This window comes from Lutispora saccharofermentans (genome assembly GCF_024363565.1).
Taxonomy (GTDB): Bacteria; Bacillota; Clostridia; order Lutisporales; family Lutisporaceae; genus Lutispora; species Lutispora saccharofermentans.
The window spans coordinates 1-57,671 of record NZ_JAJEKE010000014.1 but is presented as its reverse complement, the minus strand read 5'-3'; the positions used below and the strand labels follow the sequence as shown (position 1 = coordinate 57,671).

Annotated in this window: 58 protein-coding genes and 1 pseudogene (1 of these 59 running past the window's edge); 20 read left to right on the top strand and 39 right to left on the bottom strand. The window is 39.5% G+C overall.

Annotated elements, in window-relative coordinates; translation table 11 throughout:
• The 10 genes from LJD61_RS14375 to LJD61_RS14330 form a co-directional block, all read right to left on the bottom strand.
• Positions 1 to 1,131, bottom strand: the 5' end (the start) of a protein-coding gene (locus LJD61_RS14375) for a xanthine dehydrogenase family protein molybdopterin-binding subunit (protein ID WP_255228245.1). It extends 1,206 nt beyond the left edge of the window; only the first 1,131 of its 2,337 coding nucleotides appear in the window; the start codon lies at positions 1,129 to 1,131; the stop codon falls past the left edge of the window.
• 263 nt (positions 1,132 to 1,394) lie between these two features.
• A complete protein-coding gene (locus tag LJD61_RS14370; protein ID WP_255228244.1) occupies positions 1,395 to 1,964 on the bottom strand; it encodes a YgdI/YgdR family lipoprotein in 570 nt (189 codons plus the stop codon).
• 46 nt (positions 1,965 to 2,010) lie between these two features.
• The gene (locus LJD61_RS14365; RefSeq protein WP_255228243.1) at positions 2,011 to 2,469 is read right to left on the bottom strand and encodes an 8-oxo-dGTP diphosphatase; all 459 of its coding nucleotides are present in this window, start codon (positions 2,467 to 2,469) and stop codon (positions 2,011 to 2,013) included.
• On the bottom strand, positions 2,470 to 3,177 hold the full coding sequence (locus LJD61_RS14360; RefSeq protein ID WP_255228242.1) for a GNAT family N-acetyltransferase: 708 nt from the start codon (positions 3,175 to 3,177) through the stop codon (positions 2,470 to 2,472).
• Positions 3,178 to 3,207: 30 nt separating this feature from the next.
• The gene (locus LJD61_RS14355; RefSeq protein ID WP_255228241.1) at positions 3,208 to 3,738 is read right to left on the bottom strand and encodes a hypothetical protein; all 531 of its coding nucleotides are present in this window, start codon (positions 3,736 to 3,738) and stop codon (positions 3,208 to 3,210) included.
• A gap of 135 nt (positions 3,739 to 3,873) precedes the next feature.
• Positions 3,874 to 4,128 carry a ribosome small subunit-dependent GTPase A gene (locus tag LJD61_RS14350; protein ID WP_408615550.1) on the bottom strand — a complete coding sequence of 85 codons (255 nt, stop codon included), beginning with the start codon at positions 4,126 to 4,128 and terminating at the stop codon, positions 3,874 to 3,876.
• Positions 4,129 to 4,288: 160 nt separating this feature from the next.
• Positions 4,289 to 5,281, bottom strand: a complete 993-nt coding sequence (trpS, locus tag LJD61_RS14345) for a tryptophan--tRNA ligase (protein ID WP_255228239.1) — start codon at positions 5,279 to 5,281, stop codon at positions 4,289 to 4,291.
• A 513-nt stretch (positions 5,282 to 5,794) separates the two neighbouring features.
• Positions 5,795 to 6,328: a hypothetical protein gene (locus LJD61_RS14340; RefSeq protein WP_255228238.1), complete on the bottom strand. Its 534-nt coding sequence runs from the start codon at positions 6,326 to 6,328 to the stop codon at positions 5,795 to 5,797.
• A 201-nt stretch (positions 6,329 to 6,529) separates the two neighbouring features.
• Positions 6,530 to 7,702: a DUF4932 domain-containing protein gene (locus LJD61_RS14335; protein WP_255228237.1), complete on the bottom strand. Its 1,173-nt coding sequence runs from the start codon at positions 7,700 to 7,702 to the stop codon at positions 6,530 to 6,532.
• 57 nt (positions 7,703 to 7,759) lie between these two features.
• Positions 7,760 to 8,548 carry an AAC(3) family N-acetyltransferase gene (locus LJD61_RS14330; protein ID WP_255228236.1) on the bottom strand — a complete coding sequence of 263 codons (789 nt, stop codon included), beginning with the start codon at positions 8,546 to 8,548 and terminating at the stop codon, positions 7,760 to 7,762.
• Between the two features lie 337 nt (positions 8,549 to 8,885).
• Here LJD61_RS14330 and LJD61_RS14325 point away from each other — a divergent pair, with 337 nt between their 5' ends.
• Positions 8,886 to 10,109, top strand: a complete 1,224-nt coding sequence (locus LJD61_RS14325) for a deoxyguanosinetriphosphate triphosphohydrolase family protein (RefSeq protein WP_255228235.1) — start codon at positions 8,886 to 8,888, stop codon at positions 10,107 to 10,109.
• Positions 10,110 to 10,249: 140 nt separating this feature from the next.
• Here LJD61_RS14325 and LJD61_RS14320 read toward each other — a convergent pair whose 3' ends face one another.
• The 3 genes from LJD61_RS14320 to LJD61_RS14310 all read right to left on the bottom strand — a co-directional run bounded on the left by LJD61_RS14320 (position 10,250) and on the right by LJD61_RS14310 (position 12,567).
• Entirely contained in the window at positions 10,250 to 10,720 is a 471-nt protein-coding gene (locus tag LJD61_RS14320; protein WP_255228234.1) for a GNAT family N-acetyltransferase, read from the bottom strand.
• Between the two features lie 268 nt (positions 10,721 to 10,988).
• Complete coding sequence (locus tag LJD61_RS14315) at positions 10,989 to 12,107, bottom strand: C45 family autoproteolytic acyltransferase/hydolase (protein ID WP_255228233.1); 1,119 nt, start codon at positions 12,105 to 12,107, stop codon at positions 10,989 to 10,991.
• Position 12,108: 1 nt separating this feature from the next.
• Positions 12,109 to 12,567, bottom strand: coding sequence for a hypothetical protein (locus tag LJD61_RS14310; protein WP_255228300.1), 459 nt, complete (start codon positions 12,565 to 12,567; stop codon positions 12,109 to 12,111).
• Between the two features lie 187 nt (positions 12,568 to 12,754).
• On the opposite strand from LJD61_RS14310, the gene LJD61_RS14305 reads away from it, so the two are divergent.
• From LJD61_RS14305 to LJD61_RS14295, 3 genes are all read left to right on the top strand, one after another.
• On the top strand, positions 12,755 to 13,582 hold the full coding sequence (locus LJD61_RS14305; RefSeq protein WP_255228232.1) for a MerR family transcriptional regulator: 828 nt from the start codon (positions 12,755 to 12,757) through the stop codon (positions 13,580 to 13,582).
• A 105-nt stretch (positions 13,583 to 13,687) separates the two neighbouring features.
• Positions 13,688 to 14,503 (top strand): MerR family transcriptional regulator, encoded by an 816-nt coding sequence (locus LJD61_RS14300; RefSeq protein ID WP_255228231.1) that lies wholly within the window; start codon positions 13,688 to 13,690, stop codon positions 14,501 to 14,503.
• A 103-nt stretch (positions 14,504 to 14,606) separates the two neighbouring features.
• Complete coding sequence (locus LJD61_RS14295) at positions 14,607 to 15,083, top strand: SAM-dependent methyltransferase (RefSeq protein ID WP_255228230.1); 477 nt, start codon at positions 14,607 to 14,609, stop codon at positions 15,081 to 15,083.
• Positions 15,084 to 15,274: 191 nt separating this feature from the next.
• Here the strand turns inward: LJD61_RS14295 and LJD61_RS14290 are convergent, their stop codons facing one another.
• From LJD61_RS14290 to LJD61_RS14280, 3 genes are all read right to left on the bottom strand, one after another.
• Positions 15,275 to 15,586, bottom strand: a complete 312-nt coding sequence (locus tag LJD61_RS14290) for a DUF3784 domain-containing protein (protein WP_255228229.1) — start codon at positions 15,584 to 15,586, stop codon at positions 15,275 to 15,277.
• 43 nt (positions 15,587 to 15,629) lie between these two features.
• Positions 15,630 to 15,962 (bottom strand): hypothetical protein, encoded by a 333-nt coding sequence (locus tag LJD61_RS14285; protein WP_255228228.1) that lies wholly within the window; start codon positions 15,960 to 15,962, stop codon positions 15,630 to 15,632.
• An 82-nt stretch (positions 15,963 to 16,044) separates the two neighbouring features.
• Positions 16,045 to 16,665 carry an HAD hydrolase-like protein gene (locus LJD61_RS14280; protein WP_255228227.1) on the bottom strand — a complete coding sequence of 207 codons (621 nt, stop codon included), beginning with the start codon at positions 16,663 to 16,665 and terminating at the stop codon, positions 16,045 to 16,047.
• A gap of 285 nt (positions 16,666 to 16,950) precedes the next feature.
• Here LJD61_RS14280 and LJD61_RS14275 point away from each other — a divergent pair, with 285 nt between their 5' ends.
• On the top strand, positions 16,951 to 17,436 hold the full coding sequence (locus tag LJD61_RS14275; protein WP_255228226.1) for a DUF3888 domain-containing protein: 486 nt from the start codon (positions 16,951 to 16,953) through the stop codon (positions 17,434 to 17,436).
• Between the two features lie 32 nt (positions 17,437 to 17,468).
• Here the strand turns inward: LJD61_RS14275 and LJD61_RS14270 are convergent, their stop codons facing one another.
• The 7 genes from LJD61_RS14270 to LJD61_RS14240 form a co-directional block, all read right to left on the bottom strand.
• Positions 17,469 to 18,176, bottom strand: a complete 708-nt coding sequence (locus tag LJD61_RS14270) for a B3/B4 domain-containing protein (protein WP_255228225.1) — start codon at positions 18,174 to 18,176, stop codon at positions 17,469 to 17,471.
• Positions 18,177 to 18,262: 86 nt separating this feature from the next.
• Positions 18,263 to 20,074, bottom strand: a complete 1,812-nt coding sequence (locus LJD61_RS14265) for a M56 family metallopeptidase (RefSeq protein ID WP_255228224.1) — start codon at positions 20,072 to 20,074, stop codon at positions 18,263 to 18,265.
• A complete protein-coding gene (locus tag LJD61_RS14260) occupies positions 20,074 to 20,439 on the bottom strand; it encodes a BlaI/MecI/CopY family transcriptional regulator (RefSeq protein ID WP_255228223.1) in 366 nt (121 codons plus the stop codon). Before LJD61_RS14260 ends, LJD61_RS14265 begins: the two co-directional genes overlap by 1 nt.
• Before the next feature lie 224 nt (positions 20,440 to 20,663).
• Positions 20,664 to 21,443, bottom strand: a complete 780-nt coding sequence (locus tag LJD61_RS14255) for a pseudouridine-5'-phosphate glycosidase (protein ID WP_255228222.1) — start codon at positions 21,441 to 21,443, stop codon at positions 20,664 to 20,666.
• Positions 21,430 to 22,521, bottom strand: coding sequence for a sugar ABC transporter substrate-binding protein (locus LJD61_RS14250; protein WP_255228221.1), 1,092 nt, complete (start codon positions 22,519 to 22,521; stop codon positions 21,430 to 21,432). The genes LJD61_RS14255 and LJD61_RS14250 overlap by 14 nt, the downstream gene beginning before the upstream one ends.
• A 69-nt stretch (positions 22,522 to 22,590) precedes the next feature.
• Positions 22,591 to 23,550, bottom strand: a complete 960-nt coding sequence (locus LJD61_RS14245) for an ABC transporter permease (protein ID WP_255228220.1) — start codon at positions 23,548 to 23,550, stop codon at positions 22,591 to 22,593.
• Complete coding sequence (locus LJD61_RS14240) at positions 23,543 to 24,298, bottom strand: ATP-binding cassette domain-containing protein (RefSeq protein WP_255228219.1); 756 nt, start codon at positions 24,296 to 24,298, stop codon at positions 23,543 to 23,545. Before LJD61_RS14240 ends, LJD61_RS14245 begins: the two co-directional genes overlap by 8 nt.
• Before the next feature lie 261 nt (positions 24,299 to 24,559).
• On the opposite strand from LJD61_RS14240, the gene LJD61_RS14235 reads away from it, so the two are divergent.
• The 6 genes from LJD61_RS14235 (at position 24,560) to LJD61_RS14210 (ending at position 29,119) form a co-directional block, all read left to right on the top strand.
• Positions 24,560 to 25,462, top strand: coding sequence for a selenium metabolism-associated LysR family transcriptional regulator (locus tag LJD61_RS14235; protein WP_255228218.1), 903 nt, complete (start codon positions 24,560 to 24,562; stop codon positions 25,460 to 25,462).
• Positions 25,463 to 25,597: 135 nt separating this feature from the next.
• The gene (locus tag LJD61_RS14230; RefSeq protein WP_255228217.1) at positions 25,598 to 25,906 is read left to right on the top strand and encodes a hypothetical protein; all 309 of its coding nucleotides are present in this window, start codon (positions 25,598 to 25,600) and stop codon (positions 25,904 to 25,906) included.
• 100 nt (positions 25,907 to 26,006) lie between these two features.
• Complete coding sequence (locus LJD61_RS14225) at positions 26,007 to 26,966, top strand: metal ABC transporter substrate-binding protein (RefSeq protein WP_255228216.1); 960 nt, start codon at positions 26,007 to 26,009, stop codon at positions 26,964 to 26,966.
• Position 26,967: 1 nt separating this feature from the next.
• Positions 26,968 to 27,678 carry a metal ABC transporter ATP-binding protein gene (locus LJD61_RS14220; RefSeq protein ID WP_255228215.1) on the top strand — a complete coding sequence of 237 codons (711 nt, stop codon included), beginning with the start codon at positions 26,968 to 26,970 and terminating at the stop codon, positions 27,676 to 27,678.
• On the top strand, positions 27,671 to 28,543 hold the full coding sequence (locus LJD61_RS14215; protein WP_255228214.1) for a metal ABC transporter permease: 873 nt from the start codon (positions 27,671 to 27,673) through the stop codon (positions 28,541 to 28,543). The genes LJD61_RS14220 and LJD61_RS14215 overlap by 8 nt, the downstream gene beginning before the upstream one ends.
• A 3-nt stretch (positions 28,544 to 28,546) precedes the next feature.
• Positions 28,547 to 29,119: a TIGR03943 family putative permease subunit gene (locus tag LJD61_RS14210; RefSeq protein WP_255228213.1), complete on the top strand. Its 573-nt coding sequence runs from the start codon at positions 28,547 to 28,549 to the stop codon at positions 29,117 to 29,119.
• 43 nt (positions 29,120 to 29,162) lie between these two features.
• Here the strand turns inward: LJD61_RS14210 and LJD61_RS14205 are convergent, their stop codons facing one another.
• Positions 29,163 to 29,702, bottom strand: coding sequence for a prolyl-tRNA synthetase associated domain-containing protein (locus LJD61_RS14205; RefSeq protein WP_255228212.1), 540 nt, complete (start codon positions 29,700 to 29,702; stop codon positions 29,163 to 29,165).
• Between the two features lie 129 nt (positions 29,703 to 29,831).
• Between LJD61_RS14205 and LJD61_RS14200 the strand changes: the two genes are divergently transcribed.
• On the top strand, positions 29,832 to 30,701 hold the full coding sequence (locus tag LJD61_RS14200) for a LysR family transcriptional regulator (protein WP_255228211.1): 870 nt from the start codon (positions 29,832 to 29,834) through the stop codon (positions 30,699 to 30,701).
• Between the two features lie 72 nt (positions 30,702 to 30,773).
• On the opposite strand, the gene LJD61_RS14195 is transcribed toward LJD61_RS14200, so the two are convergent.
• Positions 30,774 to 31,421, bottom strand: coding sequence for a GntR family transcriptional regulator (locus LJD61_RS14195; RefSeq protein ID WP_255228210.1), 648 nt, complete (start codon positions 31,419 to 31,421; stop codon positions 30,774 to 30,776).
• 297 nt (positions 31,422 to 31,718) lie between these two features.
• Here LJD61_RS14195 and LJD61_RS14190 point away from each other — a divergent pair, with 297 nt between their 5' ends.
• From LJD61_RS14190 to LJD61_RS14175, 4 genes are all read left to right on the top strand, one after another.
• A complete protein-coding gene (locus LJD61_RS14190) occupies positions 31,719 to 33,479 on the top strand; it encodes a cobalamin-dependent protein (RefSeq protein ID WP_255228209.1) in 1,761 nt (586 codons plus the stop codon).
• Positions 33,476 to 34,891, top strand: coding sequence for a glutamate mutase L (locus tag LJD61_RS14185; RefSeq protein ID WP_255228208.1), 1,416 nt, complete (start codon positions 33,476 to 33,478; stop codon positions 34,889 to 34,891). Before LJD61_RS14190 ends, LJD61_RS14185 begins: the two co-directional genes overlap by 4 nt.
• A 45-nt stretch (positions 34,892 to 34,936) precedes the next feature.
• On the top strand, positions 34,937 to 36,031 hold the full coding sequence (locus tag LJD61_RS14180) for a YkvI family membrane protein (protein WP_255228207.1): 1,095 nt from the start codon (positions 34,937 to 34,939) through the stop codon (positions 36,029 to 36,031).
• A gap of 643 nt (positions 36,032 to 36,674) precedes the next feature.
• Entirely contained in the window at positions 36,675 to 36,956 is a 282-nt protein-coding gene (locus tag LJD61_RS14175) for a CD3324 family protein (RefSeq protein ID WP_255228206.1), read from the top strand.
• A gap of 214 nt (positions 36,957 to 37,170) precedes the next feature.
• On the opposite strand, the gene LJD61_RS14170 is transcribed toward LJD61_RS14175, so the two are convergent.
• The 11 genes from LJD61_RS14170 to LJD61_RS14120 all read right to left on the bottom strand — a co-directional run bounded on the left by LJD61_RS14170 (position 37,171) and on the right by LJD61_RS14120 (position 52,101).
• A complete protein-coding gene (locus LJD61_RS14170; RefSeq protein ID WP_255228205.1) occupies positions 37,171 to 40,218 on the bottom strand; it encodes a type III restriction-modification system endonuclease in 3,048 nt (1,015 codons plus the stop codon).
• 12 nt (positions 40,219 to 40,230) lie between these two features.
• Complete coding sequence (locus LJD61_RS14165; RefSeq protein ID WP_255228204.1) at positions 40,231 to 42,135, bottom strand: site-specific DNA-methyltransferase; 1,905 nt, start codon at positions 42,133 to 42,135, stop codon at positions 40,231 to 40,233.
• Between the two features lie 194 nt (positions 42,136 to 42,329).
• A complete protein-coding gene (locus tag LJD61_RS14160) occupies positions 42,330 to 42,821 on the bottom strand; it encodes a hypothetical protein (RefSeq protein WP_255228203.1) in 492 nt (163 codons plus the stop codon).
• A gap of 214 nt (positions 42,822 to 43,035) precedes the next feature.
• Entirely contained in the window at positions 43,036 to 44,361 is a 1,326-nt protein-coding gene (locus LJD61_RS14155) for a BMP family ABC transporter substrate-binding protein (protein ID WP_255228202.1), read from the bottom strand.
• A gap of 121 nt (positions 44,362 to 44,482) precedes the next feature.
• The gene (locus LJD61_RS14150) at positions 44,483 to 45,856 is read right to left on the bottom strand and encodes a DHHW family protein (RefSeq protein WP_255228201.1); all 1,374 of its coding nucleotides are present in this window, start codon (positions 45,854 to 45,856) and stop codon (positions 44,483 to 44,485) included.
• A gap of 63 nt (positions 45,857 to 45,919) precedes the next feature.
• Positions 45,920 to 47,335, bottom strand: coding sequence for an MBOAT family O-acyltransferase (locus LJD61_RS14145; protein ID WP_255228200.1), 1,416 nt, complete (start codon positions 47,333 to 47,335; stop codon positions 45,920 to 45,922).
• Between the two features lie 357 nt (positions 47,336 to 47,692).
• Positions 47,693 to 48,079 (bottom strand): RidA family protein, encoded by a 387-nt coding sequence (locus tag LJD61_RS14140; RefSeq protein WP_255228199.1) that lies wholly within the window; start codon positions 48,077 to 48,079, stop codon positions 47,693 to 47,695.
• A gap of 11 nt (positions 48,080 to 48,090) precedes the next feature.
• Positions 48,091 to 49,212: a M24 family metallopeptidase gene (locus tag LJD61_RS14135; RefSeq protein ID WP_255228198.1), complete on the bottom strand. Its 1,122-nt coding sequence runs from the start codon at positions 49,210 to 49,212 to the stop codon at positions 48,091 to 48,093.
• Between the two features lie 36 nt (positions 49,213 to 49,248).
• Complete coding sequence (locus tag LJD61_RS14130; RefSeq protein WP_255228197.1) at positions 49,249 to 50,523, bottom strand: TRAP transporter large permease; 1,275 nt, start codon at positions 50,521 to 50,523, stop codon at positions 49,249 to 49,251.
• Positions 50,524 to 50,530: 7 nt separating this feature from the next.
• Positions 50,531 to 51,007: a TRAP transporter small permease gene (locus LJD61_RS14125; protein WP_255228196.1), complete on the bottom strand. Its 477-nt coding sequence runs from the start codon at positions 51,005 to 51,007 to the stop codon at positions 50,531 to 50,533.
• A 23-nt stretch (positions 51,008 to 51,030) separates the two neighbouring features.
• Positions 51,031 to 52,101 (bottom strand): TRAP transporter substrate-binding protein, encoded by a 1,071-nt coding sequence (locus LJD61_RS14120; RefSeq protein WP_255228195.1) that lies wholly within the window; start codon positions 52,099 to 52,101, stop codon positions 51,031 to 51,033.
• Positions 52,102 to 52,508: 407 nt separating this feature from the next.
• Here LJD61_RS14120 and LJD61_RS14115 point away from each other — a divergent pair, with 407 nt between their 5' ends.
• The 3 genes from LJD61_RS14115 (at position 52,509) to LJD61_RS14105 (ending at position 53,453) form a co-directional block, all read left to right on the top strand.
• The gene (locus LJD61_RS14115) at positions 52,509 to 52,814 is read left to right on the top strand and encodes a helix-turn-helix domain-containing protein (protein WP_255228194.1); all 306 of its coding nucleotides are present in this window, start codon (positions 52,509 to 52,511) and stop codon (positions 52,812 to 52,814) included.
• A gap of 104 nt (positions 52,815 to 52,918) precedes the next feature.
• A complete protein-coding gene (locus LJD61_RS14110) occupies positions 52,919 to 53,152 on the top strand; it encodes a helix-turn-helix domain-containing protein (protein WP_255228193.1) in 234 nt (77 codons plus the stop codon).
• Between the two features lie 70 nt (positions 53,153 to 53,222).
• Complete coding sequence (locus tag LJD61_RS14105) at positions 53,223 to 53,453, top strand: helix-turn-helix domain-containing protein (RefSeq protein ID WP_255228192.1); 231 nt, start codon at positions 53,223 to 53,225, stop codon at positions 53,451 to 53,453.
• A 351-nt stretch (positions 53,454 to 53,804) separates the two neighbouring features.
• On the opposite strand, the gene LJD61_RS14100 is transcribed toward LJD61_RS14105, so the two are convergent.
• Together LJD61_RS14100 and LJD61_RS14095 are read right to left on the bottom strand one after the other, a co-directional pair.
• Positions 53,805 to 54,821, bottom strand: coding sequence for a homocysteine S-methyltransferase family protein (locus LJD61_RS14100; RefSeq protein ID WP_255228191.1), 1,017 nt, complete (start codon positions 54,819 to 54,821; stop codon positions 53,805 to 53,807).
• A gap of 276 nt (positions 54,822 to 55,097) precedes the next feature.
• Positions 55,098 to 55,469 (bottom strand): annotated as a pseudogene (locus LJD61_RS14095) (transposase); the annotation flags it as partial.
• Between the two features lie 496 nt (positions 55,470 to 55,965).
• Between LJD61_RS14095 and LJD61_RS14090 the strand changes: the two are divergent.
• Entirely contained in the window at positions 55,966 to 56,205 is a 240-nt protein-coding gene (locus LJD61_RS14090) for a CD3324 family protein (protein ID WP_255228190.1), read from the top strand.
• A gap of 157 nt (positions 56,206 to 56,362) precedes the next feature.
• Here LJD61_RS14090 and brnQ read toward each other — a convergent pair.
• Positions 56,363 to 57,671: branched-chain amino acid transport system II carrier protein (gene brnQ / locus LJD61_RS14085; RefSeq protein WP_255228189.1), on the bottom strand; the 1,309-nt coding region annotated here is incomplete at its 5' end.

Genomic DNA, 57,671 nt, shown 5'->3' with positions numbered 1-57,671 from the left:
TTCTATACAAAATGTATAGGCGGCATGCCCGAAGCCCCTGAAAGATGTTGAGTAAGGGTGGTTGGTATATACACAAAGCGAGTCGCACCATACGTTTTCAATATTATAAGGACCTGTACAGTCAACAGCGATAGCTTTTGCTAAACGAGGTCCGATATCGGTATAACCACCGGTATCGACAATATATATCATTTCAGCAGCCTTTAGCAGTCCATTCTTTGATGCGCCCAATTTTATTTTTGCCTCTAAGCCTAAACGGCAGGGAGAGGTGACGATATCTTCCTCCCTTGTATTTGCTATTTTAACAATTCTACCGCCAACGGATTTTGAAGCCATATAAGCAAGCATTTCAAGCTGTACAGGAGCTTTTCCTCCAAACCCTCCACCCACAAGAGGTGTTTTTACAGTAACTTTTCCTTCCTCTATTCCGAAATATTTGCTTATCATTTTCTTTACGGAATAAGGGGCTTGAGTTGAAGAACTGATCACAACCTGACCGTCGGCATGTATTTCTGCCCGGGCATTCCTGGCTTCCATAGCTATATGGTCTGACTTTGGAAGAGTATAACTGGCCTCAATAATGACTTCACTTTCAGCCCAGCCTTTAGCCATATCGCCTTTTCTTATTTTTATACGTTGCGCAATGTTTGTATTTGGTTCTGGAGAAGCCTCAATAGCCACATGCTTATACTGATATAAGTTTTCATGAATAATGGGTGCACCAGCTTTTATTGCATCTCCAGGAGAATTTACCACCTGTAATGGTTCGTATTCCATTTTTACAAGCTTGACTGCATGCATGGCTTCGCGCTCACTGCTGGCTACTATTAGAGCAACGGGTTCACCGAAATACCGTATCTTGTCTGTTGCAAGAGGGGGACGATCTTCGAGCTCCACTCCGCAAAGGATAGGAAAGCTGCTGCCTGTAATTACAGCTTGAACTCCAGAAGCTTTTACAGCTTCAGAAATATCAATTGATTTAATTTTGGCATGGGCAAAAGGACTTGTGACTAATTTAGCATATAAAATACCCGGCACAATGTAATCATCTGTGTATTTGGCAATTCCTGTCACCTTATCCCATGCTTCCTTCCGCTGTATGCTCTTACCGACGGCTGCAATAGTATGCAAAGCGTCATCCTCCTTTATGTAAAGGTATTATTAGCTAAATATATAATCTCTTAATATATTTTCCGCTAATATGCAAACTTATGCTTATCATTTCCGATATGGCTATCCTTATAAAATAGGGCAATACCGCCTTCCAATAGTTTATTTACTATTTTTAAAGGTAACAGGTATTGCCCTATTTATATTTATTCTGCTTGAAGGAAATCTAGTAAGCATTCCAGCCCATTTCGCACAGATAATACCGCTGTATCATATATAATGGATCAGGCAAAAAAAGATATTATTCCGCCAAACACCAGCATACATCCTCCCACGCGATATACAATCAAAGACAAATCAGAGGGTTCGGCATTCTTGAAATACCACCCTTTTGATATCCACCACGCACTTCTTGGCGCGCTGATAAACCAAATGCCAACGGCGACAAGAAACAAAGAGAGAATAATAGGAGCGCCGTCTGTATCATTACGACCACTATCAGAAGCTGAGGAAATGGCCCGCGCAAGTGAAAAACCGTCTATATATCCCAATTTTTCTACGGCGCTTGCATCATAATCCGCTGGAACCGCAATTCCTCCGCCTATATCCTTTTGGGAATATATATATCCATTGGGATAGACAATAGAAAGGGTTCCATCCATGGAATAAGAGAATGTATATGTTCCATTATCGGTTTTTATTTTCCCTTCCGAGAGGCTTCCTTCGAGAAATGATATCACGGCAGCTTGACCGTCAATCGTAGTAGTATAATCAGTATTCGCAGCAGTTTCCCCGGAGCAGCCGAATAGCATAAGAACTGAGCAGGCCATGATCATTGCTATTATTCTTTTCACTTAGAACACCTCCAAAATAATCTTTTCAAAAGCTCAGATAGTCCTTTTAATACAATCTAACTATCCAATCATCACCTGATTTGCTGCGTTCATACATAAATTCACTATAACAATCTGAATCAAAAACTTTTAATAAATCCATAGAATCATTCACTAATTTATAATCATTTAATGAGTCCCTATCAATCCATCTCATTTCTCCTTCATCAGAAGAAATCAAAGTGCCTTCAAATTTATCCGTTTTAAACAATAATACGATATATCGTTCATCTTCATCTGTTTGAAATTGCTTTACCCCGCATAATTTAGGCTCCCTTATCGTTAATCCTGTTTCTTCATATATCTCACGAATAACTGCCTGAATAAATGATTCTTCTTTTTCTACATGCCCTCCCGGAAACGTAAGTCCGCGCCAATCTTTTTTGACTCTGTCTTGAAGCAATATCTTATTACCATTATAAACCATACATAAAACCGTTACTATCGCCTTTTCACACTTGCTCATTTATATATCCTCCGCATAATATCCAACCCAAGTAGGGAAAAAACCCGTTTTAAGAGCAACTGTTGTTGATGCAATATTGGGGCTCCATGTAGTGTAATACGGTAATGCGCCACGTTTTTCAATTTCATCAGCTAATGTTTTCACAAGATACGCTGCCAGTCCATTGTTTCTAAATGCAGGCAAAGTATCTATACCGATTTGCCATAAGTTTAATAAACTGTCATCAGCTCCGGCTAAGGCAACAAGTTGATCTTTATGATACGCACCAAATGCAATGACATCATTTTTATAATTCAACGCATTATTAAATCCTTTTTCCTTATACAAGATATTCATATTATTTTTATCGAAAAGTTGATATTTAAAGCCAGATGGCTGATTAACAGATTTATTGTTATCTAAATACAGATATCTAACATGCTCTCCGGCAAGCTTCTTACCAAATTCGCGAAGCTTTTTTTCAATGAGAAAGAGATTTTCTCCATCCATAATCTCACATGCCGGTATTGCCGAAAAATGTTTTACACACCAATCGTAAATAGATATATCAGCTCTAATAACGGCATTCTTACCAAATGTAATTATTTCAAAAAATGACTTTGTTGATTTAATAAATACATTTTTATCGTCTTTAAAAGCTTCGGAATTGTATTCGCCAATAGCAGCGAGTCTTTCTTGTACTATGTTTATTTTACTTGCTTTATCCATAAATGCTCTCCTTTGAATTATCACAATGCTCTACCATTGACCCTGGCAAAGAAGTCTTTCCAGAACCGCAACAGCTATCGTAGTAATTACATTTGCAACTATAGTTATAAGCAATAATTTTTTCTTATCCTTGCTTTGATTTTTAAGCAGAAAATATACCAGAGGCACTTCAATACACAATGTTAGTACTAAATAAGCAAGCCTAATTATATAATTAGGACCGTTGTTGAATGCTCTTTCCCATGCATAGCCCCAGCCTGAACCATAAAATCTATTTAAAATACAAGTGCTATAAATATATGGCGCAATAAACGAAACAATATTTGCAAAAGTAACAATAATAAAGGCCTTTACTTTTCCCTTTACTTTTCCATACACGCTTACTCCCCAGGTCTCGATAGCAAGCGTTAATATTATTGCAAGGGGTAAAACTCTCATAGGACTTACTGTTACCCAATGCCATGATGAGTTTGCCAAAACCTCTGCCGGATATATGTAAAATAACAAAATGCAACATAGCAAAGTTCGTTTTACTAAGTTATATTTCTTGATATTTTTCATTTATACCGCCTCCTTTTTTTGCTGTTTTTAGCTTCATAAATTAAGAAAAAGGTGTATCGCTTTGCTATATTCTCTTTAAAGAAATACTACAGCATATTTAATGATGGATTATCTAAGCAAAGTGCATATTTAGAACTATCGGAAAAGTTTTAACTTTTTCATATAATCAATAGCCTTAGTTTTATTCTTTTTCTTAGAAACATATTGGGATTCTTCTTTTGTAGCATAATAATCGTTGAATCGTTCTATTGAAAGAGTACCTTCAGAAATTGCTTTCTTAACCGAACATTCTGGCTCAGTTGTATGAGTACAATTAGAAAACTTACAAGTTTTTGATAATTCAAGTATATCTTCAAACTCACTATCTAAGCTCTTTGCAGAATCTATTATCTCAGTTACCTTATTAAATTTATTCAATGCTTAATTCTCCTTTCAATTCTTCGTTCACAATATTCTACTACTTTTCATCTATTTTATTATACAGAATACTATTACAAACTTCAAATATTTAACATATTCTTTTATTTCTTATATCAACAAATATCCTTATCTATTCCATATAGATATTCATAGCCTTTTTAACATTTTCAATGGTTTCATTGCCTATCCTATTTGCTTTTTTGCTGCCCTCAAGTATAATATCACGCACCTTGCTTTTATGCTCTTCATAATAAACATGTTTTTCTCTGAATGGAGCAAGGAGTAAATTTATCTTTTTTGATAAAAGATCTTTGCAAGCTGTACAGCCAATATTAGCATTTCTGCACATTTCACAAATGTTTTCATATTCACTATGATTAATTGCCTGATGATATTTGCTTACTGTACATATATCCGGATTGCCTTTGTCTTTTATGCTTATCCTGTCTTTATCAGTAATTGCTGATTTTACTTTTTCATTGACATCTTCAGCAGTATCCGATAAATAGATTGCATTGCCAAGACTTTTGCCCATTTTAAAATTTCCATCTAATCCGATAAGCCGAGGAGTATTACTAATCAGGGCTTGCGGCTCTTTGACAATAATCTTTCCTTTGCCATATAAACTATTAAATCGCCTTACAATTTTTCTTCCTTGTTCTATGTGCGGAAGCTGGTCCTCTCCGACAGGGACTAGGTCCGCATCGCAAAAAGTCATATCTGCTGCTTGACTTACGGGATATCCCAAAAAGCCATAGCTCAAATCATCATATCCATACTGCTTGGCTTCCGTTTTTATAGTTGGATTATGTCTCAATGAATTCACTGAAACAAGCATTGAATAGAATACCGTTAGTTCTGCAATGGCACTTATTTTAGATTGCAAAAACATAGTTATGTTATCAGGGTCTAATCCTACAGATAGATTGTCAATTGCAACATCATAGATACTTTGGTTTATCAGCTCCGGCCGTTCAAAATGAGTTGTAAGGGCCTGGACATCAGCTAATATAATGAAAGTATCATATTCCTTTTGCAGCTTGACTCTGTTCTGAAGGCTCCCTGCATAATGTCCTAAATGTAATTTGCCGGTTGTTCTGTCACCTGTTAAAATTCGTTTCATTTCAAAAATCTCCTTTACATTATTATTTTAGAATAAATACCACCAACCATCTTTCATAAAATCATCTCCTTTAAAAAATAAAAAGCTCCTATCCCAAAAGGGACAGAAGCTTACAGTTCTGTTTAGCCACCCAAAAACAAATTATACGTACTGACATACGCTTCCATCATAACGGTTAGGATTTCCGTCAACACCTACTCGCAAAGCTTTCGAGCTGCCCTCATAAGTCCATTCAACATAGATTGAAATGCTATATTCTCACCATCAATAGCTCTCTGTATATTCAGATTCCCATGTTTACTACTCTTATTCAATGGTTTCATTTTTTTATTATATTATATATCTTTAAAAATTATTTTGTCAATTTAATAAAATAACCTTATTGATGCTACACATTGTACTAAAAGTGCGTCCTACTGCTTTCATGTATTATGGGCTTGTTGAGGTTGCTTTTTTTGAAAAATGTTATACAGCAGTATATTCTAATAATGCTTATAATCTATTGTTGTTGCACTAATATTCATTGAAACTTTTTTGCTTTATCGCTAAATAAATGGTGTCTATCACATCTACTGCAAAAATAATCTGTAATATACCATGAAGCACAAATTGTTTTGTGGTAATTATCTTGCTTTTTCGTAAAGAAAACAGTTTGGCTATTATATATGCGGATGTGCCAAGCAAGGTAAAATAAGTGTATGCAATGATAAATGGAATCATCGGCCAGATAATTATTGCAATATGGAATACCATTGAAGCAATCATCCAGCAAGCAAAATTAACTATATAGAATGGTATAAGACACAATTTGAAAATCATAACTGTTCTGAACAACAAATCTTGTGCCCGTACTATGGAATGTACCGCGGCCATGATGTTTACAGCTACCAATATACACACTGCAATCATGAGTAATAATGGAATCGTAAAAATGGCTAATTCAAAAGAATCTTTCATTCCTTTTGTAAAAATCTGATAAAAAGTCAGGAAAAGCGATAGGGGTACCATGTAGACGAAGAGTACAAGCACGGTTAATGGCTTTTTCATTGATGCACCGCCTAATATAAATTATCAGTTCTTCACAACATTATTCTGATATGCAATAAATATACCAATAATTTTCCATATGGTCAATAATTGTTATGTAGACTATTGAATTATGTACATGCAAGAAATAGACAATAAGTTCGTAATATACTACTGATGTGGCAGAATATAAGAAGATTGCTCCGTCCCCATTGGCACTTTTTATTTAAACAATTCCTCTATAAGTTTAGGTATATAAGCATTGATAGAGAGGTATTGTTTCCTGTTATCCTCATACTCATCTAATATCTCATAAATATTTCTTACTTTTGTAAAGCCTCCCCACTCAACTTCTTTCTTAAGCACTTCTTCATATGCTCTATTTGTATTATTATAAACCTCGCCATATATGCGGGCTTCTACTGCTCGTACAATATTTTCATCTGTAATACGATGCCAATCCATATGCTGATACATCTTTCCGCCATAAATTATTTTGTCTTTTCCTGTAGCCAGCCGGTCAATGAGTTGTTTTTGCTCCTCTACAGGTGGATTAATATACATATGTAAATATTCATGTATTGCAGTTTCTACACATCTATCTATATCAAAGCTTTCTATATTACTTGGCTCCTGGAAAATAGATTGATATGATACAAAGTATGTGCTATCTTTTAATCTTATCGGATAGAAGGAAGCTCCTGACGGCCTATATAATGTGATAAGCGAAATATACTTCACATTTTGATTTTCATAATACCTCTCCTTATTGCCTACATAACTTTCCATTGTCTGAATTAATGCAGCTACAGGTATACTCTTAATTTTTTCTTCTATTTCCTTATACATTTTTAACTCATATTTCTTATTGGTATCGAAAAACTTTTCCGCATTTGTATCTTTATAAAATTGCGTTAAGTCATTTAAAAACTCTTTAAATGCTTCATAATTGTGAAAAACAGGATTTTGCAACTGGTTTACTTCTTTATTTTCCAGCTCTGTTGAACACATATACATAATAATGCTGCTTATAACCCAAGGATTACTATCTCTATATTCTGTATCTACATAGTTCTCTAAACTTTTAACAAATAAATGATTCTTATATAGTGAAAAATGTTCTTTAACCTGCTGATATAGTGTATTATTATCTTCAATCATATTCGGAGTATCAAAATCAAAATAAAGGGCACAGGCTATTAAATAGGTATCCATTAATTTACTGGTGTATATAGTGTAACACTCATCATCAGATTGATTTACCTTTTCTAGGAGAATTTCTTTATGCTGAAATTCTCTAGTTTGCTTTATATTTATCGCCCCAGATTGCTTTATATTGCAACCTATTAATACAAATATGAATACGAAACTTATTAATGCAAATCTTTTTTTCATATTTATATTCATTCCTTTCATTTTATTTACGGCTGGTTAAGAATGCCTTATGAGACCCTAATACTTCTTTATATACCATTCAGTAGGAACAGGGTTATTATCTATAAAGAGATCAGGATTACGCTTTAAAAACAGAGTTGTTAAATCTGCCATACCGACTGCATCACATAAAATACTTCCGGCATCACCAATATAGCCCTTTTTAGCAATGCCCAAACACATGAAAGGCTCTAACATTTTGCCATAATGCTCTGATACATCACACAATGGGTTATAGTGTCTATGCAATGGTCTATTAATTATTTGTCCTTCTGGAGTAACAATTTTTAGTTGTTGACAGGTACTTGCCAGCCTTATTGGAATACTATTCCATTCCTCAACGCCATGCAAAAGTGTATTGCATCTTAAACTACAACCAAGAAATAATATTTTTGCTCTTCTATCATAAAGTTTTCCCCAACAACCATCACGGGGACAAGGTGTATCCCATTTTTCTTCGCCGGAAGCATATTCAATAGCATATGATCCATATGCTGCAACAGAATGGGTCGGGTGCAAAGAACGTATTACATTAGGCCTTTTACGAAAAATATTAGATAATATTCCTACACAAGAAGGTTCAGTTTCAGGGTTAAAAATATTATATTCATCATTCATTTGTGCCCATGTATGAGTAGGAAATATAAGTAAACCATCTTTCATGTATTCCATGAACGCATCAAGCACCGTATCCGCGCCATTCTCAACTATACCAACAGATTTCATTGAAGAATGGACCAATAAGGTGTCCGTCCGCTTAACACCTATATTAATAATAGAATTTATAATATCGTCTTTGCTATACATAAGAACCCCCGATAGATAGCTTAATCCCCTATTAAATTGGGCCAGGACGGCGCGTCAATCCTGAAGCACTTCACTAAATTATACCATATTATATAATAAAAGATATAATATTGACATATATCTTGTGTTCGTTCAAAAGGTCAATGCATCGTGTGCACTTCGTTCGAAAATCAGAGATAGTTCTGTACGTTGTCTGCAAGCCATTGATATTACTGGGTTTTCCCAAGTCCTATAATTTCACTCGAAAGTAAAATGGAGTGACAGGATTTATTCTAAATGTTATAATAATTACAAATTTAAGCACATAACAAATTATTTGTTGTTAGGGAGGACGGTTATGCAAGCATTAACTAAAGATAAAACAGAACTGTTGCAAGCGGTTTTTAGTGATTCTGAGGAAATTATGTCACCCTATGCCTGTAAAAACGCTAATGCCATCCGTGAATTTCCAAGCAAGTATGACGGTGATGTGATTCGAACACAGTTTGCTATAGATATTGATAAGATTTTACATAGCGCATTATACAATCGAGGGAATGACAAAACTCAGGTGTTTTCGTTCTACCGGAACGATGACATAACCAGACGTTCTACACACGTACAATTAGTATCGCGTATTAGTCGAATAATCGGTAGGGCATTGCGTTTGAACTTAGATTTGATTGAAGCCATTGCTATAGGGCATGATGTCGGCCATACTCCCTTTGGACATAAGGGGGAGGAGTTTTTAAACGGTCTTTATTTTTCCCATACCAACCGGTATTTTAATCATAATGTCCATAGCACCAGAGTCTTGCAAAAAATCTCAGGATGTAACCTTACGTTACAAACACTGGATGGTATCCTATGCCACTGTGGAGAAAAGGCTTTTCAAAAATATGAGCCTGCATCCATTTCTACTTTTGCGCAGTACAATCAGGAGGTAGAACAGTGTTATACGACAGAAAATCACATTAAAAAACTGCATCCCAGTACACTGGAAGGGTGTGTAGTACGGATTAGTGATATGATTGCATATATTGGAAAAGATCGTCAAGATGCGGCCAAGGCTAAACTAATGGTTTCTTACAAGGAAAATGCTTTAGGCAAAAGTAACCCGGAGATTATTTCCGCTATTGTGACAGACATTATTTCAAATAGTCTTGAAAAGCCTTACCTCGCAATGAGCCCTGACATTTACCAGTCAATTACTGATATGCTTCATGAAAACGGTCATCTAATTTATCAATGTGACGATGTTACCAAACCTTATTTTGAAACGATTAAACCTATGATGGAATTGATGTATAAGCGCTTCTTGAAAGAATTAATTGCAGATGACCATGATTCGTTAATATACCAGCATTATTTGCATGGAAGTATTGTCGGAAACTTTTATAGGCATCCTAAAAAGCGCTATATTCAAACTGATATTCACGATCCAAATGATATTGTCGCTGATTATATTGCCAGTATGACGGATGACTACTTTGTTGATGCATTTTCATATCTGTTTCCACATCATGAACTTACAAATAAAATTAAATACATAGAATACTTTGATAAGCCCTATACAAAATGAAATTGCCTTTTACAAATAAAATACTACTGTTGTAGCTTTGGAATAGGAGGTTTTCTATATATCCGAAGCCGCTTTTTGTTCGCATAAAAGAGCTGCCCGTAATCTCCTTCGCGTCAATTGCATCTCTATAAAATTGCGAATTAAGAACTAAATTCCATTCTAATAAATTTCCCATAACCAATAGGTGTATCCTTTTTATATGTTTCCTTTATTTTAAATCCTGCTCTTTTATAGCATTTAATTGCTCTTTCATTGAAACAGCGTACCTCCAAAGTAATTTTTTTATTTGGATATAACTCTCTACACTTCTGTTTCAATAGTTCCATTAATGTACTTCCTAATCCTTGTCCACATAGAGATGGTTTTAGTCCAATTCCAATTAAAACATACTCTTTTTTATCCTGTAATCTTATATAGCCACATAAGTTATTATAATCATTGACTACAGCAGAAAATTCCTTTTTTCTTTTATCTTCTATTGTAATAGACCATTTCTCATTAGATGCTTTATTCCATTCATGGTAATTATATATAGAATATTCATCATCATATTTCCAATCACAAATTTCTTTTGCATATGGTTCTGTAAGCTCTACTAATTTTAATTTCATTGCAAACACCTCTAATAATTTTGCTTTACTATGTATTATTCTACCGCTGTGGCAGAGTATAAGAGGATTGCTCCGTCCCCATTGGCACTTTTTATTTAAACAATTCTTCTATAAGTTTAGGTATATAAGCATTGATAGAGTGATGTTGTTTCCTGTTATCCTCATACTCCTCTAATATCTCATAAATATTTCTTACTTTTGTAAAGCCCCCCCACTCAACTTCTCTAGGGCGCGTCAGTCCTGGGGCACTTCACTAAATTATACCATATTATAGTGCGATCAGTTCAAAAAAAGCATCAGAGGGTGGCTTGTCTATAATCACCTGCTTAAACTGCTCGTTGGGTGTGGATGTGTTTAAGGAATATCGTTTCCAATGGTTATCCGATACACCACCCCAACAAATTTCAACCGAACATTCCTCCAAATTAAATATCATGCTTTTTATCGTGCCAAATGAGCATTGATAATGGCTAACCTTTAGACCATTTGGATATTCGCGCAATAAAAGGGCTTTTATGAAATCAGCAGAGACTTCTGTTTTGTGTTGAAGTGATTTTTTAATCGTTTCTAATCTGCATACCGAATTTTGCATGGCCCACGGTTCCAGCTGGCGCAATTCGGGCAAATGTATGTGGTTGGTAGCTGCAATATAGCCTTGCCGACTATTATTATCAATTTGGCAAATGGCACGGTGATTATCAAATATTTCAACCAAAGCAACATGGCCTTCTTTGTCGGCCAGCATGAGATTTATATTGCAGGTAATAGGCATATTTTTTATCCAATGAAGTGCATCGTCAACACTTTTCGTATTTTCTAAAAGGGTGCGGACAATGGCCCAGAACTGCAATCCGTCAACGACTGGACGCTTACAATTTGCAAAATTATTTACAGGACGCCCACACGCGCTCTGTGATACTGCAAACCCGTACTCATTTACTCCTTCGCCACGCCCAAACTGCATAATATTTGTTCCTAAGTGTGCGTATTTCCCAGATACCCGTGTCTTGCTTAGTACCCAATCGTCCATATCGGGGAAATAGTCATAGTTTCGGGCCAATAGAGTACAGTGCCCATCGGTTATACGAGGTATAAATACAATTTGGCTACACCCTGCGACAAGATAAGTCACTGCATAATAAATCACTTGTGATATGTCTATCTCATTTGCGTCAGCAAAGCCTTGTAGTTCTTCATTCAAGCCAGGGCAAAAGCAATCAAAAGTGCTTGTTGCTTTATGAATGTCGCTTTCGCTAAGACAGCGATTTACAGACAAAAGCCTTGATTTTAGCATATCAATATTTCTTACAGTCATGCCCATTTGAAAGCCTATCTCATAATTACTGCCGCAGAGTTCGATGTAATTTGCAACGCGATGTTCATCCACTTCACTTCCTCCTTTTGCAATTTTTTTGTTCTTTTAGATACTGCTCAACTTCGTTGGCGGAAAGCTTTCGGATCTGAGCGCTTGAAAATTCCTTGTAAGAATCTTGAGTGAATAGTGGTTCCATCTGCACACAGCTTTTGTCCGAGTTCTTTTTCAAATAATCTTTGAGTTCATCCATACACTTAAAAATCTTATAGGACCTACGCCCATTAGCACTTAGGATTTCATATATTCCGCAGGAAGTTTTTGCCGTGGCATCTGCCGTGCGAAGGTATAGTTTAGCAACTTCTAAGGACTTAAACGGGAAGTTCCAGCGCTGCAATCCCCGTTTTTCATCTTTATCAATGCAAATACATCTACCACACGTTCCACAAATATATTGCAGATGGTTTTCCAGGCAATGGCGCGGCTCTAACAGCGGCGTTACTCTACTATTATCGCTATAACACTCCGGACAAATTGTTTTCATTGTGTTTCCCTCCAAAATATGAATCAAAACAGCTTCTTCCAAACGATCTCTCCCTTACCCATATGCTAATGTATACAACTGTTGTAGAGTCAAGAGCTATTTCCTCTTGACTCTACCATAAGGGGATATACTATGCTAAAATTATATAAAAACCTTTGAAGCAACGGAGACGATAGAAATGTTACAAATTGGGGCTTTTTCTGTTTTGTCCAAAATAGGGATAAGGACACTGCGATATTATGCCAACTTTGGTTTGTTAGTTCCTGCATTTGTGGACAGCGCCACAAATTACCGTTATTACACGGAAGCTCAGTTGGTTCAAGCCAACAGAATCGAATCCCTTCGCGCAATGGGAATGAGTCTAAGCCAAATTAAACAACTACTTTGTGAATATGATAATGCTGATAAAATAAAAGCTTTTTTAGTGGACGAGATTCACAAAAAAGAGAATGAAATGCTTAAGATAAAATCACAAACAGGTTTGTTGCAATCTGCCTTAGAATATTTTGAAAAGGAAAGCTACCATTATCACTGTAACATAACGGTCAAAAAGTTTAAGGCTCAGCCAGTAATAAGCTTGCGATCTAAAATAGACGCATATTCTCAGGAATCCTTATTATGGAAAAACCTGTTTGATTTTGTGGCAACAAACAAGCTTTCTTTCCCCAGCACATCTTTGAATATTGCGATTTATCACGACAAAGAGTATCGTGACAAGGAAATTGACGTTGAGGTGCAAAAAGAAATCAGTACAGTAGTCAAAGGAAGCGAAGCAGTCCGCTGTTTTATGCGTCCTGCTGTGTTGGCTGCAACGGTAACGCTTCAAGGAGAGCTATCATTTTATAGTGAGTTAAATAGTGTTATTGCCCATTGGGTTTCCCATAATGGATACGAACTTGATGGTCCCATGTTTAACATTTACCATATAGCACCTGACGCAAATGCTGACAATCAGTCCCCGATTACAGAGGTGTGTTTTCCCATTAGAACAAAAGAGAACGGCTAAAATAATTTTGCATGTGTGCAATCCAGGCCGCGTATCCTTGGTAAACCTGCACTATTTAGCAGGCTTGATTATAATGGAAGTGAAAATTCAAAAGGGGGTAAGCTAATGTTTCGGATAGGAGAATTTTCAAAACTGACACAGATAACAATCCGAATGCTCCGATACTATGATGAGGTAGGACTTTTGAAGCCAGCAGAGATTGACCCGTGGACAGGGTATCGTATGTATTCCGTCGAGCAAATCCCTATCCTAAACAAAATAATTTATCTTCGTGATAGTGGATTTAATGTTTCAGAAATTGCGGCAGCCCTTAATATAAAGGATGATAACTCTCTTGTGGAACAGCTTGACTTGAAATATTTAGAAGTAGAGAAAGCAATTCAAGCTGAACAGAAAAAATTGAAGAAAATAGAGCTTGCCAAAAATGAAATCTTAAACAAAAAAAGTGAGATGCACTACAATATTTCAATCAAATCTATTCCGAGCTGTCAAGTTCTTTCCTTGCGTAGAACAATACCCGACTACTACGCAGAGGGCGAATTATGGCAAGAGCTATCCAATTTTGCAGCGGAACATCAAATACAAATATCAAGCAGCACATTTTCCATATACCACGACACCGGATATAAGGAAGCTGATGTTGATGTTGAGTTATGTGCTCCTGTAAAAAAACGCGGAAAGAGTATAGGCGATTTTATATTCCGCAATACTGAGCCAATACCAATGATGGCTTGCACAATGGTATACGGAGCTTTTTCAAATATAGCGGGAGCATATATAGCTTTTGCGGAATGGCTACAGAAGAACAGTCAATATAAAATGTCCGGGCAAAATCGACAAATCGTACACCGCGGACCGTGGAACGAAAACAGCCCCGAAAAATATCTAATAGAACTTCAAATACCGTTAGGAATCATATAGTTCAATGTCTTGCAATTTTGCAGATCATTTTTTTATTTCTCCTTGACTCTCACATGATGTGAGGGCTTATATTGTACTCGAAATCAAAAAAGGAGGGAAAAACATGAGTAAATTTATAGTACATCCCATTGGAAAGGTTTATAATAACGAGAATGGGACATTTATTGAGGTAGAAAAAAGCTATATTCCAGCGCTGCAAGCGTTAGATGGATTTAGCCATATCAATGTTCTTTGGTGGTTTAGCGATTTTGATGATGAACAATCCCGTTCCACATTGCAAACAAAGCAGCCATATAAAGGTGCTCCCGAAGTAATGGGAGTTTTCGCTACAAGGTCGCCGGTGCGTCCTAATCCGATTGCTTTGACCACAGTAGATATTATTCACATAGATTATGAAAAAGGCATTATTCATATTGCGTTTATTGACGCTAACGATAACACCCCTGTGCTGGATATGAAGCCCTATACTCCGAGTTTCGACAGAGTGGAGACACCCGGCGTTCCTGCATGGTGTAGTCATTGGCCGAAAAGCACAGAAGAATCCGCCTACTTTTCATGGGAAAAAGAGTTTAATTTTTAATATGGACTTACAAGACTATATTGGCATGATGGATAAGCAACAACCGTCCTACGGAAAATAAAAAAACCGTTATTGCGGCTTTGGAATAGGAGGTTTTCTATATATCCGAAGCCGCTTTTTGTTCGCATAAAGGAGCCGACCGTAATCTCCTTGGCGTCAATTACATCTCTATAAGCATATGAAGATTATGCTCATTTTCTGAATCTGTTACCTGTGTTTGCATATATAACCGCAAAAACAGCAACACAAAAAAACAGTACTAATCCTGTCCACAGAGGAGCCATACTGTTAAATAGGTCACTGGTTGCCATAATTAAAAAACAGGCAACAAATGAAAACATTATTTTGCCCATGAACCTGCAAAGGGCTTTTTCATCATATTTTGCCTTTTCCTCTTTGCTCGATGTATTATAGCCTGCAATCAAAAAAGCACCTTTTCCTCTCATGAATACTGTGCCAAGTAATAAAAACATTGACGCAACGACGATATGAACCACCCACATAGAGCCTTCCTCCATTACTTAATCTTTTTTCTTCCTGCCCACTCTAAGCTTTATAAATTGCATTAAGCCACATCCAAACAACAAAGAATATACTAAACAAAATAATATGTAACATGGGTAGAAAACTGATTAACGAAATTTTATTATTCTTCAATGTTGCACCTAACGAAATAATATATGTAACCAAATATGTACCTGCAAGCAACATAGTAATTAAGGCTGCTAATCCTTGTATACACTGACTAAACTCCGACCAATTAGTCATACCTATATTCGCAACAGATATTAAAGTTCCAATCCAAGATATTAAAGAAAATGGAGCAGGCAGTGCAAAAAGAATAAACAATATAATTATTGATGTTTTACGTTCTTTCAAAATATCACCCTAAAAATATAAATAATCAGTAGTTCACAATTTTCTAATTCTGCGGCAGAATATAAGAAGAATACATATCAGATTAATTGATTATATCAACCAGCTTTTTTAAAGAGTCTATATAAAAATCAGGAGTTACATTAACCGATACATTGTTTGTATTATATAAGCATGTCCTAATTCCTACTGCTTTTCCTCCTAAAATCTCACATTCTCTATCTCCAATTACTAATGCTGTTCCTTTACTTATCTGGTACTTTTCAATTAGGTATATAAATGCTTCTGGATCCGGTTTGCGCTTAAATCCATAATTTTTTGTGATTACTTCCGTAAAATAACACATCATTCCGTAATGCTGAAGAAATCTTAATGTTGAATCTCCTCTATGGGTAATAATATAGTTTCTGCCGCCTAAAGCAACAAATTGCCTGCAAACTTCCTCTGCAAATGGAAATGGTATAACCGTTTCTGGTTTTATGCTTTTTTTATAAGCAGTATATTTATCGATGAAATCATTATCTAATCCATATAATTCTTTGAAGTGTGTTATGGCATAACTTTCAGAAACCTTCATATAGTCTAATATATTTTCGTTTGTTTCATCTATGCCATTATCACCAAGTGCTTTCCTAAATGAATTAACTGTTCCAGGATAGGTATCGAACAAGGTTCCATCAAAATCCCATATAATGTCTCTAATCAAACTAACTCACATCCTAATCTTTGTTACCCTTGATAATTTTCTTGTGATTAATATAAGCATTAATAAAAGAGAGAACACAACAATATTTATACTCCCTGAAGCAGTATATTTAAATAGTCTGCCCCATCTTTATAACCATAGTATATCACAAATTGAATTCATCCTTCGTCAAACCTGCAAGCTAAGTTCATAGGAAAATATAAATGATTTTCATTAATCTCCCAGTCATCTCATAATGATTATTATATCAAATATTTGCATTTATGGTATCAGGAGGTATAATCATTGAAGAAAGTATTGGTTGTCAACAGAAAAATGGTGTTGTTAATTTGTTTTTTATTGCTGTTTATTTCTATAATTGCAATCAATTTTGATTTATTCCTTAAGTATTCTATTCCCACCAATTCAAAAAAGTTGCTTGACACCAAAATATATTTTGAGCCGGGTATCCCGCCAGAAGGCTCTATAGAAGAGATATATCAGGATATCTTTGTTACACTTATTCTTCCTTGCATTGAAGATGCAGTAGAAAATTACTATGGTCAGCCATTTCAAGTTGCTCCATATGATGTGAAAATCTTAAGCGTTGAAAGACCTAGCGGTTATCGCACTTTTCTATTCAGGCTGACCATAAAAGTTTCACCGTATTACGGCCCTCATATCTCTGTCGGAGTTGACCGTATTACCATCAGTTTGTCAGACAAATGCATAGTTGAAAAATTTGAACATATTAAAAGCTATGAGTTTCCATACCTTCATTGGCATTACTGAATATTTAGCAATGAATTTGAAGTTTCCTCAAATCACTTTATCGATACTTCTTTATTGCTAATATCAAGAATTGAAATAGTACATGTTCCGCCTAAATCCTCCTGTACTGTTTCTGCTAAATCTTTTAGAGCATTCTCAAATTCGTTTATTCTGCTTTCATCAATTAACTCAACGCACAAAAAAGCATTCTTTGTATTTTCAGTGAGCATTGTTCTTACCGATTCCCGCCAGTTCCAGCACCTGCATATTGCTCCTTCATTATCTTTATATACTATTTCACCTTCATATGGGGGTGCATTTTCATCCGTTCCCAATGTAACAAAATTTTCATTTCCAGCTGCCCTAGTCAGTCTTATGTCCCCGGCAAATGTATCGATATCCTCGCCGCCGCAGGGCAATCCGTATCTTAATGAAATAGAGTTGTAAATGTCAACCAGAGGATTAATAGTTCCCAAATGGTTTCCGTTATGCACTCGCTTCAGCAACGCTTCAATAGATGACCTTGCACCTTTCTTTGTTTTAAATTTTTGAAATGCCTCTCTCCATACTTTTATAACTTCGTTGCTGCTGAATTCTGCATTATTTAAATATTTTAAGGCTTCCTTTTCTGAGTTATAAATCATGTCTTTATATTTGTCTTCAGCTTTTACAGAGTTATCTATGCCGTGGCAGACAACCACACCAATCCTTGCATTGGGAAACAGGCTCCAAAAGTCATTTTCAATAACAAATTTTTTCATTAGAATATACCTCCTCAATAATGGATAATAAAAAAGCCATAGAAATATTGTTAAATATCTCCCAGATTATGAAGGCAGTTTTTGCTTTAATTTAAAGTATTCTCTTTCCATTGCCATGTCATCCCGTCATCCTCCGTCGTAAGGTATGCAATAGAATTATATTCGCCGCTGCTGCCGACACCGCCAGTGCCCATTTCAACGAAATGATACCGGCCGTCGTCCTCAAGGCGAAGTTCCACCTCGCGGTACATTTGACCCCATGTTTCGTCCCTGCCGGGACTATTACCCGTGTTTCCGGCCATCCAGAATGCGTTGCGTGCGATTGGATAGGTTGGCCTTACTGAAAATTCCACAGAAAAAACGAATGCTTTAGGCAATCCTTCTTTTGATACCTTTTTGATTTCCAGACTATCAATGACTCCGTCTGTGATACGAGCCATATTATTCTCCGGTAGTACCTTGAACATGGCAAACCATGCGTCCATCCAAGCCTGTGCTGTCTTTTCGTTGTCACCCAAATTATCAGCTATAATATTCTCTGTTTTAACAGATTGCTGCGCAGCTTCAAGAGCCTTAAAATACTCGTCTGCCGAAGAGTCCTGCGAAAAGTCAAAATGGAAGTCCCGTATGAGCGTTTTCCCGTTTTCGTCAGGCAGGCTCACGGTGATATTGAGTTCTGTAAAATCTTCTGTTATATCTAACGTATACCTTTTGCCGGGCTCCCAATTCTTCGCGTCATTAATCTCTTCAAGGTGATGTGCGCTCTGAGAAAATCCGTCCTCATGAATATGGCGGCTTGCGATTAGAATGTTCCAGTTTTCGGGCTTGTCATAGTTTTCAGGTATTACAAAAGAAACCTTGCTTCCCTTATATTCCGCTGAAAAAGCATCGAGTGCGGCCTGGGCAGTAAGCACTTTTCCATTTGTTTTATTAGCCGCAAATCCAACACTCAAGGCCGCGACAAGTACAATGGAAACGGCGGTGACCCAAGCGTCAGGCTTTTTGAAGTTCATAACGTTCTTTATCCGTCCCTTGATATTTCCTTCGCCGAATGCCAGCGGGCTGCCGTTGATAAGCCGCCGTCCCGTTGCGAGGGAGAGCAGGGATGTTGAATACGCTCCCTTAATCTCGCCGCCCATCTGCTTCAAGACGCGCTCGTCACAGGACATCTCCATGTCTTTTACGCAGCACACAAACGCCACCCACACAAGCGGATTGAACCAATGCACCGCCAGCGCAAGGAAGGCAATCATTTTCACGATATGGTCGAGCCGCCGGATATGCGTCTGCTCGTGCAGGATGATATAGCTCTGTTCCTGCTCCGACAGCGTTGACGGCAGGTATATTTTCGGACGTAACACGCCTATGACAAAGGGCGTGGAGATATGGTCGGCAAGGCAGATATTGTCCCTCATGCAGACTGCGCCGACAAGCTTCCGGCGTAGCCGTATCAAGGATACCACGCTGTATATCAGCATCGCCGCTATACCGAGCAGCCAGAGCATAGTAGCTGCTGACATCAGAAATTCAAGGGGGTCTGCAACAGTTTGCTCCCGCCCCTGCGGTAAGCTGTCGTTGATGACTTTGCTCACTCCCGGAAGCGGCAAATCAACCTGCGGGGACTCTGTGTGAACAATATCTGTGGGTATGTAGCTAATGCTGCTGTACGCGCCGTTGCCTGCCGCCGGCGCAGGTGTATTGAACAGGCCAATCAGCGAGAACTCCGATGAAAACGACACAGGACATACAAGACGGAATAATACGACGGCCCAGAGAGCGTACGAAAATATCTTCGGCACTCGTCTCAGCATCAAACGGGCAAGCAGCACGAGAACGATAACGATTCCCGCCGTCAGGCTCATATTAAGGATTTGAGGCAAAAGCGTATATGTCCACATCAGGATTCACCCCTCTTTCCATCAATAAGCCGCTGCAGCTCACTGATCTCGTTTTCGGACAGCTTCTTTCGCAGCGTAAACGCCGCTAGAAACTGCGGGAGCGATCCGTCGAAGGTCTCCTCAACGAACTTTTCGCTCTGCAGGGCGGCAAACTCCTGCTTGCTCATCAAAGAAGAAACAATACCGTCCTTATTTTGAAATATACCGCGCTGGCACAGCCGGCGCAGCATTGTGTATGTCGTTGATTTTTTCCAGGTCAGCTCCTTTTCGCAGAGCTTTACTAAGTCGCCTGAGGATATGGGCTCATTATCCCATATCAGCTCGGCGAACTTTGTCTCCATGACGCCTAACTTATAGTCTTCCATGTTATTGCCCCCAAGTCTAATATCGTTAAACCATATCAATAGTTTAATACCATTAGACCAAAATGTCAATAGCCAATCTGCGAGGATTCAATAGGGCAATACCACCTTTCAATAATTATCTTAAAGGATGATATTGCCCTGTTTATATTTATCACTGAACTAACATTCAGTGGGGGTTGAATCCCCCTCTGAATGAAGTCTCGTTCAATCTGTTTGTACGAAGCCTAGACAAGCATTTTAGCCCATTTGGCATTCAAGATAATCGAATCCAATTGGAGCAAAGATGATTTTCCCTCAGTAAGTACATCTATCATACGATTCGCTGCCGGATGATAGTACTGCCCTTTTGCTTCCGCTTCCTTTCCTGCGGCTATTGCCCGGCGTAAAATGCTCATATCCGTCAGGCGTTTTTCGGCAGGGATCTCATAAAGCAGAAGCATTTTTTTCAGTGGAAGCTCCCCGTTATAAACTCCGGTGATCTTGACAAGATCATGTTTGAACATGAAGCCGGTACAAGAAGGGCTATAACGTCCGTAAACACTCACACCGCTATCCATAAGCCAGCCGATGGTTGCAGGAATATCCAGCATATCCTTTGGAGAGGTGGAAATAAGAGCCACAGGCAAATCTCTCAGAGCCGGCAGATCCGGACAAAGCTGCTCACCTTTGATGTCTCCTATTCCGCCCATTCCTCCTGTAACCGCCAGGGGTATCCCCATTTTGGCACAAACAGCCATAGTCCCTGATGCGGTCAATGCACCCGAAAGGCCTTCCGAAAGCGCTTTATCCAGATTGAAGCAATCAATGCGCATCAATCTGGAACTTTGCTTTCGAAAAGGTATATAATCTTTTATGTTTCCTGTCTTGATCTCACCCTTCTCCACCCAGGCGAGCAAACCAATATCCTTTGGCCATATATCCACAAGAAGCTGATCGTCAACCGAATACAGCCCATGAGTGAGAAGAGCGGTTTCAATCAGGAAACCGGGCTTATTTCCAGCCATCGAAATCCTTTACGTTATCCTGAGTAACCAAAGTGATCGGGGAATATACAGGGCCTTCCACCGTCTGTCCCTGAACGAGCTTCAAGGCATACAGCATTGCAGCCTTAGTATAGATAGCGCTGGAATATGTCATGCTGCCCATCATTCCTCCGGATTCTATAGAGGCTTTGGCATCAGCAGTAAAGTCTACTCCATAAACAAGAACATCCGTTTTGCCTTCTGATTTTAACGCCTCCACAGCGGCCAATGCCATGACATCATTGCAGGCAAAGATGCCTTTAAGATCAGGGTTAGCCTGGATAAGGGCTTTAGTCGCATCATATGCAATCGTGGCATCCCAGTCACAGGGCTGTACGGCAACTAAATCTATCCCTTTGGAAGCGTCAAATACAGCTTTGGCTCCTGTGGTCCTGCCTTCGCTTTGTGCAGCGCCTGCTAGTCCCTGCAGGATCGCAACCTTTCCGCCGCCGCTGAGACGGCTTACCATATCTTCTGCGCAAAGGCGGCCCTGATCCTGGAACATAACGGTGATCTTGCCGTCAAGATGTCCGCCTGCGGCTTCCAAAGCTTTTGTATCAACGCCGGGGCCAAGATTGATGACTTTTACATTATTCTGATTGCATTGGATTATACCCGGGATCAAGTTGGTGCCGTCTATGGGAGAAACTATAATGGCATCGTAATCTTTTGAGGCCATGGTCATCAGCGTCTCCAGCTGAGAAGTGGTATCGCCTTCGGTGGTTCCCGTCAGCACTTCCACAGTAATGCCCAGGTCTTTTCCAGCCTGCTCATAGCATGTTTTCATATTAGCCCAGAAGGAGTTCGTCAAAGATATGATCAGCACTCCGATCTTCTCATTCTTCCCTGCTTCAGGCAAGGGCTGCAGTTGAGTCATTAAGGACTTTTCTATTTCCTTCAGCATTTCCTCGGCAGGGGCTGCCTGCTGTATTTCAGGAGCTTTGGCTTGAGAATCCTGTTCCGGAGCGACTGCTCCTGCATCCTGTGCCGGAGCTGAACAGCCCGCAAGCATTGAAAAACACATGATCAGTGTAAGCAATAGTACTAGAATTCTTTTCATTTTTGTTCTCTCCTTTATTGATTTTATGTATTTTATATATTAGCGATGATCTATGTTTGTATGATCGGACTAAGACAGCAGCTTATGCTTTTCCTTGATCTCTGAAAACAATACCGAAACAAGCAAAATCAAACCTATTGCAAATTGCTGGTAAAAAGAGGATATGCTCATGATCGTCAGGCCGTTGCGTATGACCCCCAGAAGCAAAACCGCAATACCGGTTCCGCATAAGCTCATCTTACCGCCGGACATCAATGTCCCGCCCATGACCACTGCGGTGATGGCATCAAGCTCCATGCCTATGCCTGCATTGGCTTCTGCACTGTTGAGCCTCGCAGTTGTTATCACCCCGGTCAAAGCAGCACAAATTCCAAGCACGATAAAAGATGATATCTTGTAAATACCGCAGTATACTCCGCTGCGGCGCAGTGCTTCTTCATTGCCTCCCAGGGCTTGAACGTATTGTCCCCATTTAGTCCTGTGCATTATTGGGAAAGCTATGACGAAAAGAACCATAGCAATAACCAGAGGCGGATTCAGTTTATCTACATCACTCCTCCCCCAAAACAGGAAGGCTGAGGGAAACTGGCTGATGGTGCTGCCTCTGGTCAGAATCAATGCCAGGCCCCTATAAATCGATGATGCAGCTAAGGTTATAATAAACGAATTTATTTTGCTGAAATGTATTATCATGCCATTTACCGCACCAAGCAAAGCACCTGAGCAAATCCCGATAAAAATAGCAGCAGCAGCGGGCAAACCGGATTTTAAGCCTAGCGCTATCAATATGCCGGAAAGGGACACCATAGATCCGGCAGAAAGGTCTATGGCCCCCGATACGATGACCAGATTCATGCCGATGGCCAATATCATCCTGAAAGCAATAGCCTCAAATATATTCTTGATATTCTTTGCCGTCATGAAAAAATCCGAATGCCAGGTCATAAATGAAGCAAGTGCCGCCAACATTGCAACCAAAAGCAATTGTGTAGAATAACGTTCGAAGAATTGACGGATCGTTTTATTCATCTGTACACCCCGTTTCTCCCTTGGCAAGGATCATGTCATTGATCTTTTGAGGGCTGCTGTCCTTGGCCGGCACTGAGCCGATGCATCGGCCGGATTTCATGATGCTGATGCGATCAGCCACATCAAAAATCTGAAACAAATTGTGGCTTATCATAATAACCGTTATACCCTGCTCCTTCAAGGAACGTATGATAGCCATAATGCGGGCGGTCTCTGCGGGGCCCATAGAAGCAGTCGGCTCATCAAAGATGATTATGCGTGATTTTTTTAATAAAGCACGCGCTATGGCAATACCCTGCCTCTGACCGCCGGAAAGGTATCCTACCGGCACTGTAACATCTTGAATCTTTATATTAAGTTCGTTCAATAGACGTTGTGTTTCCCTTATCATGGAAGGCCTGTCCAGCCAAAAACCACATTTCGTCAGCTCTCTTCCCAGAAAAATATTCCCTGTACAGTCACGCCGGTTATCCAGTGACAAATCCTGATATACTGTAGTTATTCCTTCCATGATGGCCTGGCGCGGCGAAAGATAGGAATACTCCCTGCCGTCAATTATGATACGCCCGCTGTCGGGCCTTAATGCGCCGCATAAAAGTTTTATCAGCGTGCTTTTCCCTGAGCCGTTATCCCCTACGATGGCAGTGACTTCTCCGGGAAACGCAAAAAAATTAGCTTTGTGCAAAGCTCGCACATGGCTAAATTTTTTGCATATATTCTCCATGTGAATAATTGGTTTTTGATTCATATCACTTATCCTATGCACATTCTTCTCTTATTTTTATAAGCTGCATGCAATACATTTATTGCCAGCAGAGCAACCACCCTATACCAATATCATTTTAGCATGCTGCCCTTTAAATAACCAATTGATTTATTAACTATATTTGCATCATTTATAAATTTTATAAATAAATCAATTACTTTTTCCAACATTATAGGTATAATAGTGATTGGATAAGTATTTCCATGACTTATACCGTTATATCATGCAAGAGGAGGGACCCCTATGGATTTCAGACAGATAGAGGCATTCTGCGCCGTAGTGGAAGAGAACAGCTTTTCAAAGGCGGCTCAGAAATTATGCGTAACACAGCCTACAATAAGCACGCATATAAATTCTTTGGAGAAAGAGCTGAATACACAGCTTATATCACGAACCACCAAGAGCATTGCAATCACCGATGATGGTATCAGCTTTTATGAATACGCGAGCAGCATCCTGCGCATTCGTCAGAGGATTTACCAAAGGTATGACAGCTCGGGGAATAATTTCATTCATCTTGGCGCTTCCACAATTCCGTCCGCGTACATACTTCCTGAAATACTTGTAAAATATCATGATGAATGCCCTCTGGTTTCCTTTGATATATGGCAGTCAGACAGCCTGGGCGTCATTGAAAAAGTAATAGACGGCAGTCTTGATTTAGGGATCACCGGTGTTGAAACAGCTCACAAAAGCTGTGTCTGCGAATCTTTTTGTGATGATGAGCTTATAATCGCCGCCCCTGCAACAGAGCATTATATCCGATTGAAGGAGCAGGATAATTCGCTGAATAAGCTTTTGAATGAGCCGATTATCCTCCGCGAATCCGGTTCAGGGACAAAAAAAGAAGCCGACAAGCTTCTGGAATCGCTTGGAATGAGCAATGTTTCCCTTAATGTCATAGCGCATATGAACGATCTTGAATCCATCAAAAGATCCATCGCAAGCGGACTGGGCATTTCCATCCTTTCCTACAAATCCGTTAAGGATATGATTGAGTCCGGAAAATTGATATATTTCCATATCAATGAAAAAAGGATTACCCGCAATTTTTATATCATATACAGGAAGAATTATCTGCAATCAAAGCAGCTCCAGCATTTTATTAATTTTATCAAAACGTATGTGAAAAACCAGGAAGAATAGCTAGAATGCACCTCCTTTATATTGACTTTTGGAGAGGAAAGCGATAAACTAAAGACGATTTTTTACGGAAAATGCGCGAATTGTCTTAATAAAGGCGACAGCCGCATATAAATAATTTATGAAAGGGGAGGAATTATGAACAGACAATCTAAAAAGCGTTTTTTTGCCGCATTGTTCTGCATCTGTTTTGTTATATTTTCCCTCCTGACGGCTGCTTTTATCATAACCCATGCCGACCATGACTGTGTCGGCCACGACTGCACCGTTTGTGCTCAAATTCATACATCGGCCAACCTGCTCAAGCAGCTTGGTACGGCCATCGCCTGCTCTGCATTTGCATTCGCATTCGCAGGCTTATTTGCCGCGTCAAATATCTTTCCGCCTGTCATTCTACATATAGTCTTTACTACTCCCGTCACATTAAAAGTCAGAATGGATAATTGATGTACACCTCCGCAAGGGGATAACATGTCCTTTTTAACAGGAATTTAATGTTCCCTTGTATTTTCGCACCCAAAATAAGGATAAACGGAGGTTATATCTTATGAAACGTTTCATTTCCATATTGCTCGTGCTCTTGCTTTCCGCATCCGTCTTAGCCGGCTGCGGGCAAAAAGAACAAGCAGTTTCCGGCAGCAAGATAAGCGTTGTTGCCACCATTTTTCCCCAATATGACTTTGTTAGAGAAATCGCAGGAGATCATGTTGAGCTGACCATGCTCCTTCCTCCCGGCTCGGAAAGCCATTCCTTTGAACCTACGCCGCAGGATATTGCTAAAATCCAAAATTGCGATGTGTTCATCTATGTAGGAGGGGATTCCGACGAGTGGATCAAAGGAATTTTAGAATCCATGGATACAAGCAAAATGAAGATCATATCCCTTATGGATACGGTGGATGTGGTTGAGGAAGAAATCGTGGAAGGCATGGAAGAAGAACATGAGCATGATGAGGACCATGAGCATGATGAGGAAGCTGAATATGACGAACACGTCTGGACTTCTCCTAAGAATGCAAAGCTCATAGTTCAAGCCATATCGGATGTGCTGTGCGAAGCGGATGCCTCAAACTCTTCTGCATACAAGCAGAATACGGCTTCCTATCTTGCAAAGCTGGATGAACTGGATGCGGCTTTTAAAGCGGCGGTAGATGCAGGAGCCAGGAAGACACTGGTCTTCGGCGACCGTTTCCCCTTCCGCTATTTTGCGGATGCCTACGGCCTTGACTATTTCGCAGCTTTCCCCGGCTGCTCCACAGAAACTGAGCCCAGCGCCGCAACCGTAGCCTTCCTCATCGACAAGGTGAAGGCCGAGAATATACCGGTGGTATTCCATATCGAGCTCTCCAATGAAAAAATGGCGGATACGATCTGTGAAGCTACAAATGCAAAAAAGCTTCTGCTTCATGCCTGCCACAACATTTCAAAGAGCGATTTTGAAAAGGGCGTGAGCTATTTTGATTTGATGACGGCAAATGTCGAAGCGATAAAGGAGGCGCTTAAGTAATATGGCACTTCTCACTTGCAGGGATGCTTCCTTTGCTTACGATGGCCATACTGTGGTCAGCGGCCTAAACTTTTCGATCAACAGCGGAGATTATTTATGCATTGTCGGAGAAAACGGCTCCGGTAAAAGCACTCTCATCAAGGGCCTACTGCGCCTTAAAATGCCGCAAAGCGGAAGCATTCTGATGGGCGACGGGCTTAAGGCGAATGAAATAGGTTATCTGCCCCAGCAGACAGCGGTGCAAAAGGATTTCCCCGCGAGCACATACGAGGTCGTCCTGTCGGGGCGACTGAGCAATCGCGGAATCAAGCCTTTCTACTCAAGGGCAGATAAAGCGGCGGTTGAAGAAAACCTTGCCCGCCTTGGCATAGAAGAGCTCCGCAATAAATGTTACAGAGAGCTGTCCGGAGGCCAGCAGCAGCGTGTGCTGCTGGCCCGGGCGCTTTGTGCCACGCATAGGATGCTGCTCATGGATGAGCCGGCAGCCGGGCTTGACCCCGTAGTGACCCAGGATTTATACCGGCAGATTTCTGAAATAAACCGGGAAATGGGCATCACCATCATTATGGTTTCTCACGACATACACAGCGCTGTAAAATACGCCGGCCTTATTCTTCATTTGAAAAATGAGCAAGTATTTTTTGGAGCAACCGCTGATTACATCAAATCCAAAATTGGGGCCGAATTTTTAGGAGGCGATCAGCATGATTAGCATATTGACGGAAATGTTTTCATATCCATTCCTCGTTCGGGCAGTCATTGTAGGTCTGCTGGTTTCTCTCTGTGCGGCGCTGCTCGGCGTGAGCTTGGTATTGAAACGCTATTCGATGATCGGTGACGGCTTGTCCCATGTAGGATTTGGAACGCTGGCCATTGCCACAGCAATGAATGTATCGCCCTTGACCCTTTCCATACCTGTGTGCGTTGCTGCCGCTTTCCTGCTGCTCCGCATCAGCGAAAACAGCAAGATCAAAGGTGACGCAGCCATAGCACTGATTTCTACAAGCTCGCTCGCCATTGGTGTTGTGTTTATATCTGTGACCACAGGCATGAATACGGATGTATGCAACTATTTGTTCGGCAGCATTTTAAGCATGAAGCATGCCGATGTCAAGCTGAGCATAGCACTTTCTGCCGTGGTGCTAGCAATGTTTGCACTGCTTTATAACAAGATTTTCGCCGTGACCTTCGATGAGAATTTTGCTAAAGCCACCGGCATAAAAACCGATATCTACAATATGCTGATTGCCTTTTTGACTGCAATTACCATTGTGCTCGGCATGCGGATGATGGGCGCGCTGCTCATTTCCAGCCTGATCATATTTCCCCCGCTCACATCCATGAGGCTTTGCAAAAGCTTCAAGACCGTGACAATATGTTCGGCCGTTATTTCGGTGACCTGCTTTTTCATAGGGATTGTCGGTTCATATATTTACGCAACACCTACGGGTGCCAGTGTGGTTATGGTCAATATCGCAGCATTTCTGCTGTTCTGGGTGTTGAGTTTTATTAATGCCAAGACTAATATGATCTCCGGCGCCGGAGCCTCTAAGCCGGATAATTCAAGGAGGGATTAAACCATGAAAAAGGCTTTTATCATGATGCTTGTCTGTCTTGTACTGCTTGCCGGCTGCAGCAGGCAAAGTCCTGCCATTCCCGAAACAAATGACAAAGAAGCTCAGTCAATCGGCACTCCGGAGCCTTCGGATGAGCCGGATGAGCCTTCGTCTGCAAAAGGTGCCGGCTCGGATGAAAGTCCGGCTGTGCATAATGCGCCGCCTGCCCCCGCGGACTCGGATGTGATCAAGATAAAGGAAAAAATGTTTATCGCTCAGACCAATGACATTTATATAAACGCCGAGGACTACCTGGGAAAAACCATCAAGTACGAGGGCATTTTCAATTCATTTTATAATGATGCAAACGATACGACTTATTATTACGTCATCCGTTACGGTCCCGGCTGCTGCGGATTCGACGCCAACGCAGGCTTCGAGGTGGTTTGGTCCAGCGATTATCCGAATAACAATGATTGGGTGGAAGTCGTAGGCGTATTAGAGGAATTTGAGGAAGACGGGAATAAGTATCTTCGCCTTGATCTATCCTCCCTGACGGTTTTGGATACGCGCGGCGAAGAATATGTGTACCAATAAACAGCTGGTGCGGCGATGCGGCTATATGCTTGAGATATGAATTTTACATTTGAATCACAGTCGGAATGTGCTTTGCATAGTTTAGGAAGTCATTGACGATCTGCTTTGTTCTGACCTTCATATACCCTGTTGTAGTCCCATCGCCGCATCCATACCATTCTTCTGAGAGCACATCTTTATCAAAAACTACTCGCACAAGATCGTCCTTGTCCATTAAAACGCCAAATACAGTGGCAGCGCCGATTTTTACGCCCAGAATGCTTTCCATCAGCTCCGCAGGAGCAAAGGATACGCGAGAAATACCCAGTGCATTGCTGAATTCTTTGGATTTGAATGGCTTATCCGCTGTAGTTACAAATAAATGAAACTCTGTCTTTTTACTATTGCAGAGGAACAGCGTTTTTACCATTTTCATATCCAATTTTTTATTGATCGCTATACAGTCCTCCATTGAGATTGCTTCATCCGTATCCACGCGCTCAAATGAAATCTGCAGCTTTGCCAATGATTCATACACCAGTTCTTGCAGTGAAGACTTATAACTATCCGGTGCCATTACCATAATATCACTCACAAAAAACATCCTTATATACCTTTCACCTTTCCAAATTTGAATTTTCAATAGTATTAGTATATCATATGACTATATATTACAAAAACGAATTTTCATCATGATATATATGATAAAATCAGATGCGAAAGGAAAAGAAATATGAATATCCAAAAATATATGGCATTTGTCAAAACAGTAGAATACGGGAGCTTTACAAAAGCTGCAGAAGCATTGAACTATACACAGTCTGGTATCAGCCGTATGATCAGCGATTTAGAAACGGAATGGGGTGTTTTCCTTCTTGAAAGAGGGCGTGCCGGTGTCAGTTTGACCTCGGACGGCTTAAAGTTGCTGCCCCAGTTAAAGCGGATCTGCAATGAACATGAAATCTTGATGTCGAAGATCGAAGAGCTGTACGATATGCAGTCCGGGATGATTCGTATAGGAACATTTTCCAGCGTGGCAACCCATTGGCTTCCTAACATGATTAAGATTTTTCAGAAGGACTACCCAAAGATTGATTTTGAGTTGCTGCTTGGTGATTATACGGAAATTGAAAGCTGGATTTTAGAAGGGCGCGTTGACTTCGGATTCTTGCGGCTTCCGACAAAAGCAGAGCTTGAAACTATCTTTTTGGAGCAAGACCGCTTGCTGGTAGTGCTTCCAAAAGATCATCCGCTTGCTGATTGTGATAAGTTCCCAATCGACGGATTATTGAACAGTCCGTTTATGCTACTGGAAAAGGGCGCAAAAGCTGAAATCTCTGAAATTTTTGAGAAACATCATATTTCACCGCAAGTCCATTTTACAACATGGGATGACTATGCCATTATGTCCATGGTAGAAAACGGGCTTGGAATCAGCATATTACCAGAATTGATTCTACAGCGCATTCCTTATCAAATTATAGCTAAAGAGCTTGAAGTTCCTTCTTTTAGAAATATTGGAGTGGCTATGAGAAAGCAAAAATTGCTTTCCCTTGCGGCCAAGCGATTTTTAGAATACCTGCAGTATAGAAAAAGGAAATAAATTAAATGGCAATAGTGCTCTTGACTTATAATTGTCTTAAGCTCCTTGAAGAATTCACATAAAATTTAAAGCTTAAATGGTATTCTCTCTAATAGCTTTGCAGATAATGTCTTTAGAATTCAATAAATGATCTACCAAAATCTTTTTTGTATTTTTATAATCATGTGAAAGCAGAGAATCAACAATATCCAAGTGTTGCTGAAGATTGATTCCATAATTTTCACCGGCAAAAAGTGCCCTGTGGTAAGACATAGTACAAAAAGATGCACGGCGGTGAACCTCGATTAGATAGCCGTTACCGGTAGCCTCAACAAAAGCATCATGAGGGTTGATATTTGGCTCTACTACATAATCAATCGGTTCGCCGTCCATAGCTAAAATATACTTGCGAACACTATTCAACCTCTCCAAGGGAAAACATTCGGGATGATCAGCTAAAAAATCAACGGCATAGCATTCCAAAAGAATTCTTAAATCATAAACTTCCTGAATTTCTTTTTCGGAAAATATGCGCAACGAAACGCCCTTGTTAGGAGTTTCTTCAAGAATACCTTCTAAAACAAGCTGCTTTAAAGCTTCTCTTACAGGAGAACGGCTAACCTTCAAATCCATTGCCAGATCATTTTCTTGAAGGCGCTGTCCATGGCGATATGTACCGTCAGCAATACGTCTTTTTAATATATGATAAACCTGCTGTTTCATAGTAATAATTTTATCCATAAATCCTCCCCAATAGCGGCACATCTATATTTAAATGACATCATAATCCTGCTTATTAAATCATTATATATTTTTTATCAATATTTTGCAAGGAACCATCTAGAAAACCACAATAAAACAAGCCTGCATAAATAATTGATAAAATTATGACAATAATTCTTTAAATTTAATTGACGTGCATATATCAATGTGGTAATGTTTATTTAATGTATGTTGTATACATTATACACCATACCAAAAATATAAAATGATTTATCCCCATCTGCAAATTTAGAGATAGAAAGGAGAAATGCATTAATGAAAATCATCATGAAAAAACGATTTGAGTATAAAGATCTGCCTGATATGAATGAGATTCGTAGTCAAATCGATAAGGTTGCTGCTCATACAACCATTGGCGAAACCCTGTTCTTCAAGAAGTATGGAGTTAAGTCTGAAGCCGAATTCAAGCGTAAAGCTATGAAAGAAGGCTATATTTCTAAGCATTCCCACATTGGCTGGAACTCCTGGGATGAAACCGCTAAAAACGTAGAGTATATCTACAATGAACTCGAACGCCGCGGCAGCTATATAACCCGCATGGGCTTTATATTCGACTGGGTAATGGGTGTTCCTGAAGAATATCGTTCTAAGCTGCAGCCCGGCACCGGACTAATTTTTAAAAATCCTGATGAATGGAAGGCAATAGGTCAGATCGCTCCCATTCAGCCTCATATGAGCGACCATATGATCGGATGCCCTAATGCCTTGGAAAATGCAAAGCTGGCACTTGAAGCAGGCGTTACCTCCATAGGCAATGTATCCCACTACTTTACCTATGAGTATCCCGGTCTTGAACTGGAACGTGAAAGGACTATCAATTCCCTGCTGGGCTTTGGCCTAATGGGTAAGTTCGAAGGCACTATAGTTCATTCCAACCTGGATGATGGTTACGGCAATCAGTTCCACGATCTGGCGAACCTCACAGGCTGGACCATGATAGAAAGATATCTGGTTGAAGAGCTGCTGGGCGCATCAATGACATTTGCATACGGCAACCTATTCAGCAATCCCATCTCCAGAATCGTATTCAATATGGCCTGCGATGCAACTAATGTCAAGGGGACTCCCGGGACAATGACCTTTGGAAATACAATTGACTACGGCTTGGACTTCTCAAGAAACTATGGTGCACTGTGCAATTTCTCTTTGGCAGATGCGATTTGCCAGCGCCATAAACCCACCGGCCATGCAGTAGCATCTGTACCTGTGAGTGAAGCTTGCCGCATTCCTACTCCTGACGAAATTATAGACGGGCACCTGTGCATCGATATGATGATCGAGAAGTCAAAGTTCTTTGAACCCTTCATTGATTGGAGCAGGATTGAAGCTGAGCGAGACATCCTTTTGGCTTGCGGCCGTGTATTCTTTGAACGTGTTATGAACGGCCTGGAGGATCTTGGTGTTGATATTAAGCATCCCGGTGAAGTTTTTGCAGCTTTGAAGGCTATCGGTGCCGAGCAGCTTGAAGTTAATTTTGGTGTAGGCAAGAAGGAAAAAGCAGCTATGCGCGGCCGTGAGCCTGTTAAGCCTACTGATATCGTCAAGACTTTGCAGGATAAACAAAGAAAGGTATTTGCCAGCATTGGTCATATTGACCGTGAACTTGAAAGCATGAAGGTATTGGTAGGTACTACCGATATCCATGACTACGGCAAGGAAATGATCAAGTCTATGCTTAATGTGGCGGGTGCAGATGTGTTTGATCTGGGCACTTATGTTACTGCACAGGAAATAATCGAAAATCTTATGGAAACCGAGAGTAAAGTTGTTGTCATCAGTACCTATAACGGTATCGCTTTAAGTTTTGCCAAGGAGCTTGTCAAGCTATTGAATAAAAACGGCATGGATGATGTTGTCATTATGATGGGCGGCCTGCTCAATGAAAATATGGACGGCAGCATGCTGGCGGCTGATGTTACCGAGGAGGTCAAGGCTCTGGGCATAAATTGTGACAACCTTATGGAAACCATTGTTCCCACGGTTAAAAAGATTTATAAGGGAGAGTACGTGAGATGAGTTGTCAATCCAGATATACTATCCTGATCGACTTTGGCAGCACTTATACCAAGGTGGCAATAGTGGATATGCAGGAAAAGAAGCTGGTTAAGACAGATCAATTTTCTTCTACAGTCGCATATGATGCACGGATCGGCTTGCAGCAGTGTTTTGACTCTGCACGTCAGGCGATTGGTCAAGAAGAATTCGAAGAGTCCCTGAAATTATCTTCTTCAAGTGCAGCCGGCGGATTGCGCATGGGTGTTGTCGGCCTCTCCAGGACTTTGAGTTCGGAGGCAGGGCGAAACGCAGCATTCGGTTCAGGTGCCAAAGTATTGAAGACATGCTGCGGATTGCTGACAGAAGAAGATCTTCAGGAGCTCCATAGGCTTCCTCTGGAGATTCTCTTGTTCTGCGGGGGTTATGAAAACGGAAGCTCTTCTATACTGGTAAAAAACGCAGAAATGCTGGCGAAGAGCGATATTCATATTCCCATTATCTATGCAGGCAATTCCAAGGTAGCTCCGATAGTAAGAAGTTTGTTTACTTTTAACCATAAAGAATTTTATGTCGTTAACAACATCATCCCCAATGTAGGTATGATGGACAAGAATCAGGTTGAAGATATTATTCGAGATGTTTTCCTCAAGCGCATTATCAACATGAAGGGGCTTGATAAGGTTTCAAGTATGCTTGATAGGATGGTCATGCCGACACCGGCTGCTGTGCTGCATGCAGGTGAATTGCTATCAACGGGTACAGACAGCTATAAAGGCCTTGGAGATCTGATGATCGTTGATGTCGGCGGTGCAACCACAGACATCCATTCCTATGCACAGCAAGCTTCCTATGAAGGTGCGAAGGTCATTGGGGCAGTTGAGCCATATATGAAGCGCACCGTAGAGGGAGACCTGGGCGTTAGAGAATCATCAAATTCCCTTTCCGCTGAGATCGGCATGGAAAACTTGTGCCGTGAAGCAGGCGCTTCCGAAGAAGAAGTCAATGCGGTCATCGGTAAATGGATCACACATAATCGGGAGCTGGCTCAGAAGGATATTGAAGTGAAGATTGATCATGCTCTGACATGCGGTGCGGTTCGTATAAGCGCCAGAAGGCATGCGGGCTGGATCGAACATATTTCTTCCGCCGGAGTAAAGGCTGTTCAGCATGGCAAAAACCTTTCAAATATCAGAGCCGTTATCGGTACAGGAGGTCCTATAATTTTTGGCAAGGACAGACACCGCATTCTTTCCCAGGTGCTTCGTACAAAATGCAAGGAACCGGATATCTTATTGCCCGAAGAAGCAAAGTTTTATCTGGACAAGGACTATGTGTTATTTGCCGGGGGACTTCTTCGCGAAGTGGATGAGGATGCAGCATTCTTAATAATGAAAAACAGTCTGGAAGAGATATTTGGAAACTCTGCTATGTAATTTTTCAAATATCGTGAAAAATAAAGATATCATAGGAGGTTTATTATGGAAAACTTTGTTAAAATTATAACTTTAGCAGGCGCATTTCTCGCATTCTTAATCGGCTCTGGCGTTGCTACCGGTCAAGAAATCATGCAGTATTATTCTCCCTATGGCTTTAAAGTAATCGGCACAGCAATTACCATTGCAATAATTTTGATCATTGCCAACTACGGTTTTGCATATGCAGGTAAGAAAGGTGATATCACTAAGGGCAGCGAAGTGTTCAACTTCTACTGCGGCCCTATTGCAGGCAGAGCATTTGACCTGTTTACCGTATTCTTTTGCTATATGTCCTATGTGGTAATGGTATCAGGAGCAGCTTCCACTCTGCAGCAGCAGTATGGTTTCCCGCTGATCGTTGGTGCTATTCTAATCGTTGTTTTAGCTGGTACCACTGTAGCATTCGGCCTTAACTCCATCGTTGATATCATCGGTAAGATCGGTCCCACCTTGGTTACAATGATTTTTATTATGTCCTCTGTCAGCCTCATCATGAATGCCGGCAGAATCCCTGCTAATATAGCAGCCATCGATTCCGGTTCTCTGGCAGTTACTAAGGCAGGTGCAAATTGGTTCCTGTCCGGCGCCTCTAACGGCGGTTTCTGCATACTGTGGTTAGCCGGCTTTACAACTGCCCTGGGCATAAAGGAAGACTTTAAAACTCTGATGAAGGCAAATATTCTTTCGTCTATCGTACTGGTTGTTGTAAATAGCATCATTGGTTTCGCTATCCTGGCAAAGATCGATGCTGTCGGCTCACTTCAGATTCCCAACTTATATCTGGCTTCCGAATTGTGGGCTCCCCTGGCATATATCTTTGGTATCTTGATCTTTGCAGCTATTTACACTACTGCTTGCCCGCTGCTGTGGACTGCATCCTCACGTTTCGCAACTGAAGGCACCAGCAAATTCAGAATCCTGACAGCGGTTCTGGCTGTTATTGGCCTGCTCATTGCTCTATATGTTCCCTTCAATGTCCTTATGAATTATATATATGTTATCAACGGTTACCTTGGTTTCATTGTTCTGGCTATCATGATCATAAGAATGATCATCATCATATCCAATGATAAGAAGAATAAGCAGATCGCCAGATAAATTTTGAACTTGTGTATGAATAAATTATTATAATTATTCTTGATATTGATTATGAGCATAGCATAAGCCATAATATAATCAGCCGGCAATTCCGATGAAAGGAGATGGTCAATGTGATTGGAAAGTATAGGTGGTGCCTCGCTTAGCGCGAGGAACTATCAGTCGAAAGACTTAGCTTGGGGAGGCGTTACTGCCTCCCTTTATTCTATGCTTCGATGGACCGGATGTCATGCATTGACATCCAATTCAACGGAGCATATAATATTATTAACATTTATGTTAATTCCAGGTGAAAGGAGTGTTTTTCATATGAAAATTGATATAACTCTAAGTGAGGTATTGTATCTATAACTGAATAGGGATTAGAAAAATTCTTTGATATGTTCATCCGAGCATTCGGATTTTTTGCATTGCATTTTTCTAATCATAAAAAAATAACCGTCACCTGAAATATCAAATATAAAAGTCTTAGCTGACTTTAACAGGCACGCACGATAGGTTATCGTGTTTTTTATTGCTCATGATCCCGTGGTATGGTTATTCTTCCACGGGATTTTTATATCTTAAATTTGAGGAGGTGTAAGGATGAAAACATTATTAATAAATGGAAGTGATTTGTCATTAAAAGAGGAGGTTTTCATCATTGATCTACAAAAATGGAAAGGATATTCTTCCCATTGAATTATTAGAAGAGGTGCAAAAATATATACAAGGAGAAACAATATATATCCCCAAGAAGAAAAACGAGAGAGCCCGATGGGGAGAAGTCAACGGAACAAGGAAAATTATTAAGGATAGAAATTCAGAGATTTATAACTTATATAAAAAGGGATTCAAGATAAAAGATTTGGTAAAGCTTTATAATCTTTCTGAGGACAGCATAAGAAGGATTGTATATAGTGACAATGCAAAAGCGGGGAAATGAGCTGGGATTCTTATTTTGAGAGTCTGTAAATTTTATACGCTCCTTTTTACAGATTTGTTTCACAGGCTTTTGTAGAATCTGGAGTATCAAGTTGGACATGACTAAACAAACTCAGGCATATCAAGTAATGAGATGATAAGAGGTCATTGCTTGATATGCCAAAAATCTCATATACACAGTATACAATTCTACACTTATCATTATAGCAAGTTTATTATTTCATAACTTCATTCAGTAAAGCATCATAGCTGTCTACAACTTCATATTTAACTGTATCACTACTGATCTTCTTAAAATGCTCTCTTGCACAATGAATCTTTAGTTCTTCAACTTTTCGCAGCTGCATTGAAGATAGATCTCCCTTTGTCTCTGCAACAAAATAGATGTGTTTAACTTTTTCTTCATGGAAGGCTATTGCCCAATCAGGATTATATTTGCCTACAGGAGTATTAATATAAAATCCTCTTGGTAACTTTACATAAACCGCTACTTCATCACATTTATCCAACTCTTCCGCAAATTTCTTTTCATTTTTTGAATCATAAATAATGTGGTCATAAATATGTCTTTCTACTTTAATTGCATTTACACCAAGCCTGCCTTTTAGTGTTGGAGCTGTAAAGAGGTCTGTTGAGTAAACATCTTCAAGCTTATTGTAGGTAATATGTTCAATAATGACCGTTGCTTTTTGCTCATTGATCAAATTAGTGGCTCTAACAATAAATTCTTCCGGATTACGATGAAATTGCTCAAAAGTTACCTTCTCTATGCTTCTTAATATAGTGCTTACGGTATTTCTTGTTAAGCCAGTTCCCTCGACAATCTTTCCAATTAAGTCATATTTTACACTCGTATTTATGACAGAGTTTATCTTGCCTGTACTACCAGCCACCTTTGCAAAAGCCTCACCGCTTTGCAGCGTTCCTTTAGATTTAATGATGTTCATTTCGCCATGTTCAATCTTAAAAAAAACCTGAGACACTCTCAATTCTTTATCCAAAGCTCTAACTGACTTTCGAATTAATTCATCAGTGTCAAAATCGACAACATAAGCTGACTTGGCGTTTATTTTATTCCAAAGGGCTCTAAACTCTTTCATTTGAAGTTTTGAATCATTGACCTTCAATTCTATATTATTGCTTCTAGCGTCCTCGGGCGCCATTTCTAATGGATTGTAAATTGTATCAAGGATATTTATAATGTCTTTCTTATACGGAGCAAGTTCCTCAGCAATATGCAATATGCCTGACTTAATATCATCATTGTATTTTTCCGTCAAAATATTATCGTCACTGATATATCCGTTTCTAATAAGGCTGTTTATAAGCTTATTGGCAAGCTTATAGTCGATTACTTGCTCGTTAAATCCATTAGCATCTCTTATTACTTTATTTTCAAAAAGCTCCGCTGTAACTTCTTTAGGTCTATCTGCAACAACCTCTGCTATCTCAGATTGAAGACGTTTTGCAAAGCTATCATAGCTCTCATTTGCAATAACAGTTAGAACATTTATATTATGCACGTCCCCACCAAGCACATTTGTATCCATTCTTTCACCGTTATTATTGACACATAAGCGAAGCCCTCGGCCTACCTCCTGACGTTTCCTAACATCTGATCCACTCTGTTTTAGGGTACATATTTGAAATACGTTAGGATTATCCCATCCTTCTCTTAAAGCTGAGTGAGAGAAAATAAACCGCACGGGTTCTCTTCTATCTAATAACCGCTCTTTATCCTTCATGATCAAGTCATATGCATCCGCATCATCAGAAGTATATTCTTTTTTATCTCCTATTTTACTATTGGTTATACGATTACTTTTTTTATCGATAGAAAAATAACCTGCATGTGTCTTATCAGGCTTTATCCCATTTAGGTATTTTAGGTAGTCATCTTCACCGAAGACCATCTGCAATTCGTTAAGAGCTGTTTGATACTCTTCTTCAAAAATATTTGCATATTCTCCGTTGAAGGCATTTCCCGACTCATCATATTGCTTGTATTTAGCAACTTCATCTATAAAGAAGAGAGACAATACCTTGATACCATCATAAAAAAGCTGACGCTCCCGTTCCAAATGGGATTTAACAGTCTCCCTTATCTGAATGCGGCGTATATGCTCTTCATTGACCAGACCTATTACATCTCCTGAAGAAATCACGACTCCGTTGCTAAGCTCAACCGTATTAGTCAATCCGTTGATACGGGAAACAGTATAACCCTTGTATTCATCAAGACCACCGGACTGCTCAAAAAGGTTATATCCTTCTCTGACGATTCTAGTTGATTTTCTTATACCGTTTCTCCCTTTTATCTCAAATTCCAGACTGGCAGTTGGCGGCTTATCGCTGGACAAATTGATTTTTTCCAGGTATAGATAGCTTTCTGTTGCTGTAGTTCCTATTATTGAAATTCCTTTTACGGCTATTTTTTTTACCAGTTTTTTGTTATAGGCCTCCAGAGCATCCAGTCTGTATACAAGATTATATATTGAATCCTTTTTATGAGTGGCGGAATAACGCAAGGTCATGAGAGGGTTGAATTCCTTGAGTCTCTCTTTCGTTGCGGCACCCTCTACCGACTGCGGCTCATCAATAATCAAAATAGGGTTCATTGCAGCAATGATATCAATAGGTCTTCGTGAGCGAAAACTGTCTAGCTTCATATAAATACGTCTGGCATCTTTTCCCCGGGAGTTGAAGGCCTGGGAGTTTATAATCATTACATTGATCCCGCTATCATTCGCAAATTGATCTATTTTAGTGAGGTCCTGAGAATTATATATGAAATAACGAATCTTTTTGCTGTATTCTTCAGCAAAGTGATCTTTGGTAATCTCAAAAGACTTAAACACACCCTCCCTGATTGCGACAGAAGGGACTATTACAATGAACTTACTCCAGCCATAATGTCTGTTCAGTTCAAACATGGTCTTGATATAAGTATAGGTTTTTCCTACACCGGTTTCCATCTCGACGCTCAGATTATACTTACCTTCCAGCTTGGAAGAAGGCTCGATATGATTTTGCCTTTGGACCCTCTGAAGATTGGCTTTAATGACATCATCAGAGATCAGAATCTTCTTGTTGCTATAGCCTGTGAGTTCTTCTTCATCGAAAAAGGATTGTTGCTCTGCCCCGTTCATCGCGCCTTTATCAATGATATAAGTCGACACAATATTAGGCTGACCGGCAAATACATCACACACTGCAGCTGCTGCATCTGCCTGAAATTTCTGATGCTTAAATTTTAGCTTCATTTCACCCACCACCTAAATTACCTTCACCGTTGTATTTGGAGCTAAAAGCTTAAATATTTCTTCTACATTGATTTTAGCCGGGCTGCTAATAAAGCTGCTATCTCTGAATACTACACGGAGGGGCCGGCGTTTTGCAATCTCACGGACAACATTCTCGGAGATCCTCTCAGCAAAGCATGCGATCATGGCTCCTTCGTCAACGGTGTGGACTGAAATTCCTTCTATCTCTTCAATTCTGTGCTTTAGTGATAATGGTAAACCCCAATCAAGAAGTACACCATATAGAAGATCTAAATCCGACCTATCTTCTTTTATATTAGACTCCAATTTTTCAAGCAAGAACTGGCTATATTCATTGGCGGCATAATATACATCCTTCATATTAGTACTATCTACCTTCAAGACTCTAAAACCAATATCAGGCACTGCTTTAACCTCTCCGCCAATCTTTAATCGAGCATTTTTCTCTTCAATTTCGGCTTTTATTCCTTCTCCCGCTCGGCGGATTCGTTCTTTGCCAATTTCACAAATATTCTTATACCCTGCTTTATACGCTTCAGTTTCTTTACCGCATGGTTCTTGTAACTGAACCATAATGAACCTGCGATTCCCCCCATCTTCTGCATTTAATTGCATAACCGCATGAGCAGTGGTTGCCGAGCCGGAAAAGAAGTCCAGAACAATATCATTTCCTTGCTGAGATGTTGATAACTGCAAAATCCTTTTCAATAGTTCAACAGGCTTTGGGTTATCAAACATGCTAATGCCATCAAACATTTTTTTAAGTAATTGCGTGCCATTTGTTGTAGTTTCTATATCATCCCATATGGTTTTTGTAACTTTTCCTCTTCCCTCTGCCTCCCAAATGAAACGCTTTCTCTGCGGACCACCGTCGCCGGTTTTGCCAAACACAATCCTGTTATCCTTCATCAATTCCTGGAACTTATTATAGTCATTTTTCCAACTACAATTAGCATTAGGCTTATAAACAACACCCGTATTAGGATTCATAATTTCATATTGCTGATTAGGTCTCCACCCCCCTACTTGAAATGGGTCTGCTTTCCATGGTCCGCGTGGGTCATTATCGGGATTGGAAAAGCCTTCTCCTTCTTCTGGCAATCTAAACTTCTCTCTATTTTTCACATAATAGTCCATTGATTTAAAATAAACCAGGTTATGTGTATGTGAAACAGAAATTATTGCTGTATTTGTAACTGACTTAGTTGAGTTCCATATAATATCTGCCAGGAAATTTTGTTCACCAAAAACCTCATTGCAGATTTTTTTTAGATTATCTACCTCGGCATCACTGATACTTATGAAAATAACTCCATCTTCTTTAAGCAGCCTGTGCGCTAATCTAATGCGGGGATATATCATGCTGCACCAGTCGCTATGAAATCTTCCGTTTGTTTCAGTGTTTTGAAACAGCCTGTTGTCCTTATCGTCGTAAGCACCGATTTGCTCAATATAATCATCAAGATCTATTTTAAAATTATCCTTATAAATAAAATCTTTCCCTGTATTATAAGGTGGATCTATGTATATCGCCTTTATGCTGCTTAGGTAGCTCTCCTGCAACAGTTTCAAAACATCAAGGTTATCTCCCTCAATGTATAAATTACCTGTAGTCTCCCAATTTCTACTTTCTTCAATACAAGGGCGCAGAGTTTTTCGAATAGGAGTATTTCCTTCTATAATAGCTGCATTTTTACCAACCCAGGTAAAGTTATAGCATTCCTCTCCGTCAACAACTTCTCCAGAAAGCTCCTGCTTTAATAGTTCAAAGTTTATACCTTTCTTAATGTTTCCGTTATCATCTTTCATTTCGGTTATTACATTAGGAAATAAGGCTTCTATTCTTTCAATATTTTTCTTTGTAATATCTGTACTCTCCATTCTCATTCTCTCCATGATTGCACCTCCGTCTATCTCAGATAATCGTCAAGTTCCTCCTTAACTTTTCTAACTCCCATAGATGTCACTTGCCGATTGTATTGCTTTTCGCTTTCTTTAGCCAACTTCTATTGTTTCCTTAATATCTGATGCATCTCCAAACTATGGATTGTTTCCTGTCACAGCTTTTGATCTGACAAATAATACTTATACTATTTAATTTTGTCTAGCCAAAGTGCTGTAGCCTTATTGTTTACTTCCCTAAAAAAATCTGAAAACTCATCATAGGTCATGAGGCTATCTTTTTTAATTTTTAGATACTCCAGATATTCTGGGGCACCATAGACTTTAGGTTTTTTTAAATATTCTTTAATTTTATCATAATACATATCTTCGACTATTAATAATCGAACCTCATTCTCCCATTCAGGAACTGTAGAATAGTTAACCAACCATAATTCTCCCTTTAAAGCATTCGTTATTTCAAATAGCGAAGCAAATTTCTGCCAGTTTTTGGGATACCTAAATGGATGGCTTTTATAAGGCTCCACAGTATCACATTTTAATAGTTCTATAATTCGCCACTTTCCGTCTAAGTAATAAATACTATCAATATCAAATCCATGAGTTTTTTGACTGCCTAACATTTTAATTATCAGCTTTTTCCCAGATTCGTCTGTTTTTCCGATCCTTTTACTTTCCATATCTTACCTCACTATAATTTTATACCCTCGCGCTTAATGGATAAAGAGGAAACATTTGCCCAAATTATATCATATAATTAATAAAATTATTTATAGTCTCTAGCTTATACGTTTAATAACCTTTACTTTAATATTCTAGCGATTCTTTGCCGTTTGCTTTTCAGAGGTTTCCGTACCACTTACGCTCCCGGTACATCATGTTTTTGCGTAATGTCTATTTCAACTTAACCGGTTTAAAAGTGCTCAACTCTTCTTCAGTTGATGGAACAATAATTTCCCCTTTAATTATTTTCACTTTATATTTCTCAGCAACTTCAGCAGCTTTGTCGGATACATTTCTACCATAGTCGCTATAGCCTACTCCATCCTCCAATAATCCCATGCATTTCTCATATCCGCCTCTAAAAGTACCTTCTGCTAAAGATCTTGCTAAATAATGAGTTGCAACATCTACCCTCTTTACCATGGAGCAGAGGACCTTATTTTTCTCAGAAAAAATTGCCTGGTCGCTGTCCATTCCTATGGCCCAGAAGTCGTATTGGTCTGCAGCCCAAATAATCCCTATCCCACAGGCACCTGAAGCGTGATATATAACATCAGCCTTTTGATTATGCTGAGAAAGTGCGGCTTCCCAGCCTAACTCAGGATTAGCAAAATCACCTGTATAGCTTATAAGCACCTTAGCATCCGGATTTACAGATGCAACTCCGGCTCTAAAGCCTATCTCATACTCCTTTATGATAGGAATATCCATCCCGCCTATGAACCCTACAGTATTTGTTTTTGTTGTCATCCCGGCAATAACGCCCACTAAGAAAGATCCCTCATTCTCTTTATATGTTATAGACATTACATTAGGCGCATCGATTACTGTATCAATAATGCCGAACTTTTTATCCTGATACAAATTAGCAGCTGCTTTCATTGCGTTTTCCATAAGAAACCCAATTCCTATTGTAAGGTCAGCTTTTCTTGTCATCTTGATCATATTTATCAGGTAGTCTTCCTGACTTCTTGACTGTATGACCAAAGGTTCTGATCCAAGTTCTTTACCTGCCTTTATTAGTCCGCTCCATGCCCAGTCGTTGTAGTATTTATCTCCAAGCCCTCCTATATCAGTTACCATACCAAAGGATACGTTTGATTTTACCGGTGCCTCCGTTTTCATTATGCTTACCATATGAGATTTCTCATCCCAAATAACATTATTGCCGAACAAAGTATCATACTTCTCAATAAATTTCATTGAAACTTCAGAGTAAGTCACAGGTATATCCATTTCAACCTCTTCTTGATTTACAATCGCATAATTGCTTCCAACATTAAGTATTATTATGTTTTTCCCTTTTGTAATGGTATAAGTACTGTTTTCCAAGCTTACTTTGGCTCCCAGCTTATCAAAAATATAGTTTATCGAAATAGTATATTTCCCATCTATTTGAGTAATTTTTGTATCATAGTCAGCATAAGCATTTATTTCTGGAATCATACCACCCAATACAAGAAGTATAAGCATAAAGGCCATTATTAATTTTTTCACGCTATATCTCCTCTCTTTACTTTATTTGAGGTGCCGGATACCGATCTTATTAGGTTATTGCACTTATTTATTTGTGTGACCTAAAAGCCTTTGTACCTGACACCTATTGAATTTAATGAATCTAACTGCCCAGAAGATTTTCTACACCTTGCATAAACTTATGCCAATTCACATCTTCCATATAAATAACGAACAATAACTCATTTATTCCTTTGTCCTCTATAAACTGCACTATATTTTTACCCGTTACGCTTTTACTATAAAATCTCGCATCTACAACATAAATCTCCTCATAGTGGGGAAGCAGGAACGGTATCAAGACATTGCCAAATGAATCCTTCACCACCATTATCTTTTTCCCGTTGTTGACATCAGTTTTAACTACGCTCCAGGTAGCTCCCCCTGTACTCATAAATGCTAAATACTTATTTTTTATGTCATCGGCATATTTCATATCGATAATATCTGCTTTTTTCTCATCAGTTCCGGAATACATAAAGTATTCATTATCAGTAAAAGGCTTGTAGGCTACCACATTATCCGGATTTTTTTCAAGACTCTTGTCCAATGTCTTTGTATATGAGCTTCCCAGATAGTCACCCAGATTTATTGTCTCATACTGTTCCAAAGCTACAGGTTCTTCTCCCATAGTTTTCATTAGGGAAGCATAAGCATAATATGCTCCAAGAGCTGTCCAGTGATGATCAGTCCTAAAGTATATATACTCTTCCTTATGCTCGTTAAGCGGATCATAAACATTTACAAAAGAAATATTCTCATCTAGCTTGCTTTTCAAAAAAGCAAGGGCATCATTTTGTGAATCAGTAATCCCCTTGTATCTTTTTAGTATCATAAAATTCGCCGCAGTTGGAGGTATCATTGAATATATCTTCACATTGCTTCCCAGCTTCTCGCTGAATTTATTAAGAACCTGGGAATAGTATTCAAAATTTTCTTTATTGAACTTAAACAGTTGAACAGCCTTACCGTCCACTACCAACCAATAGCCAACATCTTTCCCGTCCCCGAAATCTTTCTTTAATTCTTCCTCAGCTTTTGGTTTTGGAATTGACGATTCTGTTTGTGAAGGAGTGCTCTTACCATCAGTTATAGATTGTGCAGTTTCGGGATGTAAGAGTTCTGCATTTTCTGCTGCACTCACTTTATATTCATCATCCTTCTCCTCAGGCATCTGAATATCCTCGTAGGCAGTTACCAAGGAAATATCCGAACCTAGGAATTCTATGGCATATCGCAGGTCTCTGTTAATCTTTAACAGGTTGTCCCTTAGGATAAAAGTATCGCTGTAATATTCCTCAAAATCCTTCAAATAGCTGCCTCTAAACAGTTCTGCCAATGAAAACTGGGGCTTACGCTTAAGAGCTCTGTTTTCCAGTTTGGAAATCGAAGGCTTATCAAAATTAAGCAGATTTGATATGCCCAAAATTGAAATTATTATTATAAACAGTATTGTGTCAATTTTGAACCTTTTCATATATTCTCCTCCACAAAATTATGTCAATTATTCTCAAAACATCAAATAATCTTAATGTATTCATTAAAACCTAAAATATAAAAATGGGTTGTATGATTGTCCCACCAAAAAAATAATGGACAGTATCAATACACATACATTAAAAATCGGCTTTACAAAGGATTCTAAAACCAGAATACCTTTGGCATTTTGAACAAATGAGTTAACTCTTTGATAGAGCAACTTCAGCGCAGGTGTACATCCAATAAAGGCAATAACAAGAAATACAGCATTGTTCCGTAAACAAATACTTACTTCCGGTGTGGAAATAGGTGCATTGTTTGCACCGAACATGATTCCAATAAAATGCACAGCCTGGCTTAAATCGGTATGATAAAAGAATACCCACCCCACCAGCACTGCAATCCACAGATATATTGCTGAAAAAATTGCCGGTATTTTTCCAAGCAGCTTATTAAGAAATAATTTTTCGATAAATAGCAAAATAAAATAGTACAATCCCCAGATGATAAAATTCCAACTGGCTCCGTGCCAAAATCCCGTTAACAGCCAAACAATAAATAGATTTCTAAGCTTATGCCTTCTATTTCCGCCTAAAGGTATGTAAAGATAATCCCTGAAAAAGCTGCTTAGTGAAATGTGCCATCTCCGCCAAAATTCAGTCACTGATCTTGATATGTAAGGATAATTGAAATTTTCCTTATATGTGAATCCAAACATTTTGCCCAGTCCTATTGCCATATCCGAATAACCGGAAAAATCAAAATAAATTTGAATAGCAAAAAGCAATATGCCGAACCAAGCCCCTAGTACGGGGAGTCTTGTATAGTCTGTTCCCATGAAGGCTTCTGCAGTCTTTCCGGCAGTATTGGCTATGATTACCTTCTTCCCAAGACCCATTATGAAACGGCTTACTCCATAATTAAACCCCGCTGCTGTCTCAACCCTATTATCAATATCTTCCGCAATGTCTTTATACCGCACAATGGGTCCCGCAATAAGCTGAGGAAACAATGAAACGTAAAGCAGCAGTTTGAAAGGAGATTTTTGTGCATCTACTTCTCCTTTATAAACATCAATTACATATGAAATAATTTGAAAGGTATAAAAGGATATACCTATGGGAAGGTTAATTTTCACCATATGAAGGCTTGTACCAAAAATACCATTTACATTATCTATAATGAAACCTGAGTATTTGAAAAAGATCAAAATCAGGAGAGATGTGGTCACTGATATGGCAACTGATATCTTGCCCTTCCGGTTCTCCCTATTTTTCTCCGCTGCCAGCCCTATGAAGCAATTCAGGAATGTCAAAAAAATCAGGATAGTGACCCATATAGGCTCACCCCACGCATAAAACAATAATGAAGTAAGAATTAATATACAGTTTCGGTAGGTTCTGTTCTTTATAATATAATAAATACCTAAACTAATAGGCAAAAAAACGCAAAGAAAAAATAAGCTGGAAAATACCACTAACGCTGCCCCCTAACATCCATTTTTCATCTGTTATCTTTACCATATTGTCTATTGATTGTGTATAACACCTATACATTCTCACAAGCTTCAAGATATACCTTCTTTAATTATACACCTTATTTTACTAGACGCATAACCATATTGATAGTTCTCTAAAAAGTATGCAGCAGGATAAAACTTTCAATTCTCGTCATGGTTTAGCATGTGTTATGACATCAATAATAGTTTAGCACTTGATATGGATTAAAAAGAGCAGTTCCATCGGGTTTTACTCCGACTTTCCTGCTCCTTGAAAAACTTTATTTTTCAGTGAAGATATAAATATATCTGTATTTCTTCATTTTTATAAACTCTCTACATCTTGTCGCTAAATGCCACTGCTTCGATCTCCACCCTGGCACCTTTCGCTAAAGAATTTACCACTATGCATGATCTGGCCGGCTTATGCTTTGGAAAATACCTGAGATAAATATCGTTCAGACTATCAAATTGGCCTATGTCAGTAATATAAATTGTTACCTTGATTACATTATCCAAATCAAGCATTTCTGATTTGAGTATCGCTCTTATATTCTCCAGAGCCTGTGCAAATTCATCTTCAAAGGTCAAATTTTCCATCTCATCGTTTGACCTGTTCAAGCCGAGCTGTCCTGAGGTAAACAGGAATTGACCGGCAATAATCCCTTGTGAAAACAATGGACTGGAAGGAACGGATTCAGCAGCAATATACCTTATGCTCATACTTAAACCTCCTATGAAATTACAGGTATCTCTTCACTCATTTCAGATTCTGTAAGAATCTTGGGACCATTTGGCGTGATCTGTATCAAATCTTCTATATGATATGCATACCCTCCATATATAACAAGAGGCTCAACATTTATGATCATATTCTCTTGGAGCTCTTCCTCATTCAGAGGATTTATTATAGGATGCTCGTGCAAATCCACCCCAAGGCCATGGCCTATATGAGGCATAGAAAAGGGAAGATGGTTCTTTTCGAACAGCTCCTTACATTTGTTGTACACATCACAAAACCTCACGCCTATCTCCATGCTCTCTATTACTTCTCTTTGGATATTAGCCAGCTTCTTAAAGGTGTCAGCCTGTACAGTCGACGGTTTCCCTATGACGGCAGTACGTGCCAGGTCTGATTGGTACCCGGATAGTATACCTCCAAAATCCACCCTGATGATATCTCCAGGCTCCATCGGTATATTTGAAGGTGTAGAATGGGTAAGCATGGTCCTTCTGCCTGTTCCCAGCACCATAAATGACCAGTCCAGCCCTTGCTTCATAAGATTGGTCATAATCTCAGTGGAAAGATGCCTTTCCGTATCTTTGGGCCTGGCGGTAAGGAAAGCAGCATCTACAGCCTTCCTGCTGGCCTTTGCTGCCTGGGCAAGGAGCTCTATCTCCTGGGGTTCCTTTATCATGCGAACCTTGTCAAATATACCTCTGCACTCGTGAAACTTAGTATTTGGCAGATACCCTATCAATTCCTTATAAAATGTGCTGCTCAGGTAGTGAAGCTCAATGCCTACCTTCTTTCTGTCCAGGCCTTTTTCCGCCAGCACATCTGCTAGAAATTTTATCGGAGATTGCTTGAATTCCACATAGGGCCTGATATCCTCGATCCAGCTTTCATCCCTTGCCAGGCTTTCCTCAATGCCGCACACTACGAATACAGCATCTCCATCCTTGGGGATTATGCTTATCTCAAGCCTGTCTCTCAGGCTTCTCTGGGTTATTATGTACGCTCCCGTTGAATACAGCACGTTCTCGGGAGATATTGCTACCAGTACATCCATATCCTCATGGATCATAAGCTCTCTCAGACGCTCTGCTCTCTTTTCTAAAATTTTTTTATCCATTCTTCTCTCTCCTTATAATTTTTTATTTTAATAATCCTAAACTCCGAAAACAAGATGGGGAATGTACGTGACCAATGACGGAACATAAGTGATGAGGAACAAAACTGCTACCATTACAGCCACAAAGGGCCATATGGTAACCTTGCTGATAGGCAGCTTGGCAATGGAGGATGCGATATAAAGCTGCAATCCCACAGGCGGAGTGACGGTACCTATCAGTATGGTAATTATTATGACCAATGCAAAGTGGATTGGATCAAAGCCCATCTGATTTCCGATAGGAAATAGTATGGGGGAGAATACGATAATGGCTACACTGCCGTCCACAAACAATCCTATCAGGAAGAGCATCAGAATTATCATGAAGTACACCACATGAGGGTTTGTTGATATGCTCATGAATATATCGATGACGGCAACTGCAAAGTTCTCCCGTGCAAGTATCCATCCGAAAATAGCGGAACAGCTAATAATGATCGACGGCACTGCGGTGCTCATGCCTGCTTTGGCCAGTATCGCGGGAATTTGCTTTATATTTATCTCTTTATATATGAAAAGACCGACTACCAATGCGTATATAACGGCAATCACCCCTGCTTCCGTCGCGGTTATGACTCCCGACATAATTCCGAAAAGGATTATAACCGGAGCTATCAAAGCCCATATCGCATCTTTTAGTGACGATAATATTTCCGATAATGACGCCCTTTCGCTTCTTTTGAAATCATACTTTCTGGCGTAGAACCACACCAATGCCATCAAACCAAGCCCTATTAAAAGTCCGGGTATGAAGCCTCCGAGAAACATAGAGCCTATGGATACCCCTGTTATGGCACCATACATCACCATGGTTATGCTCGGCGGTATGATGGGCCCTATACAGGATGCGGATGCGGTTAGTCCTGCCGAAAATCCGGGAGGGTATCCATCATCCACCATCGCTGGGATCATTATGGAGCCTATGGCAACAGCATCAGCCGTTGCAGAGCCGGAAAAGCCCGCCATTATTATATTTGTCAGCACATTTACATAGGCTAATCCTCCGCGGAATTGGCGAAGCAGCGAGTCAGCGAATCTGACGATGCGGCGTGTGATGCCGCCTGTGTTCATAAGCTCACCTGCCAGTATAAACAAAGGTATGGCCAGGAAAGGAAAGCTGTTCAATGCCAGAAACATCCTCTGGGGCACAAGTATCCAGGATACATTACTGAGTCCAAACAGAGCCAATGTACCGGATATAGCCATGGCAAAAGCTACAGGCATACCAAGTAAAAGCAAAAGGATAAAAGATATTATCATTAACGCTATCATTGTAATTTCACTCCTTTCCTTCCGTTTTCATATCTTCGGATATCGCACGCAGGATATTTATTATCATCAATAACGCTCCCACCGGGACGGAAGCATATGCTATGCCCAGGCTGATGACGTTCGTGCTGTATGCCGGATTGCCCATATTATTTATGGTATATTGGAGACCATACTTAAACACTAGGAATAGAAATAGGATTATCACGGCATGGAAAAAACGATTAAGGCGGATTTGTAGTTTATGAGGCATTTTTGGGGTGAATACATCCACAATCAAATGACTTTTATTTTTAAATGCTGCGGCAGACCCCAGGTAAACGATCCATATAAATGTATATCTTCCTATCTCATCGGTCCACATAATAGGGAAATTAAATGCATAACGTGATATTACCTGAGCAAAAAGGCTGATTATCAAGAAGCCCATCAGAACAGCAATTGCCTTTTCAATCCAGGAGTCATATAGTTTAAAAAACTTTTCCAAAATCATACCTCCTTTGAAAAGCTTTATTTTTTAACCTCTTCCCGCAGCATTTTGATCAATTCCACAGCCCCGTGTTCTTTACCCCATTTATCTATTACAGGCTCTATGGAAGCTCTCATTATCACCGCGTCTTCCTCGGGCAGCTCATGAAATACCATTCCCTTTTCTTTCAGGAAGTCTATGGATTTCTTTTCTTCCTCTTGGGATACCTTATTGGCGTATACGCTTGCTTCTTTGCCCGAATCTATAATAATCTGCTGAATGTCTTGAGGCAGGCTTTGAAAGAATCCTTCATTGATGACAAGATTGAATGTGCCCCACATATGATTCGTCAAAAGGCAATATTTCGCCACTTCATAGAACTTCATATCCTTCATGCTCGTAGTAGGACTTTCCATACCGTCTACAACATTTGTCTGCAAGGCGGTATAGGTCTCTCCCCAGGTAATGGGTGTAGGACGGCATCCTAAGGCATTAAACATGCCGACAAAGAGGTCGCTTTCCGGTGAGCGCATCTTCATTCCTTTCATCTGACTGACTGATTTGATATCTTTATCAGTAAAAATCATATGCCTGCCGCCTAAGGCTATCCATCCCAGTATTCTGCCGTTTTGCTTCAAGAAACGGCTTTCAAGCTCCTCTCCTACCGGCGAATCGGTAAAAACCTTCATAATGGACTCATAGCTGTCGAACATGAACGGGAGCATATCAAGACCAAAGCCCTTGATCAGGTTGTTATATGCGGTTGTACTGACGCCGCTCATTTGCTGCGTACCCATCAGTATCCCTTCTGCAGCTTCATTTTCTTGACCTAGCTGAGCTCCGGGATATACATCCACTCTAATGCGTCCATTGCTCTTGGTGTCGGCCAGCTCAGCAAACTTTTTACAATAAAGATCAACAACCCCATCAACATTGTGATGATGTCCCAGCTTGATAACTATCGTATCTTCTTTTTTATCCTCCTTGTCAGTCGGCTCTGCTGAGTTGGCTGAATTTGCGGGCTTACTGCTGCATCCCGTTGCTACAGCACTTGTGATAAAAGTTAAAAGCAGTAAAAAACTAAGAAGTCTTTTCATACTGATTTTTTTCATATTCCAGACCCCCTTCTTTAATGACTCTCTCATTCTTCGATAATTCAGTTGTTGATTTGCCTAATACACTATAGTATTATAATAATTAGAGTTGCTGTCTCAGGGTCTTGGCCAAAAAATGCGCGTGCCAGAACCCTGAGCTAAAGTTATTGGTTTTATACTGTTGTAATTCATTATCACCTGCCTTTAATATTTTTGAGAAATAGTAAAAAGCTATTAACAAATAGTTACAATGAAGAATTGACCACAGTTAATATTTTATGCTATAGCATGTATTTTCTCAACATTTCATACGCGCTATAGCGAATGCTTATAGCCATTTTTCTTCCCTATACTGCGTATATCTTGATTTTTCTTTCTTTTGTAACTTTTGTTAGGAATACTATGACTTATAAGGAGTTTTCTTTATGGACATTGGATCTAAGATAAAAGAATTAAGAATAAAGCTGAAAATGACACAGAAAGATTTCGCTAAAGCGTGCAATATTTCCACTTCTTATCTTTCAGAATTAGAACGAGGCCTAAAAAGGCCAACTTTTGATATAATACACAAAATTTCTATTGCAACTAACGTTAAAATTTCCGATCTTGCAGAGGAGTCTAACGGTACTCCTTTAACCCCCGAACTTAAAGAAATTGTAGAAACACTAAGAGGTTTTAATCCTGAGCAGATAAAATTATTAAAAGACTTTTTAGCAAGCTTGAGAATTTAATAATATATACTTTTGTTTAACAAGCCTTCTCAAAATACATTCTGCATTAAGCAAATTTAGCTATACTTCATGCTGCTTATTGCAGGATACAGGGGATTTTCTGTATGTTTTCAAAAGAACTTTTTTCTGAGCGTGTCAAAATGCTTCGTATAGCCCGCAATCTTAGCCAGATTGAGCTCGCAAAAGTCGTTGGATTTTCTTACAGCAGTGCTATTGGGGATATTGAAAGAGGTAGGAGAACAACTCCTATAGATAAGATTGTTGCACTGGCTGACTATTTTGGAGTATCCGTTGATTACCTAATAGGTAGAACTGATAACCCAAAGCTTTATAAATGATCCTTTATTCTTTTGCTTTTAAAGCAATTTAGATTTAAACTCCGTAAGAGTATACAAGGGGTTTTTGTTTATGTTTTCAAAAGAGATTTTCGGAGAGCGTGTAAAAGCATTGCGAATAAAGAAAAATATTAAGCAGTCCGAGCTGGGTGAAATTGTTGGGCTTACTTACACTGCTGTCAGTGATATTGAACGAGGCAGAAGAACTACCACCCTGGAGAAATTGGAAGCTCTGGCTGATTATTTTGATGTGTCTGTTGATTATCTGATGGGTAGGACCGATAATCCAAAGATTAATAAGTGATATGTTATTGTGGTAAGTAAACCCGTATCTCCCTGTTAAAGTAGGGAGATACGGGTTTCATCTTACTATTTTCAAGAGGTTTCATCCTAAACCTGGTGTTTGGCAATAGCAGCAGGGCTCTGGCTTCTTCATTTTCAAAGAATTCATCCGGAACCCGCCTAGTTGTCGTATGCACCTCCTTGTTCCACTCCCGTATAAAGTTTTTCCCTCTTATGTAAAGTAAATGAAAATGTAAAGTGAAACCATAGACCCAATGGAATACAGCAAATTTTAGTTTAATCACTTTACATTTTCATACTACTTTTACTTATTGAATGACTTCAGCCATTCAATAAGATCTTGGTTACCTTCTCATTGTGGGTTTGTATCAGAAATCACATCTGTATAAGCCTGTTCGATATCATAAACAGCACGAACCCGCATGGCCAGCTGCTCCATATGGCTGTGATCCGTGCCGCAACAACCGCCCAGAATTTTTAGGCCGTAATCCCGATACAGCCGCATCATGTCGTCAGCCCAATCTTCGGCAGGGCTGGAATAAATCGCTGCGGCATTATCCAGTTCCTCCGGGCTCAGATCTGAGCCATTAGCTTCTAACCCTCGAAAACGAGTTCGGACGAGCTCGGTGCGGTTTGGGGTTTGATCCAGACATTTGATCATGTTGCGTGGATGAACGCAGTTGACCTGATAAAATAGAGGCGGCCACTTCTCGGTCTTACTGTCGATGTATGCGATTGCATCATGCAACCAGGTGCCGTCCAAGAGCTTACCGTCTTTACGGACCAGAAAACTGACGAAATAGGGTATGGTTGTCTCGCTCAACGCGCGGGCGGCGCCGGCAGCTTCGGGCAGAGTGGGAGTAAGTCCGGTACGGGCGTGGTCGTGCTCCAACAAATCCAACACTTTTGCGGTCCGGGAGTGAAATGCGTACGCTTCCTCTTCCGGAAGCCCTGTTTCCGGCAGGTAAGGATCGCCTGAGAAGCCTAGAGTGGTGCCAATAAATATTTTTTCGCGGATGGAAGGATAACCGTCTACAATGGAACGGCAATGATTAAAGTTATCGGCCGTGATATTCCGGTCTTCATAGTAGGCCCCTTTGATTATCTCACGGTCGATTACTTTGCAATAGGGATGCAGCATCATGGGCACATCATATTTCTGGGCAATTCCGGTATAATCATGAAATGCGGCATCCAGTCCACGGTGTCCGTCTTCGGTATAATAAAGCCCGGACAGCCCCAGTGGCTTTGGAGGATTACGATGGGTGAAATTGCGCTTAATGCGTTCTCCAACCGATCCCTGCACCATAAAAATGGGCACTTCCTCCAAGGTTTTAATAAAAAGCGCGCGCCGCTGCTGAGTTGTCATATCTTAATTCCTCCTGCGCATATGTTTTCTATCATTGTACTATAATCTTGCGAGCTTTTGCAATGTCGGCAATGTCAAAATTGGATTTAAACAAAGCAAAAACAGACCAAGAATCAAAATTCCCAGTCTGTTAATTTATATGTATGTCTAATAACTATAATTTTGATATAAATTAACCTCTTGTGCTAATTAATTTGATTTAATCGAAACGAATATTATACCAATTGATTAGGGTATAGTATCCCTGCCAAACTAAGATACTTTGATGTGGATTGATTATCCAAATACTAACTCTTTGATTCTTGAATATACCTCACGACCCATAAGCTTATTGATGTAGTAACAAAGATTATACGCCAACAACTTGGTTTTAATCCTTCTCCTTAGTCTAAAGATGGTTTGCCTCAATACTTTGGGGAATTGAATTTTGCTATAGACACTGGTTAAATCCCAAGCTGCTGTTCTGTCATCTATGTTTGCTGGAGTGATTACGGCATCAGTTATGAAACCATCTATAGTTGCAAGCATGTGCAGCTTATACCCCAAGTATGTTTCCTTCTTGGAAGCACATTTACCATAAGCAGCGCCAAACCCTTTAAATGTCTTATGAAAATGAGCTCTTCCAAACTTGCATACTGGAATAGGTATTTGGAGTTTTTCATTCGAAAGCTTTGGTAAATTAAAACCTAGCACAAGAGGTTAATTTATTATAATTATTTTTGATTAGGTGGTGCCTCGCTTAGCGCGAGGAACTATCAGCCCAAAAGACTCAGTTTGGGGAGGCTTTACTGCCTCCCTTTATTCTATGCTGTCATGGATCTGATGCCATGCATTGACATCCAATTCAATGGGGCATATAAGGATTAGAAAAATTCTTTAATATAATCATCCGAGCATCCGGATTTTTTGCATTGCATTTTTCTAATCATAAAAAAATAACCGTCACCTGAAATGTCAAATATAAAGGACTTAGCTGACTTTAACAGGCATGCACGATAGGTTCTCGTGTTTTTTATTGCTCATGATCCCGCGGTATGGTTATTCTTCCACGGGATTTTTATATCTTAAATTTGAGGAGGTGTAAGGATGAAAACATTATTAATAAATGGAAGTGATTTGTCATTAAAAGAGGAGGTTTTCATCATTGGTCTACAAAAATGGAAAGGATATTCTTCCCATTGAATTATTAGAAGAGGTGCAAAAATATATACAAGGAGAAATAATATATATCCCCAAGAAGAAAAATGAGAGAGCCCGATGGGGAGAAGTCAACGGAACAAAGGAGCTTATTAAGAATAGAAATTCAGAGATTTATAACTTATATAAAAAGGGATTTACGATAGAAGATTTAATAGGGCTTTATAATCTTTCTGAGACAGCATAAGAAGAATTGTATATAGTGACAATGCAAAAGTAGGAAAAAAATAACCTTCAATGATGCCAGACGTTCAAGTGCACCTCCCGACCTGGATAGCTACAAAGCCTTAATGTCGGGAGGTGCACTTGAATGCCGCTAAGCAATATGTTCGTGGAGGCTTATCTTAAAATGCTTCTGAATCAGCGCTTTCTACCCATTTATTTTTATATAAAAGCCAACCGGCAAAACCTCCTATTATAGCAGGAATTATCCAAGAAAAACCAATGGAGGCTAAAGGAAGTTTCGCGATAAGGTTGCCAACCGTACCTATCTTAATCCCAAAGGCAGGCAAGGTTTCTAAAATGCTGATTATCAGAGTTGTATAAACAGCACCTGCATATAACCCTTTTTTTGTTTTTGGCAAGAATTGATTGAACATGCCAAATATAATCAAAACAATCAATACGGGATAAATAATTGAGAGAAGCGGACCCGCGAGGTTTGCAATCTGTTCAACCTTTAATGAAGAAATGATAACTCCTATAATCGCTGAGATGATGACGATTTTCTTATATTTAATCCTATGATTTGTTACTCTTTCAAAGAAACCGGCCGCTCCTGCCATGGCACCGATTGCCGTAGTCAAACAAGCGAATGTAACCGCAAGGCTGAGAATTGTAGTTCCTGTATTGCCTAGCAATTTATTTACTAATCCGGTTAACAAAGCGGTTTTTTCCACATCTGCCGGGAACAAATCAGTTCCGGTAGCTCCAATATAGAGCAATCCGCCGTATATAATTAAGAGCCCCAATCCTGCAACCATGGCGCATGAGAAAGCAATTTTTCTCCGTTCTTTTATATCTGCATATTCTTTTCCTTCTATGGCTGAGATAATAGCCCCGGAAAAAGCAAGGGCGCCAATTGCATCCAAAGTCTGATATCCGGCAATAAAGCTATTTTTAAATACATTGGTCGCACCCAAGTCTGCAGGCGTGCCAATAGGAGTGATGATGCCTTTTATTACTATAATTGCCATCATAACAATTAGAACAGGCGTCAGATATTTCCCAATCTTGTCAATGGCACTGCTTTGATTTATTGAAAAAAATACTACAATTGCAAAATAGATTAGAGATACAATGAATTGGGGAATATTTGGTAAGAATGGTGTGATTCCAATTTCATAAGTGGTAGCTGCAGTTCTCGGTATTACAATAAGTATGCTGCCGCAAAGCATGATAATACCCACGAATACTTTAGAGAATATGGGACCTAATTCTTTTGCAATACTTTCTTCTGTACCATCTGCCTTGGATACTGCTAAAAAAGAACACAAAGGTAGGATAATGCCTGATAGAACAAATGCCGCCAAAGCTATTAACCACTGATTTCCGGCGATTATACCAATTGATGGCGGAAATATCAAATTTCCTGCTCCGAAAAATGATGCAAACAAGGCAAAGCCAATGATAATAATATTTTGCATGTTTTTA

What these genes read in the sequence shown, in the direction of transcription:
- LJD61_RS14330 (WP_255228236.1), bottom strand. Translation starts at nt 8,548, where the DNA reads ATGTATAGCAAAGACGATATTATAAATTCTATTATTAATATAGGTGTT.
- LJD61_RS14255 (WP_255228222.1), bottom strand. Translation starts at nt 21,443, where the DNA reads ATGGCTGGAAATAAGCCCGGTTTCCTGATTGAAACCGCTCTTCTCACT.
- LJD61_RS14130 (WP_255228197.1), bottom strand. Translation starts at nt 50,523, where the DNA reads ATGATAGCGTTAATGATAATATCTTTTATCCTTTTGCTTTTACTTGGT.
- LJD61_RS14205 (WP_255228212.1), bottom strand. Translation starts at nt 29,702, where the DNA reads ATGTTTTTTGTGAGTGATATTATGGTAATGGCACCGGATAGTTATAAG.
- LJD61_RS14240 (WP_255228219.1), bottom strand. Translation starts at nt 24,298, where the DNA reads ATGAATCAAAAACCAATTATTCACATGGAGAATATATGCAAAAAATTT.
- LJD61_RS14250 (WP_255228221.1), bottom strand. Translation starts at nt 22,521, where the DNA reads ATGAAAAGAATTCTAGTACTATTGCTTACACTGATCATGTGTTTTTCA.
- LJD61_RS14180 (WP_255228207.1), top strand. Translation starts at nt 34,937, where the DNA reads ATGGAAAACTTTGTTAAAATTATAACTTTAGCAGGCGCATTTCTCGCA.
- LJD61_RS14290 (WP_255228229.1), bottom strand. Translation starts at nt 15,586, where the DNA reads ATGTGGGTGGTTCATATCGTCGTTGCGTCAATGTTTTTATTACTTGGC.
- LJD61_RS14120 (WP_255228195.1), bottom strand. Translation starts at nt 52,101, where the DNA reads ATGAAAAAAATCAGTATGAAAAGACTTCTTAGTTTTTTACTGCTTTTA.
- LJD61_RS14230 (WP_255228217.1), top strand. Translation starts at nt 25,598, where the DNA reads ATGAACAGACAATCTAAAAAGCGTTTTTTTGCCGCATTGTTCTGCATC.
- LJD61_RS14300 (WP_255228231.1), top strand. Translation starts at nt 13,688, where the DNA reads ATGTTTCGGATAGGAGAATTTTCAAAACTGACACAGATAACAATCCGA.
- LJD61_RS14105 (WP_255228192.1), top strand. Translation starts at nt 53,223, where the DNA reads ATGTTTTCAAAAGAGATTTTCGGAGAGCGTGTAAAAGCATTGCGAATA.
- LJD61_RS14160 (WP_255228203.1), bottom strand. Translation starts at nt 42,821, where the DNA reads ATGGAAAGTAAAAGGATCGGAAAAACAGACGAATCTGGGAAAAAGCTG.
- LJD61_RS14195 (WP_255228210.1), bottom strand. Translation starts at nt 31,421, where the DNA reads ATGGATAAAATTATTACTATGAAACAGCAGGTTTATCATATATTAAAA.
- LJD61_RS14295 (WP_255228230.1), top strand. Translation starts at nt 14,607, where the DNA reads ATGAGTAAATTTATAGTACATCCCATTGGAAAGGTTTATAATAACGAG.
- LJD61_RS14185 (WP_255228208.1), top strand. Translation starts at nt 33,476, where the DNA reads ATGAGTTGTCAATCCAGATATACTATCCTGATCGACTTTGGCAGCACT.
- LJD61_RS14260 (WP_255228223.1), bottom strand. Translation starts at nt 20,439, where the DNA reads ATGGAAGACTATAAGTTAGGCGTCATGGAGACAAAGTTCGCCGAGCTG.
- LJD61_RS14335 (WP_255228237.1), bottom strand. Translation starts at nt 7,702, where the DNA reads ATGAAAAAAAGATTTGCATTAATAAGTTTCGTATTCATATTTGTATTA.
- LJD61_RS14110 (WP_255228193.1), top strand. Translation starts at nt 52,919, where the DNA reads ATGTTTTCAAAAGAACTTTTTTCTGAGCGTGTCAAAATGCTTCGTATA.
- LJD61_RS14355 (WP_255228241.1), bottom strand. Translation starts at nt 3,738, where the DNA reads ATGAAAAATATCAAGAAATATAACTTAGTAAAACGAACTTTGCTATGT.
- LJD61_RS14170 (WP_255228205.1), bottom strand. Translation starts at nt 40,218, where the DNA reads ATGAAGCTAAAATTTAAGCATCAGAAATTTCAGGCAGATGCAGCAGCT.
- LJD61_RS14150 (WP_255228201.1), bottom strand. Translation starts at nt 45,856, where the DNA reads ATGAAAAGGTTCAAAATTGACACAATACTGTTTATAATAATAATTTCA.
- LJD61_RS14220 (WP_255228215.1), top strand. Translation starts at nt 26,968, where the DNA reads ATGGCACTTCTCACTTGCAGGGATGCTTCCTTTGCTTACGATGGCCAT.
- LJD61_RS14365 (WP_255228243.1), bottom strand. Translation starts at nt 2,469, where the DNA reads ATGAGCAAGTGTGAAAAGGCGATAGTAACGGTTTTATGTATGGTTTAT.
- LJD61_RS14360 (WP_255228242.1), bottom strand. Translation starts at nt 3,177, where the DNA reads ATGGATAAAGCAAGTAAAATAAACATAGTACAAGAAAGACTCGCTGCT.
- LJD61_RS14135 (WP_255228198.1), bottom strand. Translation starts at nt 49,212, where the DNA reads ATGGATAAAAAAATTTTAGAAAAGAGAGCAGAGCGTCTGAGAGAGCTT.
- LJD61_RS14245 (WP_255228220.1), bottom strand. Translation starts at nt 23,550, where the DNA reads ATGAATAAAACGATCCGTCAATTCTTCGAACGTTATTCTACACAATTG.
- LJD61_RS14115 (WP_255228194.1), top strand. Translation starts at nt 52,509, where the DNA reads ATGGACATTGGATCTAAGATAAAAGAATTAAGAATAAAGCTGAAAATG.
- trpS (WP_255228239.1), bottom strand. Translation starts at nt 5,281, where the DNA reads ATGAAACGAATTTTAACAGGTGACAGAACAACCGGCAAATTACATTTA.
- LJD61_RS14320 (WP_255228234.1), bottom strand. Translation starts at nt 10,720, where the DNA reads ATGAAATTAAAATTAGTAGAGCTTACAGAACCATATGCAAAAGAAATT.
- LJD61_RS14340 (WP_255228238.1), bottom strand. Translation starts at nt 6,328, where the DNA reads ATGAAAAAGCCATTAACCGTGCTTGTACTCTTCGTCTACATGGTACCC.
- LJD61_RS14215 (WP_255228214.1), top strand. Translation starts at nt 27,671, where the DNA reads ATGATTAGCATATTGACGGAAATGTTTTCATATCCATTCCTCGTTCGG.
- LJD61_RS14210 (WP_255228213.1), top strand. Translation starts at nt 28,547, where the DNA reads ATGAAAAAGGCTTTTATCATGATGCTTGTCTGTCTTGTACTGCTTGCC.
- LJD61_RS14305 (WP_255228232.1), top strand. Translation starts at nt 12,755, where the DNA reads ATGTTACAAATTGGGGCTTTTTCTGTTTTGTCCAAAATAGGGATAAGG.
- LJD61_RS14270 (WP_255228225.1), bottom strand. Translation starts at nt 18,176, where the DNA reads ATGAAAAAATTTGTTATTGAAAATGACTTTTGGAGCCTGTTTCCCAAT.
- LJD61_RS14265 (WP_255228224.1), bottom strand. Translation starts at nt 20,074, where the DNA reads ATGTGGACATATACGCTTTTGCCTCAAATCCTTAATATGAGCCTGACG.
- LJD61_RS14200 (WP_255228211.1), top strand. Translation starts at nt 29,832, where the DNA reads ATGAATATCCAAAAATATATGGCATTTGTCAAAACAGTAGAATACGGG.
- LJD61_RS14225 (WP_255228216.1), top strand. Translation starts at nt 26,007, where the DNA reads ATGAAACGTTTCATTTCCATATTGCTCGTGCTCTTGCTTTCCGCATCC.
- LJD61_RS14325 (WP_255228235.1), top strand. Translation starts at nt 8,886, where the DNA reads ATGCAAGCATTAACTAAAGATAAAACAGAACTGTTGCAAGCGGTTTTT.
- LJD61_RS14165 (WP_255228204.1), bottom strand. Translation starts at nt 42,135, where the DNA reads ATGGAGAGAATGAGAATGGAGAGTACAGATATTACAAAGAAAAATATT.
- LJD61_RS14190 (WP_255228209.1), top strand. Translation starts at nt 31,719, where the DNA reads ATGAAAATCATCATGAAAAAACGATTTGAGTATAAAGATCTGCCTGAT.
- LJD61_RS14235 (WP_255228218.1), top strand. Translation starts at nt 24,560, where the DNA reads ATGGATTTCAGACAGATAGAGGCATTCTGCGCCGTAGTGGAAGAGAAC.
- LJD61_RS14100 (WP_255228191.1), bottom strand. Translation starts at nt 54,821, where the DNA reads ATGACAACTCAGCAGCGGCGCGCGCTTTTTATTAAAACCTTGGAGGAA.
- LJD61_RS14140 (WP_255228199.1), bottom strand. Translation starts at nt 48,079, where the DNA reads ATGAGCATAAGGTATATTGCTGCTGAATCCGTTCCTTCCAGTCCATTG.